At 65.3% G+C, this 54483-nt stretch carries 54 protein-coding genes and 1 other RNA gene (2 of these 55 cut by a window edge); 25 read left to right on the top strand and 30 right to left on the bottom strand.

Going from position 1 to position 54483, the window contains the following annotated elements:
• Positions 1–688, bottom strand: partial view of a DUF3108 domain-containing protein gene (locus AC1ROB_RS00335; RefSeq protein WP_492972762.1) — the 5' portion only. Its footprint begins 203 nt before the window's first position; only the first 688 of its 891 coding nucleotides appear in the window; it begins with the start codon at positions 686–688; the stop codon falls past the left edge of the window.
• Positions 689–788: 100 nt separating this feature from the next.
• Complete coding sequence (locus tag AC1ROB_RS00330; RefSeq protein WP_492972763.1) at positions 789–1325, bottom strand: hypothetical protein; 537 nt, start codon at positions 1323–1325, stop codon at positions 789–791.
• A 139-nt stretch (positions 1326–1464) separates the two neighbouring features.
• On the opposite strand from AC1ROB_RS00330, the gene meaB reads away from it, so the two are divergent.
• On the top strand, positions 1465–2502 hold the full coding sequence (meaB, locus tag AC1ROB_RS00325) for a methylmalonyl Co-A mutase-associated GTPase MeaB (protein ID WP_492972764.1): 1038 nt from the start codon (positions 1465–1467) through the stop codon (positions 2500–2502).
• Positions 2503–2574: 72 nt separating this feature from the next.
• A complete protein-coding gene (tcmP, locus tag AC1ROB_RS00320; RefSeq protein WP_492972765.1) occupies positions 2575–3501 on the top strand; it encodes a three-Cys-motif partner protein TcmP in 927 nt (308 codons plus the stop codon).
• On the opposite strand, the gene AC1ROB_RS00315 is transcribed toward tcmP, so the two are convergent.
• On the bottom strand, positions 3485–4240 hold the full coding sequence (locus AC1ROB_RS00315) for a DUF5131 family protein (RefSeq protein ID WP_492972766.1): 756 nt from the start codon (positions 4238–4240) through the stop codon (positions 3485–3487). The two genes, tcmP and AC1ROB_RS00315, sit on opposite strands and share 17 nt — an antisense overlap.
• Before the next feature lie 207 nt (positions 4241–4447).
• On the opposite strand from AC1ROB_RS00315, the gene AC1ROB_RS00310 reads away from it, so the two are divergent.
• Entirely contained in the window at positions 4448–4900 is a 453-nt protein-coding gene (locus AC1ROB_RS00310) for a MarR family winged helix-turn-helix transcriptional regulator (RefSeq protein WP_492972767.1), read from the top strand.
• A gap of 25 nt (positions 4901–4925) precedes the next feature.
• The gene (locus AC1ROB_RS00305; RefSeq protein WP_492972768.1) at positions 4926–5762 is read left to right on the top strand and encodes an SDR family NAD(P)-dependent oxidoreductase; all 837 of its coding nucleotides are present in this window, start codon (positions 4926–4928) and stop codon (positions 5760–5762) included.
• On the opposite strand, the gene AC1ROB_RS00300 is transcribed toward AC1ROB_RS00305, so the two are convergent.
• Both AC1ROB_RS00300 and nudC read right to left on the bottom strand, forming a co-directional pair.
• A complete protein-coding gene (locus tag AC1ROB_RS00300; protein WP_492972769.1) occupies positions 5759–6187 on the bottom strand; it encodes a DOPA 4,5-dioxygenase family protein in 429 nt (142 codons plus the stop codon). The two genes, AC1ROB_RS00305 and AC1ROB_RS00300, sit on opposite strands and share 4 nt — an antisense overlap.
• A gap of 465 nt (positions 6188–6652) precedes the next feature.
• A complete protein-coding gene (gene nudC, locus AC1ROB_RS00295) occupies positions 6653–7654 on the bottom strand; it encodes an NAD(+) diphosphatase (RefSeq protein ID WP_492972770.1) in 1002 nt (333 codons plus the stop codon).
• A 105-nt stretch (positions 7655–7759) separates the two neighbouring features.
• Here nudC and ffs point away from each other — a divergent pair.
• From ffs to AC1ROB_RS00265, 6 genes are all read left to right on the top strand, one after another.
• Positions 7760–7855, top strand: an RNA gene (gene ffs, locus AC1ROB_RS00290) — signal recognition particle sRNA small type.
• A 51-nt stretch (positions 7856–7906) separates the two neighbouring features.
• Positions 7907–9643 carry a DNA polymerase III subunit gamma/tau gene (locus AC1ROB_RS00285; RefSeq protein ID WP_492972771.1) on the top strand — a complete coding sequence of 579 codons (1737 nt, stop codon included), beginning with the start codon at positions 7907–7909 and terminating at the stop codon, positions 9641–9643.
• A gap of 12 nt (positions 9644–9655) precedes the next feature.
• Positions 9656–9979, top strand: a complete 324-nt coding sequence (locus tag AC1ROB_RS00280) for a YbaB/EbfC family nucleoid-associated protein (RefSeq protein ID WP_492972772.1) — start codon at positions 9656–9658, stop codon at positions 9977–9979.
• A gap of 11 nt (positions 9980–9990) precedes the next feature.
• Positions 9991–10584 carry a recombination mediator RecR gene (gene recR / locus AC1ROB_RS00275; RefSeq protein WP_492972773.1) on the top strand — a complete coding sequence of 198 codons (594 nt, stop codon included), beginning with the start codon at positions 9991–9993 and terminating at the stop codon, positions 10582–10584.
• A gap of 71 nt (positions 10585–10655) precedes the next feature.
• A complete protein-coding gene (locus tag AC1ROB_RS00270; RefSeq protein ID WP_492972774.1) occupies positions 10656–11423 on the top strand; it encodes a substrate-binding periplasmic protein in 768 nt (255 codons plus the stop codon).
• 64 nt (positions 11424–11487) lie between these two features.
• Positions 11488–12258 carry a substrate-binding periplasmic protein gene (locus AC1ROB_RS00265; protein WP_492972775.1) on the top strand — a complete coding sequence of 257 codons (771 nt, stop codon included), beginning with the start codon at positions 11488–11490 and terminating at the stop codon, positions 12256–12258.
• Here the strand turns inward: AC1ROB_RS00265 and gloB are convergent.
• Positions 12255–13028: a hydroxyacylglutathione hydrolase gene (gene gloB, locus AC1ROB_RS00260; protein ID WP_492972776.1), complete on the bottom strand. Its 774-nt coding sequence runs from the start codon at positions 13026–13028 to the stop codon at positions 12255–12257. The genes AC1ROB_RS00265 and gloB overlap by 4 nt on opposite strands.
• Before the next feature lie 45 nt (positions 13029–13073).
• On the opposite strand from gloB, the gene AC1ROB_RS00255 reads away from it, so the two are divergent.
• On the top strand, positions 13074–13835 hold the full coding sequence (locus AC1ROB_RS00255) for a class I SAM-dependent methyltransferase (protein WP_492972777.1): 762 nt from the start codon (positions 13074–13076) through the stop codon (positions 13833–13835).
• 16 nt (positions 13836–13851) lie between these two features.
• Here AC1ROB_RS00255 and metW read toward each other — a convergent pair whose 3' ends face one another.
• Positions 13852–14487 (bottom strand): methionine biosynthesis protein MetW, encoded by a 636-nt coding sequence (gene metW, locus AC1ROB_RS00250; RefSeq protein WP_492972778.1) that lies wholly within the window; start codon positions 14485–14487, stop codon positions 13852–13854.
• The gene (gene metX / locus AC1ROB_RS00245; protein WP_492972779.1) at positions 14484–15665 is read right to left on the bottom strand and encodes a homoserine O-acetyltransferase MetX; all 1182 of its coding nucleotides are present in this window, start codon (positions 15663–15665) and stop codon (positions 14484–14486) included. The genes metW and metX overlap by 4 nt, the downstream gene beginning before the upstream one ends.
• 230 nt (positions 15666–15895) lie before the next feature.
• Between metX and pheA the strand changes: the two genes are divergently transcribed.
• The 3 genes from pheA to AC1ROB_RS00230 are packed head-to-tail and all read left to right on the top strand — an operon-like array spanning position 15896 to position 18819.
• Positions 15896–16765 carry a chorismate mutase gene (gene pheA / locus AC1ROB_RS00240; protein WP_492972780.1) on the top strand — a complete coding sequence of 290 codons (870 nt, stop codon included), beginning with the start codon at positions 15896–15898 and terminating at the stop codon, positions 16763–16765.
• 28 nt (positions 16766–16793) lie between these two features.
• Positions 16794–17882 carry a histidinol-phosphate transaminase gene (hisC, locus tag AC1ROB_RS00235; protein WP_492972781.1) on the top strand — a complete coding sequence of 363 codons (1089 nt, stop codon included), beginning with the start codon at positions 16794–16796 and terminating at the stop codon, positions 17880–17882.
• Between the two features lies 1 nt (position 17883).
• Complete coding sequence (locus AC1ROB_RS00230) at positions 17884–18819, top strand: prephenate/arogenate dehydrogenase family protein (protein WP_492972782.1); 936 nt, start codon at positions 17884–17886, stop codon at positions 18817–18819.
• On the opposite strand, the gene AC1ROB_RS00225 is transcribed toward AC1ROB_RS00230, so the two are convergent.
• Positions 18788–19804 (bottom strand): DUF2125 domain-containing protein, encoded by a 1017-nt coding sequence (locus AC1ROB_RS00225; protein ID WP_492972783.1) that lies wholly within the window; start codon positions 19802–19804, stop codon positions 18788–18790. The genes AC1ROB_RS00230 and AC1ROB_RS00225 overlap by 32 nt on opposite strands.
• A 138-nt stretch (positions 19805–19942) precedes the next feature.
• On the opposite strand from AC1ROB_RS00225, the gene AC1ROB_RS00220 reads away from it, so the two are divergent.
• The 3 genes from AC1ROB_RS00220 to AC1ROB_RS00210 are packed head-to-tail and all read left to right on the top strand — an operon-like array spanning position 19943 to position 22456.
• A complete protein-coding gene (locus tag AC1ROB_RS00220; RefSeq protein WP_492972784.1) occupies positions 19943–20845 on the top strand; it encodes a DMT family transporter in 903 nt (300 codons plus the stop codon).
• Entirely contained in the window at positions 20842–21462 is a 621-nt protein-coding gene (locus tag AC1ROB_RS00215; protein WP_492972785.1) for a gamma-glutamylcyclotransferase, read from the top strand. The genes AC1ROB_RS00220 and AC1ROB_RS00215 overlap by 4 nt, the downstream gene beginning before the upstream one ends.
• A gap of 13 nt (positions 21463–21475) precedes the next feature.
• Complete coding sequence (locus AC1ROB_RS00210; RefSeq protein WP_492972786.1) at positions 21476–22456, top strand: aldo/keto reductase; 981 nt, start codon at positions 21476–21478, stop codon at positions 22454–22456.
• A gap of 103 nt (positions 22457–22559) precedes the next feature.
• On the opposite strand, the gene AC1ROB_RS00205 is transcribed toward AC1ROB_RS00210, so the two are convergent.
• The 4 genes from AC1ROB_RS00205 to AC1ROB_RS00190 form a co-directional block, all read right to left on the bottom strand.
• Positions 22560–24086: a class I adenylate-forming enzyme family protein gene (locus AC1ROB_RS00205; protein ID WP_492972787.1), complete on the bottom strand. Its 1527-nt coding sequence runs from the start codon at positions 24084–24086 to the stop codon at positions 22560–22562.
• Entirely contained in the window at positions 24083–24745 is a 663-nt protein-coding gene (locus AC1ROB_RS00200) for an HAD-IA family hydrolase (protein WP_492972788.1), read from the bottom strand. The genes AC1ROB_RS00205 and AC1ROB_RS00200 overlap by 4 nt, the downstream gene beginning before the upstream one ends.
• Positions 24746–24796: 51 nt before the next feature.
• Positions 24797–27145, bottom strand: coding sequence for an adenosylcobalamin-dependent ribonucleoside-diphosphate reductase (locus AC1ROB_RS00195; RefSeq protein ID WP_492972789.1), 2349 nt, complete (start codon positions 27143–27145; stop codon positions 24797–24799).
• 324 nt (positions 27146–27469) lie between these two features.
• Positions 27470–28603, bottom strand: coding sequence for a substrate-binding domain-containing protein (locus AC1ROB_RS00190; RefSeq protein ID WP_492972790.1), 1134 nt, complete (start codon positions 28601–28603; stop codon positions 27470–27472).
• A 123-nt stretch (positions 28604–28726) separates the two neighbouring features.
• Between AC1ROB_RS00190 and AC1ROB_RS00185 the strand changes: the two genes are divergently transcribed.
• Complete coding sequence (locus AC1ROB_RS00185; RefSeq protein WP_492972791.1) at positions 28727–30844, top strand: ATP-binding protein; 2118 nt, start codon at positions 28727–28729, stop codon at positions 30842–30844.
• Between the two features lies 1 nt (position 30845).
• Here AC1ROB_RS00185 and AC1ROB_RS00180 read toward each other — a convergent pair whose 3' ends face one another.
• Genes AC1ROB_RS00180 through ftsE form a run of 5 tightly spaced genes read right to left on the bottom strand, consistent with a single transcriptional unit; the run spans position 30846 to position 34403 of the window.
• Positions 30846–31571 carry a lysophospholipid acyltransferase family protein gene (locus tag AC1ROB_RS00180; protein ID WP_492972792.1) on the bottom strand — a complete coding sequence of 242 codons (726 nt, stop codon included), beginning with the start codon at positions 31569–31571 and terminating at the stop codon, positions 30846–30848.
• A complete protein-coding gene (locus tag AC1ROB_RS00175) occupies positions 31568–32263 on the bottom strand; it encodes a YdcF family protein (protein WP_492972793.1) in 696 nt (231 codons plus the stop codon). The genes AC1ROB_RS00180 and AC1ROB_RS00175 overlap by 4 nt, the downstream gene beginning before the upstream one ends.
• Before the next feature lie 13 nt (positions 32264–32276).
• Complete coding sequence (locus AC1ROB_RS00170) at positions 32277–32840, bottom strand: D-glycero-alpha-D-manno-heptose-1,7-bisphosphate 7-phosphatase (RefSeq protein ID WP_492972794.1); 564 nt, start codon at positions 32838–32840, stop codon at positions 32277–32279.
• A gap of 7 nt (positions 32841–32847) precedes the next feature.
• The gene (locus AC1ROB_RS00165; protein ID WP_492972795.1) at positions 32848–33738 is read right to left on the bottom strand and encodes a cell division protein FtsX; all 891 of its coding nucleotides are present in this window, start codon (positions 33736–33738) and stop codon (positions 32848–32850) included.
• Positions 33735–34403, bottom strand: coding sequence for a cell division ATP-binding protein FtsE (ftsE, locus tag AC1ROB_RS00160; protein ID WP_492972796.1), 669 nt, complete (start codon positions 34401–34403; stop codon positions 33735–33737). The genes AC1ROB_RS00165 and ftsE overlap by 4 nt, the downstream gene beginning before the upstream one ends.
• A 140-nt stretch (positions 34404–34543) precedes the next feature.
• On the opposite strand from ftsE, the gene AC1ROB_RS00155 reads away from it, so the two are divergent.
• Together AC1ROB_RS00155 and AC1ROB_RS00150 are read left to right on the top strand one after the other, a co-directional pair.
• A complete protein-coding gene (locus tag AC1ROB_RS00155; RefSeq protein ID WP_492972797.1) occupies positions 34544–35503 on the top strand; it encodes an MJ0042-type zinc finger domain-containing protein in 960 nt (319 codons plus the stop codon).
• Positions 35504–35705: 202 nt separating this feature from the next.
• Entirely contained in the window at positions 35706–36077 is a 372-nt protein-coding gene (locus AC1ROB_RS00150; RefSeq protein ID WP_492972798.1) for a response regulator, read from the top strand.
• A gap of 33 nt (positions 36078–36110) precedes the next feature.
• Here the strand turns inward: AC1ROB_RS00150 and AC1ROB_RS00145 are convergent, their stop codons facing one another.
• From AC1ROB_RS00145 to argH, 5 genes are all read right to left on the bottom strand, one after another.
• Positions 36111–36554 (bottom strand): VOC family protein, encoded by a 444-nt coding sequence (locus AC1ROB_RS00145; protein ID WP_492972799.1) that lies wholly within the window; start codon positions 36552–36554, stop codon positions 36111–36113.
• Positions 36555–36663: 109 nt separating this feature from the next.
• Positions 36664–39201 (bottom strand): TIGR02302 family protein, encoded by a 2538-nt coding sequence (locus tag AC1ROB_RS00140; RefSeq protein ID WP_492972800.1) that lies wholly within the window; start codon positions 39199–39201, stop codon positions 36664–36666.
• On the bottom strand, positions 39177–40460 hold the full coding sequence (lysA, locus tag AC1ROB_RS00135; RefSeq protein ID WP_492972801.1) for a diaminopimelate decarboxylase: 1284 nt from the start codon (positions 40458–40460) through the stop codon (positions 39177–39179). The genes AC1ROB_RS00140 and lysA overlap by 25 nt, the downstream gene beginning before the upstream one ends.
• Positions 40461–40483: 23 nt before the next feature.
• On the bottom strand, positions 40484–40717 hold the full coding sequence (locus AC1ROB_RS00130; protein ID WP_492972802.1) for a hypothetical protein: 234 nt from the start codon (positions 40715–40717) through the stop codon (positions 40484–40486).
• A gap of 2 nt (positions 40718–40719) precedes the next feature.
• The gene (gene argH / locus AC1ROB_RS00125; RefSeq protein ID WP_492972803.1) at positions 40720–42153 is read right to left on the bottom strand and encodes an argininosuccinate lyase; all 1434 of its coding nucleotides are present in this window, start codon (positions 42151–42153) and stop codon (positions 40720–40722) included.
• A gap of 19 nt (positions 42154–42172) precedes the next feature.
• On the opposite strand from argH, the gene AC1ROB_RS00120 reads away from it, so the two are divergent.
• On the top strand, positions 42173–42715 hold the full coding sequence (locus AC1ROB_RS00120) for a TlpA disulfide reductase family protein (protein WP_492972804.1): 543 nt from the start codon (positions 42173–42175) through the stop codon (positions 42713–42715).
• Positions 42716–42843: 128 nt separating this feature from the next.
• Here the strand turns inward: AC1ROB_RS00120 and AC1ROB_RS00115 are convergent, their stop codons facing one another.
• From AC1ROB_RS00115 to AC1ROB_RS00100, 4 genes are all read right to left on the bottom strand, one after another.
• On the bottom strand, positions 42844–43716 hold the full coding sequence (locus AC1ROB_RS00115) for a 3-hydroxybutyryl-CoA dehydrogenase (protein ID WP_492972805.1): 873 nt from the start codon (positions 43714–43716) through the stop codon (positions 42844–42846).
• A gap of 19 nt (positions 43717–43735) precedes the next feature.
• Positions 43736–44671 carry an electron transfer flavoprotein subunit alpha/FixB family protein gene (locus AC1ROB_RS00110; RefSeq protein ID WP_492972806.1) on the bottom strand — a complete coding sequence of 312 codons (936 nt, stop codon included), beginning with the start codon at positions 44669–44671 and terminating at the stop codon, positions 43736–43738.
• Between the two features lies 1 nt (position 44672).
• Entirely contained in the window at positions 44673–45422 is a 750-nt protein-coding gene (locus AC1ROB_RS00105; protein ID WP_492972807.1) for an electron transfer flavoprotein subunit beta/FixA family protein, read from the bottom strand.
• A gap of 219 nt (positions 45423–45641) precedes the next feature.
• Positions 45642–46805, bottom strand: coding sequence for a glycosyltransferase (locus AC1ROB_RS00100; protein WP_492972808.1), 1164 nt, complete (start codon positions 46803–46805; stop codon positions 45642–45644).
• A 278-nt stretch (positions 46806–47083) separates the two neighbouring features.
• Here AC1ROB_RS00100 and AC1ROB_RS00095 point away from each other — a divergent pair, with 278 nt between their 5' ends.
• The 3 genes from AC1ROB_RS00095 (at position 47084) to clpB (ending at position 50778) form a co-directional block, all read left to right on the top strand.
• Entirely contained in the window at positions 47084–47266 is a 183-nt protein-coding gene (locus tag AC1ROB_RS00095) for a hypothetical protein (protein WP_492972809.1), read from the top strand.
• Between the two features lie 137 nt (positions 47267–47403).
• A complete protein-coding gene (locus tag AC1ROB_RS00090) occupies positions 47404–47919 on the top strand; it encodes a hypothetical protein (protein WP_492972810.1) in 516 nt (171 codons plus the stop codon).
• Positions 47920–48171: 252 nt separating this feature from the next.
• Entirely contained in the window at positions 48172–50778 is a 2607-nt protein-coding gene (gene clpB, locus AC1ROB_RS00085; RefSeq protein ID WP_492972811.1) for an ATP-dependent chaperone ClpB, read from the top strand.
• 455 nt (positions 50779–51233) lie between these two features.
• Here the strand turns inward: clpB and AC1ROB_RS00080 are convergent, their stop codons facing one another.
• From AC1ROB_RS00080 to AC1ROB_RS00070, 3 genes are read right to left on the bottom strand one after another with little or no spacing between them, the layout of a single operon-like run.
• On the bottom strand, positions 51234–52532 hold the full coding sequence (locus AC1ROB_RS00080) for a cystathionine gamma-synthase family protein (RefSeq protein WP_492972812.1): 1299 nt from the start codon (positions 52530–52532) through the stop codon (positions 51234–51236).
• A gap of 45 nt (positions 52533–52577) precedes the next feature.
• Positions 52578–53186 carry a glutathione S-transferase family protein gene (locus AC1ROB_RS00075; protein ID WP_492972813.1) on the bottom strand — a complete coding sequence of 203 codons (609 nt, stop codon included), beginning with the start codon at positions 53184–53186 and terminating at the stop codon, positions 52578–52580.
• On the bottom strand, positions 53186–53614 hold the full coding sequence (locus AC1ROB_RS00070; RefSeq protein ID WP_492972814.1) for a rhodanese-like domain-containing protein: 429 nt from the start codon (positions 53612–53614) through the stop codon (positions 53186–53188). The genes AC1ROB_RS00075 and AC1ROB_RS00070 overlap by 1 nt, the downstream gene beginning before the upstream one ends.
• 119 nt (positions 53615–53733) lie before the next feature.
• Between AC1ROB_RS00070 and gcvA the strand changes: the two genes are divergently transcribed.
• A protein-coding gene (gene gcvA / locus AC1ROB_RS00065) for a transcriptional regulator GcvA (protein WP_492972815.1) crosses the window boundary here: on the top strand, positions 53734–54483 show its 5' portion. Its footprint extends 159 nt past the window's final position; 750 of the gene's 909 nt are visible here — the first part of the coding sequence; its start codon is at positions 53734–53736; the stop codon falls past the right edge of the window.

Genomic DNA, 54483 nt, shown 5'->3' with positions numbered 1-54483 from the left:
ATTCGGCGAGGAATTTGCGGCTGTAGCCGGCCACCGGTTCCACCTTGGCCTGGCACTTATACGCCGGGCCGCTATAGGCGGTGCGGTTATGCGGCGCCACACTGTCGGGGCCGAGCGCCGTGAAATGCATGTTGTAGCGCCGCCGCCCGTCATAGATCGCATCCATGCCGTCGCAGGGCGGCGTCGCGCTGGTCTCGCCGGCCCGAAGCAGCCGGGCGATCATCGCGGTGTTGGGATCCAGCGTGTTGGCTTTCAGCAGGTCGGAGACCTCTTCGCGGTCATCCTCGTCATTGGGCGGCTCGACGATGGCCACCGGCAGGCCATCGGCGCCCCAGCTCATGCGGGTGGCGCGTTTCGACCAGGTGCCGTCGCTGTCGGTGACATAGCGCACCGGGACATAGCGGTCGTCGGCGACGCGCGCCAGCGCCTGGCCGGTCATGATGAAGCGGGTGGCGAAGTTCAGCACGCCGGCGGTGCGCATCGCGGTTTCCACCTGCAGGCTTTCGGCATCGCGGCGCATGGTCATGCCGATATCCATGCCCTTGGTGCCGAGCGTGTAGAGGCCGAAGGAGATATTGGCGTCGCGCAGGCTTTCCTCGGGATCGGCGGCGGCGCGCAGCGACGTCACGTCGATGCCCAGGCCGAGCAGCAGACCCCCGATCAGTGCATATGACACAGGCTTGCCCATGGCCGGCATTTTACGCCTCGACTCAGGCTTTTCCGAGACGAAAAAACCGAATTCTTTGTGATGGCGCCCAGATGTGCCGTCCGGACCGGGACGGATCGGTTCAGGCGTAGGTGGCGGGCAACTCGCGGTTGATCGCCAGCTTCAGGCCGCGCAGCAGATCGGCCCCGGCCCGGCCCATATCCGGGCGGGTTTCCGCCCGCCGCAGGGCATAGAGCGCATCGATCAGCAGACCGATGAGATCGAGATGGCGCGATTCCGATGGCAGGGCGCGGCGTAAGGAGTCGCTTAAGAGCGCCACGCCGCTGGCCATCATGGTCCAGCGGTTGGCGGCGCAGGCCTCGCTCAGGGCATTGCAGTCCTGCTGGGCGTCGCCCAGGAACAGCAGGGCCGACACCAGGTCGTCGCGCGCCTTGGCGAAGCGCCCGCGCATCAGATCGATCCGTGCGGCAATGGCGGCGGGATCGTAGGGCGTAGCCGGATCGTAAGCGGCGGCCAGTGCGGCAGCCGGCGCCACCGGTGCCGGTTCCGCTCGCGGCTGGGCAAGCTCAAGCTGACCGGTGCGCACCTGTTCGGCCCGCGCCTGCACCAGCAGTTGCAGCGGGTTGGGATAGGCCGTTTCGTCGGACCGATTCGCCATGACTGCCTATGGGATACGAATCCGGACGACTCCCTGTCAATCGTGGAATGGCAAAAACCCGCCGTCGCCGTGACCGTCACGGGCGGGAGCGTGCGGCGGCCAGTGGCCAATCCGCGGCCGCTTCGGCTAAGGTCGGGCCATGTCGCCCGCGCTCAAACCCGCCCGCCGCACCGACGATCCCGCCGCGCTGGCCGCGCGCCTGCTGGGCGGCGACCGCCGCGCGCTGGCCCGCGCCATCACCCTGGTGGAATCGCGCCATGCCGGCGACCGGCTGGCGGCCGAGACGCTGCTGCAGGCGGTGCTGCCCCATACTGGCGAACAGGGGGCCGGCGGTGCGGTGCGGCTCGGTATTTCCGGCACGCCCGGCGTCGGCAAGTCCAGCTTCATCGAAAGCTTCGGACTCTCGCTCACGAAGCCCAAAGAAGACGGAGGGCTGGGCCTGAAGGTCGCGGTGCTGGCGGTCGATCCCTCCTCGGCGCTCTCGGGCGGTTCGATTCTCGGCGACAAGACCCGCATGGAGCAGCTTAGCCGCGATCCTAATGCCTTCATCCGCCCCTCGCCGTCGGGCGGTTCGCTCGGCGGCGTGGCGCGGCGCACGCGGGAAGCCGTGCTGCTCTGCGAGGCCGCCGGCTTCGATGTCGTGCTGGTGGAAACCGTCGGCGTCGGCCAGTCGGAAACCACGGTGGCCGGCATGGTGGACATGTTCCTGCTGCTGCTGGCGCCCGGCGGCGGCGACGACCTTCAAGGTATTAAACGTGGCATTATGGAATTGGCCGACCTGATCGTGGTCAACAAGGCCGATGGCGACCTGCTGCCCAGCGCGCGGCTGGCAGCGGCCGATTACCGCATGGCGCTGCAGCTGATGCGCCCGCGCCATCCCGAATGGGTGCCGGATGTGCTGCTGGTCTCGGCGCTGTTCAACGACGGCATCGCCGAGGTGTGGACGGCCATTGGCAGATTCCGTACGGCGCTGGAACAGTCCGGCAGCTTCGCGGCCCAGCGCCGCCACCAGGCCGAAGGCTGGCTGCTGCGCGAGTTGCAGGACGGCCTGCTCGACTGGCTGAAGACCGATCCGGCGATTGCCGCCGAACTGCCCAAGCAGCAGAAGGCGGTGGCGGCGGGCAAGATCACGCCATCAGCGGCAGCGCGCAAGCTGCTCGGCATGCTGGGGAAGTGAATGCCCTGGTATTCAGAGTGCGGCGTTAATCGAGATTCTTTGCGCTTCTAGAAAATTCATGCCAAATCCAATGTGTCCACGCAAACGCGTGCATATACGGGGTGGGTCAATTTGACGGCGCAAAAATTTGGGGGGATATGGTCGCTTCTGAAAGTGGAGGCGGTCTCTACCTATATGAAGCAGTTTAATACTGCGCTGCAGCATCAACCATCCAAGTATCGGCCATTTGAGCGCATCTACATAGATGCTTTTGCAGGCAGTGGTTCCTTTTCTTTTGACGATTCAATTTCAGCGCCTTTGCTCGATATACATGAGGCTGCGAAAGAGCATGAGGGGTCAGCTCGGCGCGCTCTTGCAATAGAGCCACCGTTCACCCGCCTGTTCTTCATAGATAAGAAGCCCGCGAATATTAAAGCTTTGGAGGATTTGCGTAGTCGCGATACTCGCGTCAGCGTAATTGCTGGTGATGCCAATGTAGAGGTGAAGAAGATTATTGGCGCAATTGATTGGCGGAAAACACGCGGTGTAATTTTCCTTGATCCGTTTGGCAATTCAGTTGGCTGGAAGACTCTAGAGGCGATAGGGAAAACCAATCTTGATCTTTGGTATCTGTTTCCCTTATCCGGGGTGTATCGGAATGCGCCAAACGATCACTCTCAACTAACGCAAGACAAACGAGATACGCTAAACTTCATTCTGGGCACAAAGGATTGGGAAGGTGCATTTTATGGCACACCGCCTGCATCTTCTATTACAGATTTATTCGGTGTTGCTCCCCCGCCCCCAAAGCTTCAACGGATTTTAAATGCGGATGGCATTGAGGCGTGGGTTAAGCAGAGGCTGGAAACTGAATTCCCTCTTGTGCTGCCGCCTGCTCGGATTTTGAGTCCCACAAACGCCCCTATGTATAGCCTCTTTTTCGCTATGGCGAACCGCTCTGCAGTCGCGCAGAGTGTGGGGAAGCGGATTGCAACGGCTGTGCTTAAGATGCTGCGGTAGGCGGCCGTTCATCCCAAGTGCGGCCATGTAACTTGCGGCCAGTCTTTGCTTTGTTGACGCCGCCCCACTGTTTGAAGAAAAAGGCTGTATCGTAGTCGCGGCAAAGAGATCGAATCTCTTCGACCCATTCTTTGTCCATTGGTCTGGAACGAGGGCCGGACTCGCCACCGACGATGGCCCAGTGAATCTTCCGGAGGTCAGCATCAGCGACGGACCCAAGCAAAGGCTCAAAGCTGACAAAGCGGATTGCGGCAGGTGTCTTGCGCAGTTCATCCAGTCGCCACAGGGTTTCCGAATGTTCGACCGTCGTGCCCAGCCATGCATTCGGCAGTGGCTTGCGATTTAGCACGCCGGCGACTTCGCGCATGCGTGCCGGCCGTTTGGTCAGGATCTGATAGGTGTGCTGCGGAGTCTGCCGCATGACATCCCAGACTTGGCTGATGAAATCAGCCGGCACGCTGTCATGGAACAGATCGCTCATCGAATTGACAAAGATGTGACGCGGCTTTCGCCAGCTGATCGGCAGTTCCAGCGAAGCTTTGTCGAGGCGGGTTTTGCCGGTCCAGACGTAACGTCCGCCGGATTTGCGGGTCAGGCCTTTGTATTTCTCCACGCCCATCGCATCGAGGCGTGCCGCCATGCGCATGGCATAGCAATTGGTGCAGCCGGGCGTGATGACGGTACAGCCGGCGACCGGGTTCCAGGTCGCGTCAGTCCATTCAATGCTGCTCTCGGCCATGGGTATCTCCTGCCTTACGCGAATCAAAACGCCCTGCCGCGAGCGGGCAAGGGCGAATCGTCTCAAGTAGAATCGGAATAGGTTGAAGTATAGTTGAGAAAAGAACGCTTAGCGAACATTAAATAGCTTCCAAAATCCTTGGAGCTCGCTGTTTAATTTCCTTCAAAACAACTTGCGTTCGGAAGTATATCGGCTATAATCGGCGCCATGAACACCGAAGCCGAATCCTATGCCGCCATCCTGCGCCTGTTCCGCGCCCAGTCCTTCCTCGAGGCCCGCCTCGGTCCGGGGCTGGCCTCGGTGCATGGGCTGGGCTTGAGCGAACTGATGCTGATGATGCATCTGGCGCGCGCGCCGCTGCAGCGTCTGCGCCGCGTCGATCTCGCCGCCATGCTGAACAGCAGCCAGTCGACCATCACGCGCATGGCGCTGCCGCTGGAGAAATCCGGCTATGTGAAGCGCGAGTCCGATCCGCGCGATGCCCGCGTGGCCTATGTCGTGCTGACCAAGGCCGGCCGCACCCGCGTGGCGGAAGCGGAAGACACGCTGCGGCGCGCCGCCGCCGATCTGTTCCGCGACCGCTGGACCGAAAAAGAGATTGCCACGCTCGGCAGTCTGCTTGGCCGCTTCACGGCGGCTTTGCCGGGCGAAATCCCATGACGCGTATTATTTAAGGACCGACCTCATGAAATTCGAACCGAAACAGGTGGCCGTCATCACCGGCGGCGCCAGCGGGATCGGCTTGGCCCTCGCCAAAGCCCTTGGTGCCCGCGGCCTGTCGCTGGCGCTGATCGATGTCGAGGAGGCCGCGCTCGCTGCGGCCGCCGCCGCGCTGCGCGGCCATGGCTATGCGGTCGAGGCTTATGCCTGCGATGTCTCCGATGCCGCCGCCATGCAGGCGGTGGCGCAGCAGGTGGAGCAGCGCTTCCTCACCGTCGATCTGCTGGTCAACAATGCCGGCGTCGGCGGCCTGCTCGGGCCGCTGTGGGACAGCAACCCGCAGGACTGGACCTGGGTTCTGAATGTGAATGTGGAGGGCGTGGTGAACGGCATCCGTGCCTTCCTGCCGCGCATGCTGCGGCACCGGCGCGGCCATGTGGTGAATGTGGCATCATTAGCCGGCCTCACCGCGCCGCCCTTCATGTCGGCTTACGGCGCGTCGAAATATGCCGTGGTGGGATTAAGCGAAAGCCTGGCGCAGGAACTGGCCATCACGCAATCAGGGCTCAGTGTCTCGGTGGTCTGCCCCGGCGTGGTGGAGTCGCGCATCACCGAGTCCGACCGCAACCGGCCATCGCATCTGCAGGCGAGCAGCCGCACGCCGCCGGATCAGCTCGCCCGCATTCGCGCCGCCTTCGAGGCGATGCTGGCGGTGAAGATGCCGGGCGATGTGTTTGCGCAGAAAGTGCTGGCCGGCATCGAAGCGGGGGCGTTCTACATCCTCACCCATCCCGAGACGCGGCCGCAGATCGAGGGTCGGCTCGAGGGCCTGCAGAAGGCGGCAGAGGCGCTGGCGGCCTAGCCTGCCGGCGTCACCTTCGTATTCGGCGTGGTGTCTTCCGGCGTCTCGTCCGGCTCGATCCGGTGCGGCAGCACGCCGCCGTTGATGCCGAGCCGTTCGCCCAGCCACAGCGCATGCACCAGATGGTCGTCGTAGGGGTTGTCGGTATTGGGATGCACCAGCACGCTTAAGCCCCGCCGGTTGATCATCAGCCAGGGCACCAGCGCCGGGAACAGCGCGGTGGCGAAGGCGAGTTGGTACATCGGCCTGGTATGCGGCCCGACCAGCCGGTCATGCCAGCGGCCGATCCGCAGCACAAACTGCTCGTCGATGCGGTCGCGCAGCCAGGCGGCCGTCTCGCGCTCGGCCGGGCCATCGAAATAGACATGGGCGTGGTAGCTGGCGATGGCCGTGATGGCGCGCGGCAGGCTGTCGGTCTGGGTCATGGCGGAAGCTGAGCAGCCTGGCGCAGGCACAGCAAGCCGGTGGTCTTGCTTTTTTTACAGAATATGTTCTATTATTGTTCTTATTCTGCTCGAACAGTATCCGGGTGGATACCGCTGTTTGATATCGTGGATCGGATTTGCGGCTTTTTGCGCCCGACGGTGGCTGAAACCGGCCTGAGCCGGATGAAATCAGCTGGAACAGGAGCGAAGCAGGCCCAAACAGGCCGAAATCATCCTTATGTCGGGTAAAAACCGGATCTTTCAGGGCGAATATCGGCCCGGAAAGCCTGAAAACCCCGAAATTAAGGGTGATTTCGGCTTAAAATCAGGTTTTTTGCCATTCTTATGCTGGCTGGCTTTGGACGGTTTTGGCCCAGTTTGGCTCCATTTGGTCCAGGTGGAGTACCGGCGTGGTCCGGTCTGGCCCCATTCAGTCAGGCGCCAGCCAGCCAGGCCCCGGCGCCGTCAGGCGCCATTGAGCCAGGCCTTGGCGATCTGATGCGCCAGGCTCAGCGGCGGGGGCATCCAGGGTGGATCGTCCGGGCTGGTCGGACTGTTGGGCAGGCGCTGCTTGCCGCGCTCCAGCATCTCGGGCAGTTCGCTGCGCCGGAACCAGCGGGCGTCTTCCAGTTCGGTCGGGTCCACCGTGATCTCGGCGCTGGTGGCTTCGGCGACGCAGCCGATCATCAGCGAGGACGGGAAGGGCCAGGGTTGCGACATCAGGTAACGTACCGCACCGGTTTTGATGCCGGATTCTTCCAGGATTTCGCGGCGTACGGCTTCTTCCAGGCTTTCGCCCGGTTCCATGAAGCCGGCCAGCGCCGAATACATGCCCGGCGCCATGCGGCCCTGCCGGCCCATCAGCACCATGTCTTCGCCGGTGGCGGGATCGCGGCGCACCGCCAGCATGATGACCACCGGATCGGTACGCGGGAAATGCTGCGCGCCACAGGTGTCCGACGTGCATTTGCGCATGTAGCCGGCATCGCCGGCCTCGGTCCTGGCGCCGCATTGGGCGCAGAAGCCGTGACGCTGGTGCCAGTCGGTCACGCTGCGCGCCTGGGCCAGGATCGCGGCCTCTTCGGGCCGGAGTTGGGCGGCGATGCTGCGCACGTCGATGTATTTTTCGGTCTCGCTGTGCAGCCCGGTGGTGGCGTCGCTTGTGTCGCCGTCGATGGCGAAATGCGGGATGCCGGCGGGATCGACGCCGAGGAAGATCGTGGGCAGCGACTCGAAGGGCCGGGCCTGGCCGGCATCGAGCCAGGCGATGCCAGCCGGCTTGGTGGTGATATCGATCAGCGCCTTCAGCTCGCGCAGCATCAGGAAGCGGGCGTCGGTCCGGGTGCGCTGCTGGCTCAGCCAGGCCGGGTCACGGCGCGGATTGCCGGCACGGTCCAGATGCGAGCCGGTGAAACCGATAGGGCGCGGCGGCCGGGCGGGGTTTGGCGATGTCTCGGGGCTAACCATCCTGAAACGCTGGCATAATCGCGTCGCGCCGTCCATTGCCGGGCCCGGCGAATCCGGGGTTCGGCGGCTTGAATTGTGCGGGCCGATGCTTGATATAAGGCCCCGGGAGGTTGGCGGTGGACGAGCGTCTCGCCAACCCGGTCAGGTCCGGAAGGAAGCAGCCGTAACGAGTTCCCGTTCGGGTCGTTGTCAGCCTCCCACCTTTGCCCCCGAACGCTTTAATTTTCGGTCCGCGCACGGCATGTTAGGTCCATGAGTCAGCCGGCGCCCTATCGCGTTCTCGCGCGCAAATACCGACCCAGCAATTTCGCCGAGATGATCGGCCAGGATGCGCTGGTCCGCACCCTCACCAACGCCATCGCCACCGGGCGCATCGCTCAGGCCTTCATCCTCACCGGCGTCCGCGGCGTGGGCAAAACCACCACCGCCCGCATCATCGCGCGTGCGCTGAACTGCACCGGCGCGGATGGCAAGGGCGGTCCCACCATTTCGCCCTGCGGCGTCTGCGATAACTGTAAAGCCATCGCCGAGGACCGGCACCCCGATGTCTTCGAGATGGACGCGGCCTCGCGCACCGGCATCGGCGATATCCGCGAGATCATCGAAGCGGTGCGCTACGCCCCGTCGATGGCGCGCTACAAGATCTACATCATCGACGAAGTGCACATGCTCTCCACGGCGGCCTTCAACGGCCTGCTGAAGACCCTGGAAGAGCCGCCGCCGCATGTGAAGTTCGTCTTCGCCACCACCGAGATCCGCAAGGTGCCGGTGACGGTGCTGTCGCGCTGCCAGCGCTTCGATCTCAAGCGTGTCGAGATCGCCGTGCTGAACGCGCATTTCAAACGCATCGCCGGCGAAGAGAAAGCCGAGATCGACGATGACGCGCTGACGCTGATTTCCCGTGCCGCCGAAGGTTCGGTGCGCGACGGCCTGTCGCTGCTCGACCAGGCGATTGCCCATGGCGCCGGCACGGTGAACGCCGAACTGGTGCGCGACATGCTGGGCCTCGCCGATCGCGGCCAGATCTTCGCGCTGCTCGACCAGCTGCTGCACGGCCAGCTCCCCAAGGCGCTGGAAAACCTGCAGGCGCAATATCGCGTCGGCGCCGATCCGGCCGTAGTGCTGCAGGACATGCTCGACCTGGTGCACTGGCTGACGCGGGTCAAAGTGATCGGCGGCACGCCTGACGATGTGACGCTGCCCGAGACCCAGCGCAGCCGCGGCAAGGAACTGGCGGCCAAGCTCGGCATGCCGGTGCTGGCGCGCAGCTGGCAGATGCTGCTGAAGGGTCTGGCCGAAGTGCGTTCGGCGCCAGTGCCGCTGGCCGCCGCCGAAATGGTGCTGGTGCGCTTCGCCTATGCCGCCGATCTGCCCTCGCCGGGCGATCTGGCCAAGGAATGGCGCGACAAGGGCGGGCCGGGTGTGGCGCCGCCGGCGCGCGGTCCGTCTGGAGGCGGCAGCGGAACCAGTGCTGCCGTGGCGACGCAGCCGCGTGCGATGGCCTCGGCCCAGCCCCAGCCCGGCGAGACCGTGGCGCTCGCGGCCATGCCGGTGAATTTCCCCGCCGTCGTGGCGCTCTGCAAGGAGATGCGCGAGGGCATGCTGGCCGGCGAGTTGGTCAACGATGTGCATCTGGTCAGCTTCGAGCCGGGCCGCATCGAGCTGCGCCTCGATAGTGGCGCCCATCACGATCTGCCCGGCCGCCTGATCGAAAAGCTGAAAGCCTGGACCGGCCAGCGCTGGGTGGTGAGCTTAAGCAAGGCGCCCGGCGAGCCGACTTTGGCCGAGCAGGAGCAGGCCGACGATCTCCGCCGCCGCGCCCATGTGCAGGCGCATCCGCTGGTGCAGGCGGTGCTGCTCACCTTCCCCGGTGCGGTGCTGGGCGAGGTGCGCGAAGTGATGCCCCTGGTGGCCGACGAGCCGGTGGTGGACGAGGCCGCCGATGCCTATGTCACCGACGATGTCGATCCGCTCGACGAGCTGGACTGAGGAGTTTCCGCCATGAAGAATCTGGGCAACATGCTGAAGCAGGCGCAGCAGATGCAGGCCAAGATGCAGGAGATGCAGGCCGAACTGGAGCTGCGCGAGGTGCAGGGCACCGCCGGCGGCGGCATGGTGACGGTGACGCTGAACGGCAAGAGCGAGATGAAAAGCATCAAGATCGATCCGGCGCTGCTGAAGGAAGACGAGCGCGAGGTGCTGGAAGATCTCATCAAGGCCGCCCATGCCGATGCCAAGGGCCGCGCCGACCGCGAGATGGCCGAGCAGATGCAAAAGATGACGGCCGGCCTGCCGCTGCCGCCGGGCATGAAGCTGCCCTTCTGAGGATTTAAGGCGTGGCTGGACCGGAGATCGAGCGGCTGATCCAGCTGCTGGCCAGACTGCCGGGCCTGGGCCCAAGGTCTGCACGCAGAGCCGTGCTGCATCTGCTGAAGAAAAAAGACGCGCTGATGCTGCCGCTGGCCGCGACCCTGAAAGAGGTCGGCGACAGCGTGCATGCCTGTTCCTCCTGCGGCAATCTCGACAGCCGCGATCCTTGCGGCATCTGCACCGATCCGCGCCGCGACGAGGCCCTGCTCTGCGTGGTGGAAAGCGTGGCCGATCTCTGGGCGCTGGAACGCGCCAGCGTGTTCCGTGGCCGCTACCATGTTCTTGGCGGCACGTTGTCTGCCTTGGATGGCGTCGGCCCCTCCGACCTCAATGTCGATGGCCTGATCGCCCGGGTGCAGAACAGCCGCATCAAGGAAGTCATCATCGCCACCAATGCCACGGTGGAAGGCCAGACCACGGCCCATTACATCACCGACCGGCTCGGGCCGCTCAATGTGCAGATCAGCCGGCTGGCCCATGGCGTGCCGGTGGGCGGCGAGCTCGACTATCTCGATGACGGCACGCTCGGCGCCGCGCTGAAGGCCCGCCGGCTGCTTTAGCCAGGGCCTGCGTTAATCCTCTGCTGTAAAGGTCACTGTTCCGTCCGGCCCGGCCGCGCTAGGCTGCGGGTATGAGGCTGCCGGTGATACCCGTCTTTCTCGTCCTGACCCTGCTGGCTCGGCCCGTGGCAGCGGTCGAGCTGCGGCTGGCTTACACCGACCAGGATGTGCGGCCCTATCTGATGGGTGAAGGCCTCGTCACTCCCGGCCGGCCCGGCATGACCATCGACCTGGTGCAGCGCTGCGCCAATCGCCTTGGCGCCAACCTGCAGCTCACCCGCCTGCCGCCGCGCCGCCAGATCACCGAGACCCACGCGGGAAAACAGGACGGCATCATCGGCTATCGCTATTCCAGCGAACGCGCTGCCGATCTGATCTATCCGATGCGCAGCGGTGAGCTCGATCCGGCGCGCAGCGTGGTGCGGCTGGCCTATTCGATCTACCGCCGCCCGGGAGAGGCCGTCACCTGGGATGGTCGTGGCATCGGCGGCCTGGCCACGCCGGTCGCCGTCGGCGCCTCGCAACTGATCGCCGAGGCGCTGACCCGGCTCGGCGCCGGCGTTGTGCGGGTGGAGGGCGAGGCGCAGATGTTCGGCATGCTGACCTTGCGCCGCGTCGATGCCGTCGTGACGCTCGACATCATCGGCGACCGCCTGGCGCGCCAGGGTGGCCACAGTGCCGAAAAGCTCGCCCCGCCGCTGGTGGCGGAGGATTTCTACATTCCGGTCTCGCGGAGCTTCTATGCGGCCAACCGGGAGTTTGTCGATCGTTTCTGGCAGGCAATCGCCGAACTGCGCGATGCCACGTATGCGGAGTTGACGCCGGACTACCTGTTCTAGTCCGGCCGCAACCTTATCGAAAGGTAACTGCCTGCCTTGCAGGCAGCGGTCTAGACTGCGCCGCATGAAACGGCTGTCCTGCCTTGTGCTGCTTCTGACCGGTCTGCTCTGCGTCGATGCGCGGGCCGTGGAATTGCGTCTGGGGTATATCGATCGCGACCTGCAGCCTTTCCTGGTTGGCGAAGGCACGGCGATTCCGGCACGCCCCGGCATGACCATCGAGCTGTTGCAGCGGGCACTGGCGCGTACCGACGGCAAGGTGCAACTGGTGCGCATGCCGCTGCGCCGCCTGATCGAGGAAATCCGCGCCGATCACAAGGATGGCATTCTGGGGTATCGCTACGACACCGAACGCGCGGTCGACCTGGTTTATCCGATGCGCGGCGACAAGCCGGACAGTGCGCGCCATGCGCTGCGGCTGTCCTATGCGCTGTATCGCAAGCGGGGCGATGCCGTCGCCTGGGACGGCAGCATGATCACCGGGCTGCAGGGTTCGGTGGCCACCACCACGTCGGAACTGATGGCGCAGACCCTGCGGTCGCGCGGCATCGACATCGTGCCGCTGACCAGCAATGCGCAGATGTTCGGCATGCTGATGCTGGGTCGGGTCGATGCCGTGGTTACCCTGGAAGGCGTGGCGGACCGGCTGCTAATGCTGCAGAACAACACCCAGATCGAGAAGCTGCTGCCGCCGGTGGTGACGGCGGACTTCTATCTGCCGGTCTCGCGCCGTTTCCATGCGGCGCATCGCGATTTCACCGAGCGCCTGTGGCGGATCATGGGCGAACTGCGCGACGCCACGTATGCCGAGCTGACGCCAGATTACCTGTTCTAGCCCCGGAACGCATCTTTGCGTTTGCGGGTCTCGGCAAAGACCGCGACATCGTCGGCATCGGCCATGCCCAGGGTGGCGCGGATATTCTCGCTCATCGGGCGCAGGAAGGGATTGGTCGCCTTCTCTTCGTCCAAGGTGGAAGGCACGGTCGGCAGGCCGTTGGCGCGGGCCTCGCGGATGCGGTCGTAACGCAGCTTCAGCAGCTCGTTGCCCGGCTCCACGGTCACGGCAAAGCGCGCATTCGATTCCGTATATTCATGGGCGCAGTAGACCCGTGTCTCGTCGGGCAGGCGACGCAGCTTGCTCAAGGAGGACCACATCTGCGCCGGCGTGCCCTCGAACAGCCGGCCGCAGCCGAGCGCGAACAGCGTGTCGCCGCAGAACAGCGCGCTGGAATCGGCGAACCAGTAGGCGATATGGCCGCGCGTATGGCCGGGCACGTCGAAGACGCGCGCCATGGCATTGCCCAGGTTGATGCCCTCGTTGTCGGCCACGGCGATATCCAGGCCGGGGATGCGGTCCGCATCCGCTTCCGGACCGACGATCGTGCAGCCGGTGGCCTCTTTCAGGGCCATGTTGCCGCCCACATGGTCGGGGTGGTGATGGGTGTTGAGGATATGGGTCAGCGTCCAGCCGCGCTTTTTCAGCTCCGCCAGCACCGGCTCGTGCACGGCCGGGTCGACCACGCCGACGGCGCCGGTCTCGGGATCGCGGGCCAGGTAGATGTAATTGTCGTTCAGGACGGGGATCTGGACGATGTCGAGGGGCATGACCATCTCTATCAACGGGAACTGGAACAGGGATAATATAGCGCGATGCTGCGCCCCGATGTGATCGATCTGCGCGAATTTTACGCCAACCCTTTGGGGCGCGCGGTGCGCCACCTGCTGCGCCTGCGCCTGCGCGAATTCTGGCCCAATGTTCAGGGCATGACGGTGCTGGGCCTCGGCTTCGCCACGCCGTATTTGCGGATTTTTGAGGGCGAGGCCGAGCGCGTGATCGCCGCCATGCCCGGCCCCCAGGGCGTGGTGCGCTGGCCGCGCGGCCTGCCCGGCCGGGTGACGCTGGTGGACGAGGACGACCTGCCGCTGCCGGATGCATCGGTCGACCGGCTGCTGCTGATGCATGCGGTGGAGAATTCGGAAAACATCCGCGCGCTCTTACGCGAGGTCTGGCGCGTGCTGACGCCGCAGGGTCGATTGCTGGCGGTGGTGCCGAATCGCCGTGGCCTCTGGGCTCATATCGAGGCGACGCCGTTTGGCCAGGGCCATCCCTATACACCACCGCAGCTCACCCGCCTGATGCGCGACTCACTCTTCTCGCCGACCAAGTCGCAGACGGCGCTGTGGCTGCCGCCGTCCGACCGCGCCTTTGTCATCAAGGCGGTGGATGCCTGGGAGAAGACCGGCGAGATTCTGTGGAACCGCTTCTCCGGCGTGCTGCTGGTGGAAGCCGAAAAGCAGGTCTATGCCGGCGTGCCGGCGAAAGCCGTGAAGAGCAAGAAATTCCTGCTCAAGCCGAATACCCAGCCGGCCCAGCTCGGCGGCGCCCATCGCACGGACAATTCTGAAGACTGATCAGGCGCCGCCCGGATCAAGCACCACGGCGACGCAACAAGTAAACAGCCTGGGCGCCGAACCAGTTGGCGGGTGCATTCTGCAGGCGCTTGCTCTGGCCATCGACGGCAATGCGCTGTTCGACGATGAAGCCGTCGCGGGCGCAGAGTTCGTCGAAATCCTGGATGGTGCAGAGATGGATGTTCTGGGTCTGATACCAGGGATCGTCCAGCGCCGCCGTCATCGGCATGCGGCCGCCGAGCAGCAATTGGAGTCGCACGCGCCAATAGGCGAAATTCGGAAACGACACGATGGCGCGCTGGCCGATACGCAGCATCTCGTGCAGCACTTTACGCGGATTATGGGTGGCCTGCAGGGTGAGGCTCAGCACCACGTAATCGAAAGCCGCATCGGGATAATCCGGCAGGTCGTTGTCGGCATCGCCCTGGATCACGGACAGCCCACGCGCCACGCAGGCATTCACGCCAGCCTGGCGGATTTCGATGCCACGGCCGTCCACGTCCTTTTCGCGCGCCAGGTATTCCAGCAGGGCGCCGTCGCCGCAGCCGACATCCAGCAGGCGCGTCTTCGGCGCCACCATCTCGGCGATCAGCAGCAGGTCGCGGCGGATATCCTTGTGGGTCGCCGTCGCAATCGGGCGGGTCTGGTTCATGCCGCGCCCCCGGTCTGATTCAGGCCGCGCTGCTCGGCGCAGCCGTCGATGAAGCCCTTCAGCGTGCTGAACATCTCGGGCTCGTCGAGCAGGAAGGCGTCATGGCCCTTGTCGGTCTGGATTTCCACGAAGCTGACATTGGCCGCCGCCGCATTCAGGGCACGCACGATGTCCTTGTTCTCGGTCGTCGGGAACAGCCAGTCCGATGTGAACGAGACGACGCAGAACTTGGTCCGGCTGCCCTTGAACACGCCGGCCAGGTTGCCGCCAGCCTGCGCAGCCAGGTCGAAATAGTCCATCGCGCGGGTGATGTAGAGATAGGAGTTGGCGTCGAAGCGCTCCACGAAAGTCGAGCCCTGGTGCAGCAGGTAGCTTTCCACCTGGAACTCGGTCTCGAAACCATAGGTGATGCGTTCGCGGTTCTGCAGGTTGCGGCCGAACTTGCGGTGTAATGCGGCTTCCGACAGATAGGTGATATGCGCGGCCATGCGCGCCACCGCCAGGCCGGCGCGCGGGATCACGTCATGGGCGAAATAATCGCCCTTCTGCCAGTCGGGATCGGCATAGATCGCCTGCCGGCCCACTTCATGGAAGGCGATGTTCTGGGCCGAATGCTTGGCGGCGCAGGCAATCGGGATCGCGGCGAAGACGCGCTCGGGATAGCTGGCGGCCCATTGCAGCACCTGCATGCCGCCCATCGAGCCGCCGATGGCGCAGAACAGCTGCTGGATGCCGAGATGGTCCAGCAGCATGGCCTGGGCATTCACCATGTCGCGGATGGTGATGACCGGGAATTTCAGGCCGTAGGGTTTGCCGGTGGCGGCCTCGGTATCCTTGGGGCCGGACGAGCCCATGCAGCCGCCCAGCACATTGGTGCAGATCACGAAAAAGCGATCCGTATCGATCACCTTGCCGGGGCCGACCATGGTGACCCACCAGCCGGGCTTGCCGGTGATCGGGTTGGTGTTGGCCACATGCTGGTCGCCGGTGAGCGCATGGCAGATCAGCACCGCATTCGACCGGTCGGCATTCAGGTGGCCGTAGGTCGTATAGGCGATCTGGAAGGGACCGAGATCGAGCCCACAATCCAGCTTGAGCGGCAGGGTTTCGCCGAGCGTGACACGGTGGCCGGGCCCGATAGGGTCAAGGATATGCAAGGGGGGTAGCGCGGCACTCATAGGCAGCCGTTAATATCCTACAGGGCTTGGAGCGAGGAATCCGTCAGGACGGACCCCGGTACGGTCCCCGGCCGGGACCCTGTCCGGCGCGGGACCCCGTGCTTACGGACCCCCGGCCCCCCTGTCAACGGCTTCTTTGGCCACGGTTACTTTACCGGCCGCCCCCGGCCTTGCGGCCGGGCCGGCAGGCTCTTAAGACTATGCGGCTTTTTGCCCCCAGACCCATATCCATGAGCGATCACATACCCACCCTGGCCGATCTGCGGCACGAGATCGATGTGCTGGATGACCAGATCCAGGACCTGCTGCGCCGTCGCGCCGAGGCGGTGGCCCGCGTGGCCGGCGCCAAGGCCCGCGAAGGCGCGCCCGGCACGGTGCTGCGGCCCGGCCGCGAGGCGCAGATCCTGCGCCGCCTGATGGACCGTCATCGCGGCGGCCTGCCGGCGGCGGCGCTGACCCGCATCTGGCGCGAGATGATTACTGCGCTCTATCACCTGCAGGCGCCGGTGAAGGTGGCCGTGCATGCGCCCAACAAGTCGGCGGCGCGCTGGGACCTGGCGCGCGACTATTACGGCTCGACCACGCCTCTGCAGCTCTGCACCACTGCCAGTGCGGTGCTGCGCGCCATGTCGGGGCAGCCCGGCACGCTCGGCATCATGGCACTGCCCGAAGAGGGCGAGAAGGAAAGCTGGTGGCCTTTGCTGGCCAGCCGTTCGACCGAGACGCCGCGCATCATCGCCCGGCTGCCCTTCGTGCCCAATCCCACCGGCCAGATGGCCGGCGACCTGGGCGCCTATGTGATCGCCAATGTGGGGCCCGAGGAATCGGGCGACGACTGCACGCTGGTGGTGCTGCAGATGACTGAGGCATCCCCCAGCCTGGCGCGGATTTCCACGCTGCTGGGCAAGGCGGGGCTGGAGGGGCGCGTGCTGGCCCAGTATCGTCAGGGCGATTACGGTGCCCGGGTGCTGCTGGATATCGCCGGGTTCATCGCCGATGGCGATGACCGCCTGGCCGTGCTGGTCAATGCCGAGGCCGGCATCACCGATGCCGTGGTGATCGGCGCCTATGCCGTGCCGCTGGCCGACGAGGCAGCCTGAGACGATTTGATCTGAAGGAGTGAGTGCCGTGACTGCACCGAAGCCGCAACCCGGAATTCTCGATATCGCGCCCTACAAGGGCGGCGAGGCCGCCGTGCCGGGCGTGACCAAGGTGCACAAGCTCTCCTCCAACGAGTCGCCGATGGGCCCGAGCCCCAAGGCGATGGAGGTTTTCAAACAGATGGCCGGCGAACTGCACCGCTATCCCGATGGCGGCGTCGAGACGCTGCGTCAGGCGCTGGCGAAGCACTATGGCGTGCCGGCCGACAATCTCGTCTGCTCGAACGGCTCGGACGAGATGATCTCGCTGATCTGCGCCGCCTATGTCGGTCCGGGCGATGAGGTCGTGTATTCGCAATACGGCTTCATGATGTATCCGATCGCCACCATGGCGCGCGGCGCCAAGCCCGTCGTGGCGCCGGAGAAGAACTTCACTTCCGACGTGGATGCGCTGCTTGCCGCCGTCACGCCGAAGACCAAGGTGGTGTTCCTCACCAATCCGAACAATCCGACCGGCACGTATATTTCCGCGTCCGAGCTGCGCCGCCTGCGGGACGGCCTGCCGGCTGGCGTGCTGTTGGTGGTGGATGCGGCCTATGCCGAATACGTGTCGCGCAACGACTATTCCAACGGCATGGAACTGGTGGCTTCGCGCGACGACACTATGATGCTGCGTACGTTTTCCAAGATTTACGGCCTCGCCGCCCTGCGTCTGGGCTGGGCCTATGCGCCGGCCAATGTGGTGGCGGTGCTGCATCGCGTGCGCGGGCCATTCAACGTCAACGCCGCGGCCCAGGCTGCCGGCGCCGCGGCGCTGGACGATACCGCCTGGCTCGACAAGACCCGCGCCCATAACGATGCCGAACTGGCCCGCGTCACTGCGGCGCTGGAAAAGATCGGCCTCAAGGTTGTGCCCAGCGTGGCCAACTTCCTGCTGATGCGCTTCCCCGGCGGCGCCGAACAGGTGAAGGCAGCCGATGCGGCCCTGCGCCAGCGCGGCCTGATCCTGCGCGGCATGGGTGGCTATGGCCTGCCCGACTGCCTGCGCCTGTCTATCGGCACAGTGGAGGAGGATGACATGGTCATCGCCGCCCTGACTGCCGTGATGAAGGGCTGAGATGTTTAACCGCCTCGCCATTATCGGCATCGGACTGATCGGTTCGTCGATCGCCCATGCCGTGCGCGAGCAGGGTCTGGCGCAGCATATCGCGGTCGCCGATGCCAGCGAGAAGCATCGCACCGAAGCAGCGGCGCTGAAGCTGGCCGACTCCGTCCATGGCGATGCGGCCGAAGCCGCGAAAGACGCCGATCTGGTGCTGTTCTGCGTGCCGCTGGGCGCCAATGCTGCCGTCGCCCGCCATGTCGGCCCGGCGCTGAAAACAGGCGCCATCGTCTCCGATGTCGGTTCGTGCAAGCAGGCCGTCATCAACGACATCGCGCCGCATCTACCCGCTGGCGTGCATCTGGTGCCCGGGCATCCGGTCGCCGGCACCGAGCATTCCGGCCCGAAGGCTGGTTTCGCCAGCCTGTTCCAGAACCGCTGGTGCATCCTGACGCCGGAAGCCGCCACCGATGCCGGTGCGGTGGAGAAGATGAAAGCCTTCTGGACCGCGATCGGCAGCAAGGTCGAGCTGATGGAGCCGCGTCATCACGATCTGGTGCTGGCGATCACCAGCCATGTGCCGCATCTGATCGCCTACAACATCGTCGGCACCGCCGATGACCTTGAGGCGGTGACCGAGTCGGAAGTCATCAAGTATTCCGCCGGCGGTTTCCGCGACTTCACGCGTATCGCCGCCTCCGACCCCACCATGTGGCGCGACGTCTTCCTCAACAACAAGGATGCCGTGCTGGAAATGCTCGGCCGCTTCACCGAGGACCTGATCGCCCTGCAGCGCTCGATCCGCTGGGGCGAGGGCGATGCGCTGTTCGAGCTGTTCACCCGCACCCGCACGATCCGCCGCGCCATCATCGATGCCGGCCAGGAAACCGCCGCGCCCGATTTCGGGCGCTCGGGCAGCCCTACGGCTGCGGCAAAACCGGCGAAAGACTGAACAGCCGCAGCGGCCCGAGCGACAGCCAGCCGTCCTGGGCGCTGAACTGCGCCGGAATATACGATCCACCCTTGTCGTCGCGCTTGGCCAGCATGGCCGCGCCGGTCTTGGCCAGGGCTGCATCCTGCGGCCGCATCCGGCCGGCGGTCACCAGCGCGTCGAAGGCGGCCTCGGCACCGCGGATCTGGCCGCTCATGGCGCCCAGCGGCCGGAACTGCTTGTCCAGGCTCAGGCTGCCTTCGCCATCCAGTTTCAGCGCGCCCCAGTTCAAGACAAGACTCTGGATATCCACCACGCCGCCGGCGTCGCGCCAGCTGCCGAGCAGCTCTTCCGGCGTTTTGCCAAAGGCGGCGCCGCGCGCGGTGCCGATCAGTTTCACCTGCGCCATGGCGCGGCCGAGCGGGCCATCCATGGCCGGCGGCAGGGTGACGGCTTCGGCCTGCAATGCGAGATCGGTGCTGGGCGGCATATCGCCGTTGCGGCGGGCATGCAGCAGCAGCTTGTCGGCGCGCCAGTCGCCCCGGATCGCCTCGCCGCTGATCTGCGTCTTGGTCAGGTCGGCGGCGACGCGCAGCCAGTTGCCGGCGCCGTCCAGCACCAGGCTGGCGCGGGTCTTGTCGCTGCGGATCGTCACCTGGCGGTCGGCATTGTCGAGCCGCCAGCCGATGCGCTGGCTGCCGCCCAGATCGAAGATCACATGCTGCAGCTCCCAGAGCTGCAGATGCGCGGTGATCTCGTCGGCTTCCAGTTTCCAGCCGGCGGGATTCTGCGGATCGTGCCAGCGCGGCTTGGTCAGCGTCAGCGACAGGCGATAGGGAAAGCCCCAGAGCCGGCGGCCGTCATAGCCGGCGTCGCGTCCCAGGCTGCGCTGGGTTTCGACCCAGGCATCGGCCTGGGCCGCCAGGCGGTCGGCCAGATGCGACCACAGGACGTAATAACCGAGCAAAGCCCCGAGAATCAGGCCGGCGAGAATGACGTAGCGCATGGCATCGATATAGCAGGCCGCAGCCGGCTGTTACAGGGGCGGCTGTTACAGGCCCGGCTTGTCAGTCCCCTGCGCTTGCCATAGATGGCCAATCATAGAATAGTGCTGAAAACCGCAGGCTTCCCGTCCTTGTCCGCCATGTCGCCTCCCGTCGCAATTTCCTCGCCCGCGCAACGCTGGGCCCTCGCTGCCATGCCCGGCGTGTTCGTGCTGCTGTGGTCGACCGGCTTCATCGGCGCCAAGCTCGGCCTGCCTTATGCCGAGCCGATGACCTTCCTGGTCCTGCGCTTCGCCATCGTCACCGTGCTGCTTTGCCTCTTTGCCGCGCTGACGGCGGCGCCCTGGCCGAAAAGCTGGACGGAAGCCGGTCATGTCGCCTTTGCCGGACTGCTGCTGCAGGCGGTTTATCTCGGCGGTGTTTTCGCCTCGATCTTCCATGGCGTGCCGGCCGGCATCTCGGCGCTGATCGTCGGCATCCAGCCGCTGCTGGTCGCGGCGGCGGCCGCCCCGGTGCTGGGCGAGACGGTGACGCGGCGTCAGTGGCTCGGCCTCGCGCTCGGCCTTGGCGGGGTGGTGCTGGTGGTCTGGACCAAGCTCGATCTCGGCATCGGCACCGCCTGGGGCTACGCGCTGTCGGTGATCGCGCTGTTCGGCATCACCATCGGCACGCTCTATCAGAAGAAGTTCTGCCCGCAGATCGACCTGCGCTCGGGCACGGCGATCCAGTTCGGCGCCACCACCGTGGCGCTGGTGCCGTTTGCGCTGCTGTTTGAAACCCGGCAGGTGGTCTGGAGCGGCGAATTTCTCTTCGCGCTCGGCTGGCTCTGCATCGTGCTGTCGCTCGGCGCCATCACGCTGCTGTTCATCCTGATCAAGCGCGGCGCGGCGTCCACGGTCTCCAGTCTGTTCTTCCTGGTGCCGCCCTGCACGGCGCTGGTGGCCTATATCCTGTTCGGCGAGCAGCTCAGCCTCCTGGCGCTGATCGGCATGGCGGTCACCATGGTGGGCGTGGCGCTGGTCAATACGCCGGCGCGCAAATGAAGCGCGCGCCGATCCCCTTCGATCATGAAGAGCCGCTGCCCGGCGAGGCAGCGCCGCCTTATCCGCGCATCAAGCCGCCGAAGGGCGAAGCGCTCTGGGTCTATGGCTACGGCTCGCTGATGTGGGATCCGGGTTTTCCCTACACCGCCGTGCGGCAGGCGCGGCTCTGGGGCTATCACCGCGGCTTCTGCGTCTGGTCGCATCGCTATCGCGGCACGCCGGAAGCACCGGGCCTGGTGCTCGGCCTGATGCCCGGCGGCTCCTGCATCGGTCGTGCCTTCCGCGTGAGGCGCGCCGATCAGGACGCCGTGATCGACTATCTCTACCGTCGCGAGATGGTCACCGGCGTCTATCGCCCGGGCTTCCATCTGGCCGCCATGGAAAACGGCGAGCGCGCCAATGTGCTGGCCTTTGTCGCCGATCCGCAGCACAAGCAGTATGCCGGCCATCTGAGCGAGCGCCAGGTGGTGAAGGTGATCGCCACCTGCTGCGGCGCGCGCGGTCCGAATGCCGCCTACCTGGCCAATACCGTGCAGCACCTGGACGCCCTCGGCATCGGCGACGGGCCGCTGCATCATCTGCTCAAGGCCGTGAAAAAGCGCTGCCCGGATATTTGAAGAGGAAAACGCCATGGACATGATCCGCCTCGGCCAGACCGGCGTGAAGGTCTCTAAGCTTTGCCTCGGCTGCATGACCTATGGCGATCCGGCATGGCGCAGCTGGGTGCTGCCGGAAGCCGAGTCCGAGCCTTTCTTCCACCGCGCGGTGGAGGCCGGCATCAATTTCTTCGATACGGCCGATGTCTATTCCACCGGCGTCAGCGAAGAGATCACCGGCCGCATGCTGAAAAAGTATGCCAAACGCGACGAGATCGTGCTAGCCACCAAGGTCTACAACCCGATGGGGCCGCACCCGAACCAGGCCGGCCTGTCGCGCAAGCATATCATGCAGGCCATCGATGCCAGCCTGCAGCGGCTCGGCACCGATTATGTCGATCTCTACCAGATCCACCGCTACGACGCGCAGGTGCCGGTCGAAGAAACGCTGGATGCGCTGAACGATGTGGTGAAGGCCGGTAAGGCGCTCTATATCGGCGCCTCCTCGATGTTCGCCTGGCAGTTCGCCGATGCATTGCATCGGCAGCAGCAGAATGGCTGGGCTAAGTTTGTTACCATGCAGAACCACTACAACCTGGTCTATCGTGAGGAAGAGCGCGAGATGCTGCCGCTCTGTCGCAGCTTCGGCATTGGCGTGATCCCTTGGTCACCGCTGGCGCGCGGCTTCCTGGCCGGTGGCCGTGTGAAACAGGGCTGGGGCGAGACCGAGCGCGCCAAGACCGACGACATCGCCCAGCGCATGTATTACCAGCCGGGCGACTTCACCATCGCTGAAAGGGTGTCTTCGCTTGCAGAAGCGCGCGGCATCAAGCCGGCGCAGATGGCGCTGGCCTGGATCCTGTCAAAGCCGGTGGTGACGGCGCCGATCATCGGCGCCAGTAAGATGTACCAGCTGGAGGACGCGCTCGGTGCGCTGGGGGTGACTTTAACGGCCGACGAGATCAAGGCGCTGGAAGAACCCTACCAGCCGCATCCGGTGCTGGGGCATAGCTGATACCCAAACAATGTCATGGCCGGGCTTGACCCGGCCATCCACGTGCGAGGGTTCTCAGTAAAGACGTGGATGCCCGGCACAAGGCTGGGTATGACAGGGAGGTTTACGCCTTATATGAATCGCGCAATTCGCGCTTCAGCACCTTGCCAATCGCGCTGCGCGGCAGGGTGTCCGTGAAACGGATGGCGGAGATGCGCTGCATCTTGCCGAGTTTCGCATTCACCCAGGCAAGCAGGACATCCGCCGCCACATCCGCACCCGGCTGCAGCACCACGAAAGCCACCGGGGTTTCGCCCCAGGCTTCCGATGGCACGCCCACCACCGCCACGTCGAACACGGCTTCGTGCTGCTTCAGCACGGCTTCCAGGTCGCTCGGATAGATGTTGAAGCCGCCGGAGATGACCATGTCCTTGCGGCGGTCCATCAGCTGCAGGAAGCCGTCGGCGTCGAAGCGCCCGAGATCGCCGGTGCGGATGAAGCGGCGGCCGTCGGGTGCGAACCACTCGGCATCGGCCGTCTTGCCCGGCTGCTTGTGATAGTTGGTCATGGTGGCGCCGGAATGGCCGACCACCTCGCCGATCTCACCGGGCTTGACCGCATTGCCCTGCTCATCGAGCAGGCGAATGTCATGGCCCTCGGCCGGCTTGCCCACGGTATGCAGCTTGTCCGGGAACTCGTCGGCGACCAGGATGCAGGTGCCGCCGCCTTCGGTCATGCCGTAGAATTCGATCAGCTTGCCGGGCCAGCGTTTCAGGATGTCGGCCTTCAGTTCGGCCGCAAACGGCGCACTGGTGCAGAATTTGGCGCGATAGGCCGAGAGGTCGTAAGAGTCGAAATCCGGATGCGCCATCACGCGCCGGTACTGCACCGGCACCAGCATGGTGTGGCTGACGCGATGCTGCTGCGCGAGGTGTAAGTATTTCTCCACGTCGAATTTCGCCATCAGCACCGCCGTGCCGCCGCCTGCCAGGGTGGGAAACAGACTCACTAAAGTCGTATTGGAATAGAGCGGCGTGGACAGCAGTGTGACGGCGGCGCGGTCATAGCCGTAAGAATTGGCGCGCTGCATATGGCCCCAGCGCATGCCATGGGGCTGCACGATACCCTTGGGCGTGCCGGTGGTGCCGGAGGAATAGATGATGTTGAAGGGCATCTCCGGCGTGATCTCGACCGGCTGCGGTTTCGCATCCACAGGTGCCAGCCATTGCTCGAATTCGGCGGTATCCAGCCGGATGCGACGCGGCAGCTGCCCCAGCACGCCTTTCAGGGCTGTTTCATTCTCGCCATCAAGAAACAGGATCGCGGCATCGGCATCCTGCGCCATGGCAACGATCTGTTCCGGCAGCGACGACGGCGCCAGCGGCGCCACGGCGAGACCGGCGCGCAGGCCGCCCAGATAGGCCGTCACATAGTCGTTGCGCGAGGCACTGACGATGCTGATGGCGTGTTTCGCGCCATCGCGCTGCAGGGCGGCGGCCACGCGGTCGGCGCGCCTGTCCAGCTGCGCATAGGTCAGGGTGCCGTCTGCGTCGATCACGGCCGGATGCTGCGGCCGTTCGGCTGCATGGGCCCGGACCAGGTCGGACAGCGTGGCAAACGCGCTGTTCAGAACGTCATCAGCGTCACTCATGCGAACTCCATGCCGATGATGGCGCTTAAGTCTCGCAGCGCCGTGTCGGGGTCTTCCACCTTGATGGTGCGCATGCCCATGGCGGCGGCGGGTTTCAGGTTGATGCCGAGATCGTCGAGGAACACGGCCTCGGCCGGCTTGATCTCCAGCAGTTCGCAGGCGCGCATATAGAAAGCCGGCTCGGGCTTGCGCACGCCGACCTTGCTCGATTCCACGATGACGTCGAACAGCGCCATCACCTCGGCCACGGCTTTGGCTTTCTCGGGGCTCACGCTCATGGCCGAGCCATGGCCGATCGGCATGTTGTTGGTCAGGCAGGCGACCTTGAACCGCGTCTTCACCTGTTTCAGCGCCGCCACCATGCGTGGCCGCACCTCGCCCGAAATCAGCGCCAGCAGGTCGCGGCCATGCACGGCCTGGCCCAGCGCCGTGCTCTCGGCCAGGAACATCTCGCCGAAACGGGCGGCATCCACCTCGCCGCGCTCGAAGCAGGCCCAGGCATTGCCGTGCGGATTGGTGCTGTTCACCCGGCGCAGGAAATCGCGCGGCAGGCCGCGGCTCTCCTCGAAGCGGCGGAAGGCCTCAAACGGCGAGGTGAGGATCACCCCGCCGAAATCCCATAAGACGGCTTTGATGGCAGACGCGGTCTGGCCCTGCATTGGCTCTTCAGTACGGAACGTTTCCCTTAGGGCAGGTTCAGACCCCGCCCTTTATCCGCACTTACTATAGCCGCAGGAGGTGCAGGTGTCGCAACCCTCGGACTTGATCAGGCCGGGCTGGCCGCATTTCGGGCACTGGCGCAGGCCCGATAAAGGCTTCGGCGTCTCGGCATTCACCGCCAGCGCCAGCACGGCGCTGTCCTCGCGCTTGGCATTGGGATCGGCCATGAAGCCGATGGCGATCAGATGCTGCTCGATCACCTCGCCGATGGCGGCCAGCAGCGAGGGCACATAGCGGCCGTTCATCCAGTGGCCGCCACGTGGATCGAACACCGCCTTCAGCTCGTCCACCACGAAGCTGACATCGCCGCCACGACGGAACACCGCCGAGATCATGCGGGTGAGCGCCACGGTCCAGGCGTAATGCTCGGTATTCTTCGAATTGACGAAGACCTCGAACGGCCGCAGGCGGCCATCCTGCAGGATGTCGTTCAGCGTGATGTACATCGCGTGTTCGGAATCCGGCCAGGTGATCTTGTAGGTGCGGCCGGGCAGGGCTTCCGGGCGGTCCAGCGGCTTGGTCATGTAGATGACGCCGCCGGCGGCCAGCGGATCGCGCGGCTTCACGGTCTGGATCGGCTTGGCGGTCGGCAGCAGCGGCAGCTCGGCCTGCTGCACGGCGTCCGGCGCCGGCTTCTTCTCGTCCTTCTTGATGGTCAGCACCGAGCCGGTGATCTCGTTCGGGCGATAGGTGGTGCAGCCCTTGCAGCCCTGGTCATAGGCCATCAGGTAGATGTCCTTGAAGCTCTCGAAATCGATATCTTCAGGCACGTTGATGGTCTTGGAGATCGAGCTGTCGATGTATTTCTGCACCGCGGCCTGCACGCGCACATGGTCGGCCGGCGCCAGCCCCTGCGCATCCACAAAGGCCTCGGTCAGCGGCACATTCTCGCCCTTGATCTGGCGATACAGCCGATAGGCGTAGTCGCTCACCTCTTCCTGCCGGCGGCTGCCATCGGGCATCAGCACGGTGCGGGTGTAGGTGAAGCTGAACACCGGCTCCAGGCCGGACGACACATTGTCGGCGAACAGTGAAATGGTGCCGGTCGGGGCGATCGAGGTCAGCAGCGCGTTGCGGATGCCATGCTGGGCGATGGCGTCACGCACATCGGCATCCAGCTCGGCAATGCTCTCGCCGGCCAGATACTGGTCGCGGTCGAACAGCGGAAACGCGCCTTTCTCCCTAGCGAGATCGGTGGAGGCCAGATAGGCGGCGCGCTGCAGGCGCTTCATCCAGGCCTCGATCAGCTTCACCGACTGGGCCGAGCCGTAGCGCACGCCGACCATGATCAGCGCATCGGCCAGGCCGGTGACGCCCAGCCCGATACGGCGCTTGGCGCGCGCCTCGGCGGCCTGCTGCGGCAGCGGGAAATTCGAGACATCGATGGTGTTGTCCATCATGCGCACGGCATTGCGCGTCAGGTTGTCCAGCGCGTCCAGATCGAGGGCTGCGTCAGCCTCGAACGGGTTCTTGACCAGGCGCGCCAGGTTGATCGAGCCGAGCAGGCAAGCCCCGTAGGGCGGCAGCGGCTGTTCGCCGCAGGGGTTGGTGGCGCTGATGGTCTCGCAGTAATGCAGGTTGTTGCGGCGGTTGATGCGGTCGATGAAGATCACGCCGGGCTCGGCATAGGCATAGGTCGCCCGCATGATCTTGTCCCACAGCTCGCGCGCCTGCACGGTGCGATAGGCGGTGCCGTTGAAGCTCAGCTCCCAGGGCAGGTTCTGCTTCACGGCATTCATGAAGGCGTCGGTCACCAGCACCGAGAGATTGAACATGCGCAGGCGGTTGGCCTCGCGCTTGGCCTCGATGAAGGCCTCGATATCGGGATGGTCGCAGCGCAGCGTCGCCATCATGGCGCCGCGGCGGCTGCCAGCCGACATGATGGTGCGGCACATGGCGTCCCACACATCCATGAAGGTGAGCGGGCCCGAGGCATCGGCGCCCACGCCCTTCACCGGTGCGCCGCGCGGGCGCAGCGTCGAGAAGTCATAGCCGATGCCGCCGCCCTGCTGCATGGTCAGCGCGGCTTCCTTCAGATGCTCGAAGATGCCGCCCATGTCGTCGGGCACGGTGCCCATGACAAAGCAGTTGAACAGCGTGACCTTGCGCGCGGTGCCGGCGCCGGCCACGATCCGCCCGGCCGGCAGGAAGCGGAAATCCTGCAAAGCTTCGGTGAAGGCCGGCAGATGCGCGGCCGGGTCTGTCTCAGCCACGGCCAAGGCACCGGCGATGCGGCGCCAGGTATCGTCGATGGTCTGGTCCACCGGCGTGCCGTCGGCGCCCTTCAGGCGGTATTTCATGTCCCAGATCTGCTGGGAAATCGGTGCAATCGGCGACATGCGGGTAATCCTGAAACAGACGAAAAGCGGCGCGAGAAAGCTCTGCGCCGCGGGGATAAAGTCAGCGTGACTCTATCGCCCGAAGGGGCAGAGTCCAGTGTAATGTTCCCGAAAGGTTTCTACAGATTGATCCGCAGCCATGCGGGAATCAATATCTTGTAATACCTGACAAATCAGGATTATCCCCGCGATCCGCAAGGGGGTGAATCCGAGTTATCCCAGATTATGCACAGGGCCAGACTGAGCGGATCGGGAGCAGCAGGAGGGACCGGCGCGGCTGGAGAGACCATGGGAAATGGCGGCAATGACCGGCATTGAGGCCGCCTACTGGCAGTCCGCGCCGCAGGCCTGCTGCACGGCCTCGGGCGCCGGCCGCTTGGTCACCAGTTCCAGCGCCGGGATCAGGTTGGCTTTCTTCACCCGCAGGGCCGGCAGTGAGATATACGGCGGCACCGGCTTGCCCAGCAGGGCATGGGCGCCGGCATTGGCCTCGGCGACGCCCAGGTCATAGGGCAGCTGCGCGCCGATGGCCAGAATCTCGCCGCGCGCCACATACATCGCGGTATCGGGACCCAGATCGTTGGTGGTGATCACAACATCGGTGCGCCCGAGGGCCTTGGCGGCGGCGGCGGCCTGCATCGCCGGATCGCCCCAGACGGCGAAGATACCCTTGATGCCGGGATGCGCCGTCAGCATCGCGATGGTTTTCTGATAGACCTCGCGCGGCTGGGTGAAACGCTCGGTCGCCACCAGCTTCACGCCGGGATAATTCGACAGCGTCTGCACAAAGCTTTCGCGGCGCGTGGTGACCGAATGATAGGCATCGAAGGCGAAGGTGATCAGGCCCACCTCGCCGCGGCCACCGATGGCGTTGAGCAGTTCTTCCGTGGCCCAGGCCGCGTTCTTCTCGTTGTCGGAGGCCACCACGGTGACATAGTCGCGCCCCGGCGTCATGTTGTGGACCACGTTGTCCATGAACACCAGCTTGATGCCGGCATCGGCAACGCGCCTGTAGGCAGCGGTCTGGGTCGACGGATCGATCGGCACCGAGAAGATGATATCCACCTTGCGGGCGATCATGCCGGCCAGGTGGCCAGCCTGCCGCGCCGGGTTCTGCGCGGCGTCGGTGACCGAGACGACCTCGACGCCGTAGCGTGCCAGCGTGGTGGTGATCGCTTCCACCTGCAGGGCATTCCATGGTGAATCGAGCGCCTGCATGGCAATCGCGGCCTTGAATCGTCCGGCGCGCAGCCGCTCGATATCGGCATTGCTCAGTGTCAGGGTGTCGGGCGAGGCGGCCGGTGGTCCGTGCGGATGGCCCGGCACGGGCTGGCCATAGGGCGACAGCGGTAGCGGCACCATCAGTTCGGCGGCGGTCTGGGACGATGCCGTGCAGGGCAGGCCGGCTGTCACAGCCAGTGCCAGAACGAGCGGCGCTATTTTCGCCCCAACCGCCATTGCCTCTTACCCCCGTATCCGTCGCAGTATAGCGCCAATAAACCGTTGGCAGCCATGGCTTCCGGCGGATCGGCTTTTCCGGGTTTGCTTGGAAAAATGCACACCGGATGCTTAAATCCGCCGGTGCCGCAGACAAAGCTGACATTCTTCTGGCCGCTGCGCCTGATCGCTGTCTTCAGCCTGATCGGGCCGGCGATCATATTCGCCTATTCCACCTGGCAGAATTACCGCGAGATCGACGCACAGGCCAACGAGCGTATCGAACGCTCGCTCGATGTGCTGCAGGAACATGCGCTGAAGGCGTTGCAAACGGTCGAACGCTCGATCTCCGAGATCAACGAGGTGGTGGGAAATATTCCGGACCGGGAGATTCGGGCACGTGAAGCCGACCTGTATCTCCGGCTCAAGCGCACGCAGCAGGCGCTTCCGCAAATCGAGGCGATCTGGGCTTTTGATCGACATGGTCGCCCGCTGGTCTCCAGCACGATCTATCCGGTGCCGCGCGATCTGGATAATTCCGACCGCAGTTATTTCGCCGCGCAGAAGAATATGGCGACCGAAACCTTTATCAGCGAGGTGGTCCGCGCCCGCATCGGCACGCTGTCCTTCTTCGTGGTCAGCGGGCGGCGCCAGGGCGACGATGCCGGCCAGTTCAACGGCGTCATCGCTGTCACCGTGATGCCGCAGCATTTCAGCGAATTCTACGGCAAGCTGGCGCGCGGCCATGATGCCTTCGGGCTGGTGAAGGCCGACGGGCAGATCCTGGCACGCTATCCCGACGTGACGGGCCAGCCGGGTAGCATGACGCGGATTCCCGCGGTGATTCGCGACAATCCGTCTGGCGGCTTCTATACAGCGGCCTCTGCGGCGGATGGCGTCGAGCGGCGCAATGGCTATCGCCAGGTGCCGGATTCGCCGCTCTATGTGCTGGCCGGCATCGAAACCTCGGCGCTTGCGGCCGAATTCCGCAACACCATACTGACTCAACTCGCCATCGGCCTGCCCATCGTGCTGGGCATGTTTGCGCTGACAATTTATGCCCTGCGCCGGGCCGAGCGATTCCACGAGGAGGTGGCGCGGCGCGAGGCGGCGGAAGCTGCATTGAAGCAGGCCCAGCGGCTGGAGGCCATCGGCCAGCTCACCGGTGGCATCGCACATGACTTCAACAACCTGCTGATGGTGGTGAGCGGCAACACCGGGCGTTTGAAACGCACGCTGGCTGTGGATGAACGTACCCGGCGATCGCTGGAGGCCATCGAGATTGCCGTGAAGCGCGGCAGCAATCTGACGCGGCAGCTGCTGTCGTTTGCCCGCCAGCAGACCCATGAGGCGAAGACGGTCGATCTGCGTGAGCGCCTGCCGTTGATCCAGACAATGCTGCAGGCATCCCTGCGCGGCGATATCACCGTTGAAGCCTCGATAGCCCAGGATATCTGGCTCACCAGGGTGGATATTGGCGAGTTTGAACTGGCGCTGCTGAATCTGGCGGTGAATGCCCGCGATGCGATGAGCGACGGCGGTACGCTGCGTATGCTTGCGGGCAATATTACCGTGGCCGGCCCGAATCCGCTTGGCCTCGACGGCGATTTCGTGGCTGTGGCCGTGTCGGATACCGGTATCGGCATGCCGCCCGAAATCTTGAGCCGCGCCTTTGAACCCTTCTTCACCACCAAGGATGTGGGCAAGGGCACCGGGCTCGGCATGTCGCAGGTCTACGGCTTTGCCACCCAGGCCGGCGGCACTGCAGCGATTGAGAGCGAGCCGGGCCGCGGCACCACAGTGACGCTCTATCTGCCGCGGTCGCTGGATGCCGTGGATGCCGGCAGCGAGACCGGCGCACCGCAGCCTCTGGTGCGCCAGAATGTGAAGGTACTGCTGGTGGAAGACAATCCCGATGTCGCGATAGTGACTCAGGGGCTGCTGGAAGAGCTGGGATGCGCCGTCATCTTGGCTGCCGATGTGCCGGCTGCCCTCGCGGTGCTGCAAAATGTCCGCGACGGTATCGATGTCATCCTGACGGATATCGTGATGCCGGGCGATGCCAACGGCCTGGATCTCGCACGTCTGGTGCGGCAGCAGAATGGCGACGCGCTGCCGGTCATCCTGGCTACCGGCTACAGCGACCAGGCCAAGGCGGCAGCCGAGGAAGGCTTCACCATCCTGCGCAAGCCTTATGACGCGGCAGCCTTGCAGGCTGCCCTGACCGATGTGCTGAAAACGGCACGTCCGCAGGTGGCGTGAGTCAGCGCGGCGCGAAGGCCCGCGCTTCCAGTTCCTTGGTCGCCGTCTCGATGCTGCCTTCCAGCCGCGCGGTGAAGTCCTCGCGCTCCAGGCCCGGCGGGATCACCGGCAGGAAGCGCAACACCAGCGTGCCCGGCGGCCGCAGCAGGCCGACCTTGGGCCAGAAGCTGCCGGAATTCAGCGCCACCGGCAGCACCGGCAGTTTCAGGTCGCGGTAGAGCGCGACGACGCCCGACTGGTATTCCGCCACCTCGCCGGGTTTGGTGCGGGTCCCCTGCGGGAAGATCACGATCTTGCGGCCGGCATCGCGCACGGCGCGCGCGTCCTTCAGCATCTGCTTGAGCGCCGCGCCGCCACCATCGCGGTCGACCGCGATCATGTCCTGGATGCGGGTCAGCCAGCCGTAGATCGGAATCTTCAGCAGCTCCTTCTTCATCACCACGGCGGGCGTGCCGAACAGGTCGAAGATGATGGCGGTATCCCACAGCGACTGGTGCTTGGCCGCCACCAGCGCCGGGCCTTGCGGGATATGCTCGCGGCCCTCGATGCGGACGTCGATGTTGCAGATCACCCGCAGCAGCACATTCAGGCTGCGGCCCCAGAAGGCATTCATGCGGAAGACATGGGCGCGGCGGTTCAGCGCCATCGGCACCAGGCTGTAGACCGCCACCAGCGTGGTCCAGGCATAGAAGACGCCCTGGAACAGCAGCGAGCGGATCCAGATCATGATTTGCTCTCGACCGTGGCGGTGAGCTGCTGGTCGAGGCGGGCGCGCAGCAGGGCGGCGGCGTATTTGCTGTATTCGCCGAGCAGGAACAGCGTCGCCGTACGGCGCTGCCACCAGTCTTCCACCCGCATGGCATCGGAACGCACCGGATGCGGCACGATGCTGATGCCGGGCATGCGGTAGCCGAATTCCACCAGTGCCCGCGGCATATGGTAATTCGCCGTCACGATGCGCACCGACTTGTAGCCGCGCGCCTGGGCCCAGCTCGCCGTTTCGGTGGCATTGCCGGCCGTGTCGTCGGCCTCGAAACCGAGATCGACGCAGCATTCGAACAACAGCTGCAGGTCCATGCCCCGCCAGTTGTTGGCCGACTGCGCCACATCGGGCATCGCCTTCTGCACGGCTTCCATCAGGGTCGCCCGTGTGGCGCTCTGGCTGACGCCCGACACCAGCAGGCGCTCGGCCTTGTTCTCGTTCAGCAGGCGCAAAGCCGTGCTCATGCGCGCTGCGCCGCCGGTCAGCACCACGATGGCATCGGTGCGCGATTCATCGGGCTGCTGCGGCATCTGTTCGACGCGCTCGACATAGGCCACGGCGCCGCCGAGCCAGAGCAGGCCGAGGCCGAGCAGCAGCAGGATCCAGCGTTTCAGCCAGCTGATGACGGGAAGGGAGTCGGAACGGTCGCGCGCCATGGCAAATCGTTGATCAGTCTCGGGTCGCTTCAGGGGTCTCCGCCAGCAGGCGGTCGACGGCTTCGGTCAGATTTTCCACCACCGTGACCGGCAAAACGTCCTCGGGCAAGCCTTTCGCCAGCATGCGGCGGCCCTTGCCGGTGCGCACCAGCATGCGCTGGCAGCCGGCCGCCCGCCCGGCCTGCAGGTCGATGACGTTATCGCCGATAAACACGGTGTTCTGCGGTGCAGTACGAAACTGCGCCATCGCCTCGCGCAGCATGCCCGGCCCGGGCTTGCGCCGGTCGGTCACCGCCCAGGGCGGATCGGGGGCGAAGAAGATCGCATCGATGCGGGCGCTGCTGCGCGCCAGATGGCTGCGCAGGGCATCGTGGATGCATTCCAGCATCGCCGTGTCGATGATGCCCTTGCCGACGCAGGCCTGGTTGGTGCAGATCGCCACCGGCCAGCCGCGCGCATTCAGTCGCGCCACCGCTTCGCCGACACCGGGCAGCATCACCAGCTCGTCGGGCGACTTCACGTAATCGTCGTCGATGTCCTGGTTCAGCACACCGTCGCGGTCGAGCAGGATCAGCATGGCGGCCTCACAGCATGCGGCGCAGCGCGCCGAGCACGGTCAGCCGCGCCGTGACGATGGCCAGCAGCGCCGCGCCGACCGGCAGCACCAGCAGCGCCAGCCAGTGCCACCATAGCAGTGCCAGGCCGGGCAGCAGGCCGGTGCCGACGCCGCCGGCAAGAAGCTGGATGCCGAGCAGCACGGCGATGGCCAGTACCGCGCCGATGGCGCCGCCGCGGATCGCCTGCGTCGCCACATGGCGCTGGAACTGGCGCGCGATATAGCCATCCTCGGCGCCGATCAGATGCAGCAGCTCGATGGTGTCGCGGCGCGCCGCCAATCCCGCCCGTGTCGCGAAGATCACCATGGCGGCCGAGGCGAGGCCGACCAGCAGCACGATGCTGGCGCCCAGGCTCTGCAACAGGCGACCGAGCTGAACCAGGCGTTCGAGCCAGGGCTTGGGATCATCGATGCGCGCGCCCGGGACGGCATTGCTCAGCCGTGCGCCCAGCGCCTGCACCGACAGCGCCGCATTGTCGTCCAGCGTCACGTCGATCAGGCCGGGCAGCGGCAGGTCGGCCTGCAAGGCTTCGGCGCCGAGCCAGGGCTGCAGCAGCGCCTCGACCGCACTGCGCGGCAGTGGTTCGGCTTTCGCCACGCCGGGCACGCCGCGCAGCACATTCAGCGCGGCCGCGATGCGCGGCGCCATCGGCTGGCCCGGGCGGTCGGCGATCTGCACGGTGAGTTTCGCCGCCACGCCGCGGCGCCAGCCGTCGATGGTGCCATCCAGCGCCAGGGCGCCGGCAAAGGCGAGCGCTGCGAGGAACACCATCACCGCCAGCGCCCAGGGCAGGAAGCGCGCGCCGGTATCGACATCCAGCTGCAGATCCGAGACGCGGACGGATCGACGCGCGCTCATGCGGCGTTTCTTTCGATCAGCAGCTGGCCGGCGCGCAGGCGCATCACCGGAAAGCGGAATTCCTGCAGCAGATGCGTGTCATGGGTGGCGAGTACGACAGCGGTGCCGAGCTTGTTCAGCTCGACAAACAGATACATCAGGCGCTGCGCCATATCGGGATCGACATTGCCGGTCGGCTCGTCGGCCAACAGCAGGCTGGGTCTTGCAATAACAGCCCGCGCGATCGCCACGCGCTGCTTCTCGCCGCCCGACAGCGTCGCCGGCCGCGCCTCCAGCCGGTCGCCGAGACCGACCCAGCTCAGCAGTTCGCTGACATGCTCGCGGGTGCGTTTCTCGTCGGCGCCGGCGATGCGCAGCGGCAGGGCGACATTGTCCAGCGCGCTTAAGTGGTCGAGCAGGCGGAAATCCTGGAAAACCACGCCGATGCGCCGGCGCAGCATGGGCAAAGCGGCGCGGCTGGCGGTGGAAACATCCTGGCCGAACATGCTGATCAGGCCCCGGCTCGGGCGCTGGGCCAGGTAGAGCAGCTTGAGCAGGGAGGTCTTGCCGGCGCCACTCGGACCCGCCAGGAAATGGAAGGACCCGGCGCCCAGCTCGAAGCTCACATCCCGCAGCACCTCCGGCCCGGGGCCGTACCGCATGCCGACGTTCTGGAAACGCACCAAGTCCGGATCTCCTCCGAATCGACCAAGGCCTTGCCTGCCAATATCTTGCGAGGCTGTAGCCTTGCTTAAAAGGCCCTGTCCGTCCTATAAGGGAAAGCATCCGGAAACGCAAAAGGGCTGACTTCAGGCTGACTTAAGGCATGATTCTTACCTGCCCAAGCTGCGAAACCCGGTTCCACGTCGAACCCTCCACCTTTGGCGCTGCGCCGCGGAAGGTCCGCTGCTCGCGTTGTCGGCAGGTCTGGAACCAGGAACCGCTGCCCGAACCCGAGCCGCCGGCACCGCCCGCCGTGGTGCAGGCGGCCGCCCAGGCCGCCGCTGCGGCCGAGGATGACTGGGTGCCGCCGCCGCCGCCGGGCGGCAAGCCGCCGCCGCCGGAAAAGATCGCCGCTCCGCCGCTGTCCGATCTCGACATGGCGCCGCCGGCGCCCGATCTGGATGCGCCGCCGGTGCCGCGGATCGCCGGTTTCGACGACGATTTCGAGTTGAAGCTGGACGATATGGACCGGCCGCCGCCGCTGCATCCGCCGCTGGACGAGCCGTTCAGCCCGCTGGCGCCCGAAGACGAAGACCCCGACGACGTGCTGAACAAGCGCCGCGCCCGCCTGGCCGAGGCCGGGGTGCAGCGCGCGCCGGCAAAGCCGAAGAAAAAGCGCTCCTGGGCCTGGGTCGGCTGGCTGCTGCTGCTCGCCGTGCTCGGCGGCATTGCCGGCGGCGGCTATGAAAAGCGCGTCGAACTGGTCGCCTTCTATCCGCCGCTGGCCAAGCTGTACGAGCATCTGGGCATCCCGGTCGAGGCGGCCCAGTGGCTGGGGCTGGAGCTGCATAACCTGAAATCCGCCACCATCCTGGACGGCGGCCAGACCAAGATCGCCGTCTCCGGCGAGGTGGTGAATGTCGGCGAGATCGAACGGCCGCTGCCGCCGATTCGCATCGCCATGCGCGGCGCCAATGGCAGCGACCTGGGCGCCGTGATGATCAAGCTCGAACAGTCGACCATCGCCACCGGCGAAAAGCTCGGCTTCGATGTCCGCCTGCCGGCGCCGAAGGACGAGGTGGTCGACCTGGAAGTGGCCTTCTCCAGCCAGCCCACGCCCTGACGCCCCCGACGGCCCACTATGGGCCATTTGCATCCGCCGGTTGATCGCACAGCCATATTGCGCGTTTTCTTTCATGCTGTGTTGCAGTATGGTTAAGGCGTTGGCGCGGCATGACAGGCCCGCCACCTGAGCTGATTTCAGAAGAGGTGGCCGTCCAGGGGCAAAAAACTGCCTGGCGGACGACGGTCGTCGGCGAGGGCCTATGGCGCGTATATTGGTTGCTGAAGATGAGGCGCCGGTTCGCGAATATGTGCGGCGCATCCTGGAATCCCAGGGACATGACGTGGTCGTGGTCAACGACGGCGCCGATGCCCTGGTGAAGCTCGCGCGCCAGTCCTTCGATCTGCTGCTCACCGATCTCACCATGCCCAATATGGACGGCGTCGAGCTGTGGCTGCGGGTGGCGCGCGACTGGCCCGATCTGCCGGTGCTGATGATGTCGGGTTATACGGCGCAGCATGCCCGCGTCCACGATCTCGGCGTCAGCACCCAGCCGGTGCTGCAGAAACCCTTCAGCATGGTCGATCTCAACACCGCGGTGGAGAAGGCTCTGGCGACGCGCGAGACGGCGTAGGGCGTTCAGTTCCAGCGACACCCAACCTATCCGTTATGCCATGCTGGTGCTGATCTCGATCAGGTTGCCGTCGGGATCGCGGATATAGACCGACAGGATCGGCCCCGTCGCGCCGGTGCGTTGCACCGGCCCTTCCAGGATGACGATATCTTCGTTGCGCAGATGCGCGATCACATCCTGCAACGACCAGCGCGCCAGCAAGCACAGATCGGCGCTGCCCGGTGTCGGTGTCCTGGCCTTGGGATCGAATTCGCGGCCCTGCTGATGCAGGTTGATCTTTTGCCGGCCGAAGCCGAGCGCCACGCGTTCGCCGCCGCCATTCGGCGGCGTGAAGCGGGTTTCGCGCATGCCCAGCACGCGGGTGTAGAAGGCAACCGTGGCCTCGATGTCGCGCACGGTGAGGACAAGATGGTCGAGAGAGTCGATCACGGTGGTGCTCCAGCACATAGTCGCCATGCCACCGCTGCGCGTTGGCATGACGGTCAATGATTTCGTCATTCCCGCGAAAGCGGGAATCCAGGGCAAAGGCCTGAGCCTGCGAGTCTGGGTCCCCGCTTTCGCGGGGACGACAAAAAGTTTGGGGTGTTCAGAACCGGCGCAGCAGGCGGTCGAGATAGTCCAGTTCCTGCGGGGCGCGCTCGCGGTTGCCGGCGCGGCGCTGCAGTTCTTCCAGGATGCGGCGGGCGCGTTCCGTCGGCGCCATGTCGGGTACCTTGGTGGCCTCGCCGGCATTCTCGTAGCCGGTGGTGTTGCGACCCAGCGGATCGCGCACCGGGTTGCGCTGGTTCTGGCGCGAATCAGCCGCCGCTGCCTGGCCATCGGGGTTGCCGCGCTGGGCCTGCTGCATCTGGTTCAGGCCCTGTCGCATTTGATCGAGCGCATCGGTCTGGCCCTGCATCGCCTCGCCCGGTTCGCCGCGGCGTAAACTTTCGCGCGCATCCCGCATCGAGCGTTCGGCCTTGCCCAGCTGGTCGGGCAGCTGCCCGTTGCGTTCGCCCAGCCGGCTCATCATCTCGCCCAGCTTGCGCCGCAGCTCGTCCTGCTGCCGCGCATCGGCTTCGTTCTCGGCGCGCTGCTGGGCATTGCCCTCGCCGCGCTGGCCCTGCTGGCTGCGACGGAAGCTGCGGTCCAGCAACTGCTGCTGCTGGCGCATCATGTCGCCGAATTCCTGCATCATCTGGCCCTGCTGGCCCTGGCCGCGCTGGCCCCGTTGTCCGCGCTGGGCCTGGCGCTGCTGCTGGCGGCCTTCCGGCATCTTGGCGATGCGGCCATTCTTCATGGCTTCCAGCATGCGCTGCATCTGCTGCAGCATGTCTTTCGCCTGGTCGCGGTCGCCCATCTGCGCCATGTCCTGGGCCTGGTCCATCATGTCCTGCAGGTCGTCGCTGCTGAGCGCTTCTTCGTCTTCGCCCAGTTCCTCGGGCTCTTCGCCCCGCGCCATGCGCTCCAGGGCGTCCTGCAGCATCTGTTCCAGCATGCGGTCCATCGCCTGCTGCAGTTCCCGCATCAGGTCCTGGATTTCCTTGTCATCGGCATTGCGGTCGATGGCATCCTGCAGCTTGTCCATCAGCGCCTGGAAGTCGCGCTCGCCCTGGCTCGATTTGCCATCCTCGATATGCAGGGCGGTCTGCCACAGCAGGTCCTGCACGGCGGTGATCGAAGCGGCATTCCGGTTCAGGCTCAGGCGGGCCGCCGACATGCGCAGGCCCAGATGCGCCGTGGTGTCGTCGCGATAGCGTTCCGGCGCCAGCGACAGGGCACGCAGGGCGGTGACCACGCGCTGCCACTGCTGCGGCTTCAGCGCCAGCTCGCGGCGCTGCTCGACGATGGCTTTCGCCACCGGATGGGTGAAGCGGCGCGCCGGCAGCGTCACGGTCGCGCTGTCGCTGCGGCCGGTCTGGCCAATGGCATCGGCGGCCACCAGGGTCATCGACACCTGCAGGCCGGCCCAGGGATGCGCCGTGAAATCGAAGCTCTGCTTGTCGGTGATCCTGCTGGCGCCGCCCAGCGGCACCGGCCAGTCGACCAGCACCGGCGCCTCGGCGCCATCGCGGGTCAGTTCCAGCTTGACCTGCTGCACGGCGTAATCGTCCTCGGCCTCGAAGCTGACCTCGAGTTCGATGCGCTTGGCCACCTTGGGCTCTTCCGCATACCGGATCTTCGGCGCCAGATCGGGCACCACGCGCAGCGGCCATTCGGCAAACACCTTGTCACGCCGCAGCAGCGTCAGCGCCGGATGTTCGCCCTGCGCCAGGTCGATGGCGAGATCGAGTTCGCCATTGCGCTCGTCGATGGCATGCAGGCTCTGCTCGCTCTTGCCGAACCGCAAGGAGAAGCCCTCGGGCGCCGCGGCCAGCCGCAGTTTCAGCAGGCTGCCGGTTGGAATCGAAAGCGCTGCGTTACCTGGCGGCACCGGTACGGCCTTGCCGTCACGGGTGAGGAACAGCGGCGCGCGGCCGGTATAGGGCGGCGGCGTGATCCAGGCTTCCACGGCGATCTGGGTGCCCGGGGGCAGCGCCGTGCCGGGATTGAGCGTATCGGCCAGGCGCTGGCCGCGGTCTTCGCCGGGGCTGGCCCAGGCCACCACCAGCAGCAGGGCAAGGGCGACGCGGAAGCCCCAGATGTCACGGCGCCACCAGCCGGCTTCCGGGGTGCCGACGCGCACCTCGGCCAGCTGGGCCAGCGCGCGGCGGCGATGCAGGTCCCAGATGGCGCGGGCGATCGGGTCCTGCTGTTCGGCCGAGAGCGTGTCGGCGGCGGCTTCCAGCGGGCGGTGCTGCAGCAGGTTGACCCGTTCCAGCCGGCGCATGGCGGCGGCGCGGTTGGGCCAGCGCAAGCTATGCAGGTCGCGCCAAACCAGGGCGGCGAAGCCGGCGGCAAAGCCGGCGAGCGCCAGCCAGTGCAGCCAGACCGGCAGGAAGCGCCAGACATCGAAACCGGCGAGGATGAACAGGACGGCCAGCAGGCAGGCGGCCGGCATCAGGGCGGGCCAGAGCTGTTCCCAGAACAGGGCGGCGCGGGCAAAGCCGAGGCGACGTTCCAGCACCGGCGACAGGTCCCGGTCCGTTGCGGGACCGGAAACCGGATGATCGCTGGTCTTTACGCCTTCGCCTCGTTGAACCATGCCGGGAGGGTCTCCAGGGCCGTCATCTCTTCAATAGTGGCGCGCCGGCGCGTAATGGCAAACCGGTCGCCGCTGACCAGCACCTCAGGCGCCAGCGGACGGGCGTTGTAGGTGGAGGCCATAGCCGAACTATACGCACCTGCGGAAAGGATGGCCAACAAATCTCCGGCATCGGCCGGCGGCATCGGCCGCTCCTCGGCAAAGGTGTCGCCGGTCTCGCAGACCGGGCCGACGATATCCACCGGCGCCAGATTAGCCCCGGGATTCGGGGATTTAACCGGCACGACGCGGTGGAAGGCCTCGTACATGGCCGGCCGGATCAGGTCGTTCATGCCCGAATCGAGGATCAGGAAGGTCTTCTGCTCGGCCTGTTTCACATAGGTCACCTGCGTGAGCAGCAGGCCGGCATTGCCGACCAGGTAACGGCCGGGCTCCAGCGCGAATTCACAGTCAAGCTTGCCCATATGCTTGCGCACCAGGGCGGCATAGTCGCGCGGATCGGGCGGCGTCTCGTCGTCATAGGTGATGCCGATGCCGCCGCCCAGGTCGATGCGGCGGATATTGTGGCCGGCGGCACGCAAAGACGTGACCAGTTCGGCCAGGCGCTCGAAGGTGGCTTCATAGGGCGCCAGTTCGGTGAGCTGGCTGCCGATATGCACATGCACGCCGACGATCTCGATGCCGGGCAGCCTTGCCGCTTCGGCATAAATCTCCAGCGCGCGCTGATAGGCGATGCCGAATTTGTTGGCGGCCTTGCCGGTGGTGATCTTCTTGTGCGTCTTGGCATCCACATCGGGATTGATGCGGATGGCGATCGGCGCGGTCCGGCCGAGCGCCGTCGCCACTTCGGACAGCGCATGCAGCTCGGGCTCGGATTCGACGTTGAACTGCGCGATGCCGCTGTTCAGCGCCAGCGCCATTTCATCCCGTGTCTTGCCGACGCCGGCGAAGATGATCTTCTGCGGCGCGATGCCGGCCTTCATGGCGATCTGCAGTTCGCCGCCCGAGACCACATCGGCGCCGGCGCCGAGGTCGCGGAAATGCCGCAGCACCGCCAGACTGGCATTGGCCTTCATCGCATAGGCGATCAGATGCGGCAGGCCGGCGAAGGCGTCTTTCAGGCTGTTATAGCGGTCGGTCAGCGCCTGGCTGCTGTAGACATAGGCCGGCGTGCCGACTTCGGCGGCGATCCTGGCCAGGGGGACATTCTCGGCGCACAGCGCGCCGTCGCGATAGGCAAACCAGGGAAAACCGGTCATCGGACTCTCAAGCGGAAAGGGGATCAGTAATAGCGGATCGATTCACGGCGCGGCGGCAGGGTGCCGGGGCGCTCGGTCGCATCGGGCGGATAGTCGGGCACGTCCTTGCGGCCGCAGGCGGCGAGCGTGAGCGTGATGAACACGGCGAGCATCATCACCTTCGTCGCTCCCGCGAAAGCGGGAGCCCAGGGGCCGCGCAAAGACTGGATCCCCGCTTTCGCGGGGATGACGGCGGAGATGTGATGGATCTCGCTCATGCTCACCCTTTCTTCGCCAGCAGCTTGCGCCAGCGCGCCACCTGCTTCTTCACATTGGCCGGTGCCGTGCCGCCATAGGACACGCGGCTCTTCACCGAATTCTGCACGCCCAGCACCGCGAAAATCTCCTTGGTGATGCGCGGCTCGACGCTCTGCATCTCTTTCAGCGTCAGGGCTTCCAGCGGCTTGTCCTGGCTCTCGGCCATGCGCACGATGCGCCCGGAGACATGATGGGCATTGCGGAAGGGCATGTCGAGCTTGCGCACGCACCAGTCGGCCAGGTCGGTCGCCGTGGTGTAGCCCTCGCCGGCGGCATCCTGCATGCGCGGCGCATTGGCCTTGAGGTCGGTGATCATGCCCGCGGTGGCGGCGATGCAGAGTTCCAGGCTCTCGACCGCATCGAAGGTCGGTTCCTTGTCTTCCTGCATGTCCTTGCCGTAGGTCATCGGCAGGCCCTTCATGGTGATCAGCAGGGCATTCAGGCTGCCGACGATGCGGCCGACCTTGCCGCGCACCAGTTCGGCGGCATCGGGGTTGCGCTTCTGCGGCATGATCGACGAGCCGGTGGTGAAGGCGTCAGACAGCGTGACAAAGCGGAATTGCGCGCTCGTCCACAGCACGATCTCTTCGGCAAGGCGCGACAGATGCACAGCACAGATCGATGCGGCCGACAGAAACTCCAGCGCATAGTCGCGGTCGGCCACTGCATCCAGCGAATTGCTCATCGGCCCGGCAAAGCCCAGATCCTTGGCCGTGCTGTGGCGGTCGATGGGCAAAGACGTACCGGCCAGCGCTGCGGCGCCGAGCGGGCTTTCGTTGAGCCGCGCGCGGGCATCCTTCAGGCGCGACCGGTCGCGGCCGGTCATTTCCACATAGGCCATCAGATGGTGGCCGAAGGTCACCGGCTGCGCCGCTTGTAAATGGGTAAATCCTGGCATCACCGTGGCCGCGTATTCATCGGCGCGGCGCAGCAGGGTGAGTTGCAGGTCGTTGAGTCCGGCATCGATGCGGTCGATGGCGTCGCGCACCCACAGGCGGAAGTCGGTCGCCACCTGGTCGTTGCGCGAACGCGCGGTGTGCAGGCGTCCGGCCGGCGTGCCGATCAGCTCGGCCAGCCGCGCCTCCACATGCATGTGGATGTCTTCCAGCGCCAGATCGATCTTGAACTTGCCGGCCTCGATCTCACGCAGAATTGTCTCCAGGCCGCCCAGGATCTTCTTGCCCTCGGCCGCCGAAATGAGACCCTGCCGCACCAGCATGCGGCAATGCGCCATCGAGCCGCGGATATCCTGGCGATAGAGCTTGCGGTCGAAGCGGATCGAGGCGTTGATCTCGGTCATGATCGCCGCCGGGCCTGCGGCAAAGCGTCCGCCCCACATGCTGTTGGCTTGCTTGCGGGGTGCCTTGGACTTATCTGATTTCTTGCGTGCGGACATGATCGGGATGACTACGGGTATGAAACGGTTTCTAGCGATGGCGGCGCTGCTTGCGGCCCTGGCAAACCCTGCCATGGCAGCCGAATTGCCGCGTGCCGGTGAGATGCGCAAATTTAGCCTCTCGGCCGAGCGGATGCCAGTCGCCATGGCCGAATTCCAGGACCCGGCCGACCAGACCGTCACGCTGGCCGCGTTCCGGGGCCAGGTGGTGCTGGTCAATCTCTGGGCCACCTGGTGCATTCCCTGCCGCGTCGAGATGCCGGCGCTCGACCGTCTGGCCGGCCTGCGCGGCTCGAAGGATTTCGCCGTCGTCACCATCGCCCAGGATCGCGGCGGCCGGGCCAAGGTCGAGGCCTTCCTCGCCCAGATCGGCGCCAGCCGGCTCAAGCCCTATCTCGACAGCTCGATGAAATCCGGCCGCGCCTGGGGCGCCGTCGGCCTGCCCACCACCATCCTGATCGACCGCCAGGGCCGCGAGGTCGGCCGCCTGATCGGCGAGGCGCACTGGGACCAGGCGGACGCGCTCGCGCTCATTGATGCGCTGATTGCGGAGAAGAACTGAGTTTCTTCGTCGTTCCCGCGAAAGCGGGAACCCAGTCCAACCGCCGCCTGGATGCCCGCCTTCGCGGGCATGACGATGAAAGAAAAAGGGGCCTCACGGCCCCTTTTGTATGTCTGAGACGCCCTGTATCAGCGTGTCGGCGTCGGGTGTTCGCCGCGATAGTCGTAGAAGCCGCGGTTGGTCTTGCGGCCAAGCCAGCCGGCCTCGACATACTTCACCAGCAGCGGGCAGGGACGATACTTGCTGTCGGCCAGGCCCTCGTAGAGCACCTGCATGATCGACAGGCAGGTATCGAGGCCAATGAAATCGGCAAGCTGCAGCGGCCCCATCGGATGGTTGGCGCCGAGCTTCATGGCGGTGTCGATGGCTTCCACCGAGCCGACGCCCTCATAGAGCGTGTAGATCGCCTCGTTGATCATCGGCAGCAGGATGCGGTTGACGATGAAGGCGGGGAAATCTTCGGAATTGGCCGGGGTCTTGCCCAGCTTGATGGTGAGCTCGCGCACCATGCGGAAGGTGTTTTCGTCGGTGGCGATGCCGCGGATCAGCTCGACCAGCGCCATCACCGGCACCGGGTTCATGAAATGCATGCCCATGAACTTTTCCGGCCGGTCGGTGCTGGAGGCCAGGCGCGTCACCGAGATCGACGAGGTGTTGGTGGCCAGCACCGCATCGGGCTTCAGCACCGGGCAGAGCTCGGCGAAAATCTTCTTCTTCAGGCCCTCGTTCTCGGTGGCGGCTTCCACCACGAAATCGGTGGTGGCGAAGGCGCGGATGTCGTTCGAGGTGCGGATCAGGGTCAGCGCCTTGGCCTTGTCGGCCTCGGTGATCTTGCCGCGGCCGATCTGGCGGTTCATGTTGCCGCCGATCACCTCCAGCGCCTTGTCGAGCTGGGCGGCGTTGATGTCCTGCAGGACAACCTCGTAGCCGGCCAGCGCGCAGACATGGGCGATACCAGTGCCCATCTGGCCGGCGCCGATCACCCCAATGGTCTTGATCATGCGGTTCCCCGGCTTTCGCTTACTTGGCCAGCTCGTCTGCGAGCTCGGGCAGGATCTTGAACAGATCGCCGACCAGGCCGTAATCGGCGACCTGGAAGATCGGCGCCTCTTCGTCCTTGTTGATGGCGACGATCACCTTCGAGTCCTTCATGCCGGCCAGATGCTGGATCGCACCCGAGATGCCGACCGCCACATAAAGCTGCGGCGCCACGATCTTGCCGGTCTGACCGACCTGGTAGTCGTTCGGCACGAAGCCGGCGTCTACAGCTGCGCGGCTGGCGCCGACGGCAGCGCCGAGCTTGTCGGCCACCGCTTCGATCAGCTTGAAATTCTCGCCCGAGCCCATGCCCCGGCCGCCAGACACAATAATTTTCGCAGACGTCAGCTCCGGACGGTCCGACTTCTGCAGCTCCTGGCCGACGAATTTCGACAGGCCGGTGTCGGCAGCGCCTTCGGCCTTCTCGACCGTGGCGGAACCGCCTTCGGCAGCCGCAGCGGCAAAGCCGGTCGTGCGCACGGTGATGACCTTGATGGCATCCGAGGACTGCACGGTCGCCATGGCGTTGCCGGCATAGATCGGGCGCACGAAAGTATCGGCGCTTTTCACTTCGACGATGCCGGAAATCTGCATCACATCGAGCAGGGCGGCCACGCGCGGCAGCACATTCTTGCCGCTGGTGGTTTCCGGCGCCAGGATCGCGGCATAGCTCTTGCCGAGCTGCGCGATCAGCGCGCCGAGCGGCTCGGCCAGGCCATGGGCATACTGCTCGCCCTCGACCTGGATCACCTTGGCGACGCCGGCGATCTTCGCGGCGGCAGCGGCTGCCGCATCGGCACCCTTGCCGGCGACCAGCACATGCACATCGCCGCCGATCTTGGTGGCGGCGGTCACGGCATTCAGCGTCGGCGCCTTGATCGAGGCGTTATCGTGTTCGGCAATGACGAGGATGCTCATCTCAGATCACTCCCGCTTCGGTGCGCAGCTTCTGCACCAGGGTGGCAACATCGGGCACCTTGATGCCGGCCGAGCGCTTCGGCGGCTCGTCCACCGACAGCGTCTTCAGGCGCGGCGCGATATCGACGCCCAGGTCTTCCGGGGTCTTCTCGTCGATCGGCTTCTTCTTCGCCTTCATGATATTGGGCAGCGACGCATAACGCGGCTCGTTCAGGCGCAGGTCGGTGGTCACCACGGCGGGCAGCTTGAGTTCGACGGTTTCAAGGCCGCCGTCCACTTCGCGCACGACCGTTGCCTTGCCGTCGGCGAAGCTCGCCTTGTTGGCAAAGGTGCCCTGCGACCAGTTCAGCAGCGCCGACAGCATCTGGCCGGTCTGGTTGCTGTCGTCATCGATGGCCTGCTTGCCGACGATCACCAGCTGCGGCTGTTCGGCCTCGACCAGCTTGGCGAGAATCTTGGCAACCGCCAGCGGCTGCACTTCGGCGTCGGTCTTCACCAGGATGCCGCGGTCGGCGCCCATGGCCAGCGCGGTGCGGAGCGTTTCCTGCGCCTGGGCCGGGCCGATCGAAACGGCGATCACTTCGGTGGCGGTGCCGGCTTCCTTGAGGCGCACGGCTTCCTCGACGGCGATTTCGTCGAAGGGATTCATCGACATCTTGACGTTGGCGAGATCGACACCCGTCTTGTCCGCCTTGACGCGGATCTTGACGTTGTAGTCCACCACGCGCTTGACCGCGACCAGAACCTTCATGGACGTCCAACCTTAGTTGTTGCGATACAGCTGCGAGCGATACGGTAGTGAAAGACACGGCTGGCGGCCCGGGAATTCCTGCCGCGCCGGCGTTTTTCGCGCTGCACACTATAACCCGCACCCAAGGCTGTCAACGAACCGACACCCGGCCTTCCCCTCGGTCAAGTGCTGGCCGGGCCGCAGTAATTTGCCAATCGCCGGCGTCTGGCGGACAGCGGCTCAATCGGTTTTTTCAGCCATCATGCCGATGGGCGCGGGCTGCGATGCAACCGTGCGGTAGAAGCTCTCATAGCGGGCAATCACGCTGGGCAGGCTGAACTGGCTTTCCGCGCGCTGGCGCATCCGCACCTGCCATGCGGCGCGTTCGGCCTCCGGCATCTCCAGGATGCGCGTCACTGCATCGGCCAGGGCCTGCGGATTGCGCGGCGGCACGGTGAGGCCGCAATCGCCCAGGATCACGGCGCTATCGCCCACCGCGGTAGCCACGCTCGGCACGCCGCAGGCCAGCGCTTCGCCCAGCACATTGGGAAAGCCTTCGCCATAGGCCGAGGTCAGCGTCAGGATATCGAAATCCGGCAGCAGGGCCGCCACATCGAGGCGCTCGCCCAGCAGATGCAGCCGCGCGCCCAGCGCGTCGCGTCCGCCGGCCAGTGTCGCGGATGCGGGCGTGCAGCCGCGTCCCACCAGCACGAAATGCAGGTCGGAGTGCCGCGCGGCCAGCAGTTTGGCCATCGCCACGAAGGTGGCGTGATCCTTCATCGGATCGATGCGCGCCACCATGCCGACGATCCTGTCGCTCGGCGCCAGGCCCAGTTCGCCGCGCAGCGCACCGGTAGCCTCCTGACGGAAGGCCGTCAGGTCGAACCCGTTGGGAATGGTGGTCCAGCCATCGGCGTGATAGCCCAGCGCGATATGATGGCGGCGGCCGGCTTCGGAATTGGTGAGGATGGTTTTCGGTAGGCGCGACAGCGGCGCCAGCAGGCGCAGCACCATCCGCGTGCGCGGCGAATAATCGTCCAGGTTCATGTCGGAACAGCGCAGGTTCCAGACCAGCCTGGCATCGGGATAGGTCAGCGCGCGGATCAGGGTGCCGATCAGATCGGCATGATACAGCCAGGTCTGCAGCACCTGCGGCCGCAGCTGCCGCAGCAGGCGGCTCAGTCGCCACAGGGCGCGCGGCAGCGTGAGTAACCCGGTCATGCCCAGGGCATGGACGGGAATCCCGGCCTCACGCAGCCGTTTGCCGATCGGGCCCTCCACCGTCAGGCTGATCACGGTATTGCTGAATGCGCCGCGGTCCATGCCGGTGACCAGCTTCTCGAGCATATGCTCGGCGCCGCCGACCCGCAGGCTGGTGATCAGATGCACGATCTGGATGGTCATTGCGCCATGACGCTGGATTTACGCTTTTACGCCGAGTTACGTTTTTCAGTCAGCCCCGCGTTTATAAAGGCCGCCGGGTTGCTCCGCCACCACCGAATCCGGCCGATTTGCCCACTGATTGCAGGGGCTTGGCCTTGGCCGCCCCCCGGTATGCCTTCCACCGTTTATGCATAGCCTTGGCTGCAATTCCGGCTTCCAGTCACAGCCTGTATTGACTTTTATTCCTATATACTCTATATGTTCTTTTGGAGAGTACCCTCAGACCCAGGAGCCCGGCCATGGCTGACCGCTATGATCCGTTTAAGGATGAATCTCTCGGCACACCGCAGGCAAAACCCAGGCGCAAATCCCCGGTGATGATCGACTGGAAGGCCGTCGCCCGCCGGCTGGCCCAGGGCGAGGCCCCGATGCCGTCGCCGCCGCGCTTGGCCTCCGGGAAGACCGGATCTGGCTGCATCTGAAAAACAGCCTGCGGTTCCGCTTCCTGCTCGGCCAGGCGCTGGAACGGCAGCGCCTGCTGTCCGACCTGCGGCTGGCTGCCGGCGGCCGGACAGCGGTGCTCGGCCGTGGTCTGCAGTCCGAGGCGCTGGACGCCGAAATGCTGCGCTGTCTGCTGGCCGATGAGGCGCTGATCGCCGCGCCGGACGATCTGGCGCAGCGGATCGAGACCCTGGGCCAGACCGCGCGCCGGCCGCCCAACATGGCCCTGCGTGCCCGGTTCGCCGCCGAACGCCGCGAGATGGATGCCTTTGTGGCCAGAAGCGTCGCGCTGCTGAAGGCCAGCCAGGCCCCAGAGCCAGAGCCAGAGCCAGAGCCAGAGCCAGAGCCGGCAGACGAAGCTGGACGAAGCGAAACGAAGTCAAACGAAGCCGAAGGAAGCGAAACGAACGCCAACGAAGCTGAACGAAGCGAAACGAAGGCAAACGAAGCGATCGGAAGTCTGCCGGAAGCCTCCGCGCCTGCCGTGGCACAGGCCGAAAGCCCGCCGCGCCGCCCGCCGCGACCGCTCCGGCCGCTGGACAGCACCCGTTCGCCCACCATTGTCGATATCGAAGGCCCCGATCTGGCCCGTCTGCGCGCGGCGGGGCTGATCGGTCCGGTGGAGACCTCTTGAGCGGCTCTGGACCCCGGCTCGCGCTGCGCTTGGCCGGGGTGACGGGTTGTTTTGGATCGTCGTCCCCGCGAAAGCGGGGACCCAGAGCTAAGATCGCCGGCTTCCGCAGTCTCGGCCTCATTAACGAATTTCGCGGTCGTCCTCTTGCAGGATACGGCGGGCTTCCCACATTTCGAGCATGGGGTCCGCCCCGGAGCCAGCCGCCAAGCGGGGGCACCGGATTTCAGGACTGCCGGACAAGGAGTTCGACCAATGGATTTCGAGAAATACACCGAGCGCAGCCGCGGCTTTTTGCAGGCGGCGCAGAATATGGCGCTGGCCCGCGGGCATCAGCGCTTCGCGCCCGAGCATCTGCTGAAAGTGCTGATCGACGACCCGGAAGGCATGGCGTCGGGTCTGATCAGGGCGGCCGGCGGCCAGCCCGATCTGGCGAAGCAGAAGAATGAAGAGGCCCTGGCCAAAATTCCGAAAGTGGAAGGCGGCGGCGCCGGCCAGCTGTATATGGCGCCCGAGATGGCGCGCCTGTTCGAGACGGCGGAAAAGCTGCGCGAGAAGGCCGGCGACAGTTTCGTCGCTGCCGAACGCCTGCTGCAGGCCATCGCGCTCGGCACCGGCACGCCGGCCGCCGATGCGCTGAAAGCCGCCAGTGTCTCGCCCCAGTCCCTTGAGAAAGCCATCCAGGATATGCGTAAAGGTCGCAAGGCCGATTCCGCGTCGGCCGAACAGGCCTATGACGCGCTGAAGAAATATGCCCGCGACCTCACCGAGGCCGCCGAACAGGGCAAGCTCGATCCGGTGATCGGCCGCGACGAAGAGATTCGCCGCACGATCCAGGTTCTGTCGCGTCGCACCAAGAACAATCCCGTGCTGATCGGCGAACCCGGCGTCGGCAAGACCGCCATCGTCGAGGGCCTGGCGCTGCGCATCGTCAAGGGCGACGTGCCGGAAAGCCTGAAGAACAAGAAGCTGATGGCGCTGGATCTCGGCGCGATGATCGCCGGCGCGAAATTCCGCGGCGAATTTGAGGAGCGGCTGAAGGCCGTTCTGTCCGAGGTCACCTCGGCCGATGGCCAGATCGTGCTGTTCATCGACGAGCTGCACACCCTGGTCGGCGCCGGCAAGGCCGATGGCGCCATGGATGCGTCGAACCTGCTGAAGCCCGCCTTGGCGCGCGGCGAGCTGCATTGCGTCGGCGCCACCACGCTGGATGAATACCGCAAGTATATCGAGAAGGACGCGGCGCTGGCCCGTCGCTTCCAGGCGGTCTTCGTCGGCGAGCCGACGGTAGAAGACACCATCTCGATCCTGCGCGGCCTGAAAGAGAAATATGAAGTGCATCATGGCGTGCGCATCACCGACAGCGCCATCGTTGCCGCCGCCACGCTGTCGAACCGCTACATCACCGACCGCTTCCTGCCTGACAAGGCCATCGACCTGATCGATGAGTCGGCGGCGCGCCTGCGCATGGAAGTCGACAGCAAGCCCGAGGCGGTGGATGAACTCGACCGCCGCATCATGCAGCTCAAGATCGAGCGCGAGGCGCTGAAGAAAGAGACCGATCCGGCCTCGAAGGACCGGCTGACCAAGCTGGATGCCGAACTGGCCGATCTGGAAACCCAGTCGCACACGCTGACCTCGGCCTGGCAGGCCGAGAAGGACAAGCTGGGCGATGCGCAGAAGCTGAAGGAACAGCTCGATGCCGCGCGCCTCGATCTCGACCAGGCCAAGGCCAAGTCGGACTGGAACCGCGCGTCTGAACTGTCCTACGGCGTGATCCCCGATCTGGAGCGCAAGCTGCAGGATGCCGAGAAGGGTGGCGGTAAAGACAACAAGCAGATCGTGCGTGAAGCGGTGACCGAGAGCGACATCGCCGGCGTGGTGTCGCGCTGGACCGGCATTCCGGTCGACAAGATGCTGTCAGGCGAGCGCGAAAAGCTGCTGAAGATGGAGCATAAGCTTGGCACCCGCGTGGTCGGCCAGGACGATGCGCTGCTGGCGGTGGCCAATGCGGTGCGGCGTGCGCGCGCCGGCCTGCAGGATCCCAACCGCCCGATCGGCAGCTTCCTGTTCCTCGGCCCCACCGGCGTCGGCAAGACCGAGCTGACCAAGGCGCTGGCCGAATTTATGTTCGACGATGACAGCGCGCTGATCCGCATGGACATGTCGGAATACATGGAGAAGCACTCGGTCAGCCGCCTGATCGGCGCGCCGCCGGGCTATGTCGGCTATGACGAGGGCGGCGCGTTGACCGAAGCCGTGCGCCGGCGGCCCTATCAGGTGATCCTGTTCGACGAGGTCGAAAAGGCGCATCCCGATGTGTTCAACGTGCTCCTTCAAGTCTTGGATGACGGACGGCTCACAGACGGCCAGGGCCGCACGGTGGATTTCAAGAACACCGTGATCATCCTGACCTCCAATCTGGGCAGCGAGTATCTGGCGCGCGCCGAGGGCGAGCAGATCGACGAGGCGACGCGGCACCAGGTGATGGAAGTGGTGCGCGCAAGCTTCCGGCCGGAATTCCTCAACCGGCTGGATGAAGTGATCCTGTTCCGTCGCCTCAGCCGCGAGAACATGACCGGCATTGTCGATATCCAGCTCGGCCGCCTGCGCAAGCTGCTGGCCGATCGCAAGATCGAGCTGAAGCTGGACGATGCCGCCAAGCACTGGCTCGGCGATGCCGGCTACGACCCGGTCTATGGCGCCCGGCCGCTCAAGCGCGTGATCCAGCGCGCGCTGCAGAACCCGCTGGCCAGCATGATCCTGGAAGGCACGGTGGCCGATGGCGAAACCGTGACGGTCTCGGCCGGGCCGCAAGGCCTGACCATCCAGGGCCGCGCGGTCGACATCGCGGCGGAGTAAAATAGGAAAGGGCCCCGGGAAACCGGGGCCCTTGCAGTTTGCCGGAAGTAAAAACGTGGATGCCCGGCACAAGGCCGGGCATGACACAAATTGTGGGCCTATTAGCTTCTGTGTCATGGCCGGGCTTGTCCCGGCCATCCACGCCTTATGGGGGAGCGCATGAGAAAAGCGTTTATAGCTGTCTTTGGACTTTTGGTGGCGGGCTCGAGCGCTTCAGCTGGTGAAGCGGTGACCATGTCTGGCCTCCAATATCGTGCAATACAGGCGGCAATCCCTGCCTTCATTAAGGAAGGCGGGAAATTGGATCGATACAGTATTTCGGTATCGGACTGTGAGGCCGATGCCCTTTGCGTCAGGTTTTACGATCCCGATTATAAGGGAAGGGGTGATTCTCCGAATCTTCCCGGCGCTTACATCGAACTGGCACGCGGTACCTTAGCGATTAGGAAGGTTACTTATCCGCGTTGATCTGTCGCCTCCCGGAACGCCGCATCCAGGTCGTCGATCAGGTCGTCGGGGTGTTCCAGGCCGATGGAGACGCGGATCAGGCCTTCTGTGACGCCGAGCACGTCGAGGATCTTGGTGCCGACGCCCGAGTGAGTCGTTGAGGCCGGATGGCAGACCAGCGATTCCGTGCCGCCGAGGCTGACGGCGGATTTGAACAGGGTCAGCGCATTGATGAGTTTGAAGCTCTGCTGCCGGGTGGCGCCTTCCAGCGTGAACGAGAAGGTCGAGCCGGGGCCCGAGCACTGGCGCTGGTAGACGGTCTGGTAGGTGTTGTCGGGGATCAGGTCGGGATGCCGCACGGTGACCTTCATATGCGGGTTGGTGTTGAGCCACTGCGCGACTTTCCGGCCGCTCTCCGCCGCGCGGGTCATGCGGATCACCAGCGTTTCCAGCGAGCGGGCGATCATCCAGGAGGAATGCGGGTCGAGCTGGCTGCCGAAGGTGTTGCGGTAGCTGCGGATGCGGTCGAGCTGGGCTTTGGCGCCGACCGCGCTGCCGGCCACCAGGTCGCTATGGCCACCGACATATTTGGTGAGAGAATACACCGCGATGTCGACGCCATGCAGCAAGGGCTTCTGGAAGATCGGCCCCAGCATGGTGTTGTCGCAGACCACCAGGGGTCGCGCGCCGCCCTGTTTGGCGGCGATGGCATCGGCGGCCTTGGCCACCATGGCGAAATCGACCATGGCATTGTTCGGGTTGGCCGGCGTCTCGATGAAGATCATGGCGATGCGGCCTTTTGCACTCGCCGCGGCGCTGGTGATGTCGCGGTCATGCAGGCCGTCATGGAATTCGGCCGTATGGATGCCGAATTCAGGCAGCACCTTGCGGATCATCGTCTCGGTACCGCCATAGAGCGGCGAGGAATGCAGCAGGGTGTCGCCCGGCCTTAAGAATGTGAGGAAGGCGCTGGCGATGGCGGCCATACCGCTGGAGAAAACCGCGGCGGCTTCGGCGCCTTCGAGCAGCGCCAGCCGGTCCTCGACGATCTCGAGGTTGGGATGGTTGAAGCGGCTGTAGATCAGCCCGGCCTTCTCGCCGTCCGGCAGTTTGGTGCGGCCGGCCATCAGGTCGAAGAAGGCGGCGCCGTCTTCCGCCGTCTTATAGGCGAAGGTGGAGGTGAGGAAGACCGGCGGCTTGACCGCGCCTTCCGAGAGGAAGGGGTTGTAGCCGTAAGTCATCATCTGGGTTTCGGGATGCAGGTCGCGGTCGCCGGCGCGGGTCTTCTTCTGGGTCCGTTTGGCCATGATGCTGGGCTCCGTGTTGTCCGGCGCCCAGCATACAGGCTGCCGTCAGTCGCCGGGCAGCATCTTTATGTGACCGGGCTGGGTCGCCACCCGTTCCATCCAGGCGCGGATGGCCGGGAAGGGCTTGAGATCGAGATCGGACTCGTCCGCGCGGTGGGTATAGGCATAGAGCGCGATATCGGCGATCGAGTAGCTGTCGCCGACGAAGAAGCGGTGCTTCTGCAGATGCTGCTCCATGACGCCGAGTGCGGCGCGGCCCTTCTCCAGCCGCTCGGGCATCTCGGCCATGCGCGGATGCTCACGGCCGAGATGGCGCAGGATCCAGCGCGGCGTGGCGACATAAGGCTCGTGGCTGTACTGCTCGAAGAACAGCCACTGCATCACCTGGGCGCGCGCCAGTCGGCTTTCGGGCAGGTAGCGCGTGCCGTCGGCGAGGTAATAGAGGATGGCGTTGGATTCCGGCAGTACGAAACCGTCTTCCAATTCCAGCGCTGGAATGCGGCCGTTGGGATTCTTGGCCAGAAACGCGTGCGTGCGGGTCTCGCCCTTGTCGAGGTCGAGTTCGACGCGGCTATAGGGCGTGTTCAGCAAGGCCAGCAGCAGCCGGCATTTGTAGCCGTTGCCGGAATCGAGATAGTCGTACAGCGTCAGCATCAGGCAGCCTGCTCCACCAGGCCGGGTTCGCGGCCATGGGCGTAAGAGAATCCTTCATCGGCCCAGCCGGTCATGCCGCCGATCATGATCTTCACCGGATAGCCGAAGGTCGCCAGCTTCAGCGCCGCGTGGTCGGCGCCGTTGCAATGGGGCCCGGCGCAATAGACCACGAACAGCGTATCGGCCGGCCAGCGCGCTGCCATGCGTTCGGCGGTCATGTCGGGATGCGGCAGGCTCAGCGCGCCGGGCACATGGGCGTCCGCATAGGCGTTGCGGCCGCGCACATCGAGCAGCACGAAATCCTGCCGCGCCGTCTGCAGGGCGTTATGGACGTCCCAGCAATCGGCCTCGAAGGTGAGTTTGGCGGCGAAATGCCGGACCGCATCGGCGGCCGGTGCGGCCGGGGTTTCGGCGACAAGGCTGGGCATGGCTCGGCTCCTGGGGTTCGGGGATGGGCTGCCCGCAGTCTCGCCTAAGCAGAACTGGGGCACAAACCAGTCTTTCTCAGGGATTGGCTTAGGAAAGCTAAGTCTGGCAGACTGGGGCCATGCGTCGCCGCCTGCCACCGCTCAATGCCCTGCGTGCCTTCGAGGCCGCCGCCCGCCATGGCAGCTTTGCCCTGGCCGCGGCCGAACTCGGCGTCACGGCGGCTGCGGTGAGCCAGCAGGTGAAGGGTCTGGAGGCGCAGCTGCAGGTGCCGCTGTTCCTGCGTCAGGCCCGCGGGCTGACCCTCACCACGGCCGGCCGCGCCTATCTGCCGGGCCTGAGCGACGGCCTCGACCGCCTCGCCGCCGCAACGGCGCACTTACGCGAGGGCGAGGCCAGCGGCCTGGTGACGCTGACCACGCTGGCGTCGTTTGCGGCCGGCTGGCTGGTACCGCGCTTAAGCCGCTTCCGCCAGCAGTATCCCGGCATCGACCTGCGCATCGACACTTCGCGGCGGCTGGTGGATTTCGCGCGGGAGGATATCGATCTCGCCATCCGCTTCGGGCCCGGACCGTTCAAGGGGCTTGAAGCCGTGCGGCTGCTGGTTGAGGAGGTGTTTCCCGTTGCCAGTCCGGCGCTGCTGCATGGCGGCCAGCCGCTGCAGCGCTTTGCCGATCTGGCGCAGCACCAGCTGCTGCATGATGTCGATGCCCATAACAACCAGCCCTGGCTCAACTGGGCCGACTGGTTCCGCCGCGAGGGCCTGCCGGAGTCCGGCGCGGCGCGTGGATTGTTCTTTACGGATTCAAACGTTCTGGTGGCCGCCGCGGTGGCCGGGCAGGGCGTGGCGCTCGGCCGGTCGCCGCATCTG

This window comes from Ferrovibrio sp. GW821-FHT12F09 (genome assembly GCF_058806775.1).
Note: the sequence above shows the minus strand (reverse complement) of the source record. Positions and strands in the feature narration are given on the sequence as shown.

Bases quoted from the DNA above. Each gene is read 5' to 3' on its own strand.
- AC1ROB_RS00330 (WP_492972763.1), bottom strand. From the start codon at position 1,325: ATGGCGAATCGGTCCGACGAAACGGCCTATCCCAACCCGCTGCAACTG.
- meaB (WP_492972764.1), top strand. From the start codon at position 1,465: ATGTCGCCCGCGCTCAAACCCGCCCGCCGCACCGACGATCCCGCCGCG.
- AC1ROB_RS00315 (WP_492972766.1), bottom strand. From the start codon at position 4,240: ATGGCCGAGAGCAGCATTGAATGGACTGACGCGACCTGGAACCCGGTC.
- AC1ROB_RS00310 (WP_492972767.1), top strand. From the start codon at position 4,448: ATGAACACCGAAGCCGAATCCTATGCCGCCATCCTGCGCCTGTTCCGC.
- AC1ROB_RS00305 (WP_492972768.1), top strand. From the start codon at position 4,926: ATGAAATTCGAACCGAAACAGGTGGCCGTCATCACCGGCGGCGCCAGC.
- AC1ROB_RS00300 (WP_492972769.1), bottom strand. From the start codon at position 6,187: ATGACCCAGACCGACAGCCTGCCGCGCGCCATCACGGCCATCGCCAGC.
- nudC (WP_492972770.1), bottom strand. From the start codon at position 7,654: ATGGTTAGCCCCGAGACATCGCCAAACCCCGCCCGGCCGCCGCGCCCT.
- AC1ROB_RS00285 (WP_492972771.1), top strand. From the start codon at position 7,907: ATGAGTCAGCCGGCGCCCTATCGCGTTCTCGCGCGCAAATACCGACCC.
- AC1ROB_RS00280 (WP_492972772.1), top strand. From the start codon at position 9,656: ATGAAGAATCTGGGCAACATGCTGAAGCAGGCGCAGCAGATGCAGGCC.
- AC1ROB_RS00270 (WP_492972774.1), top strand. From the start codon at position 10,656: ATGAGGCTGCCGGTGATACCCGTCTTTCTCGTCCTGACCCTGCTGGCT.
- AC1ROB_RS00265 (WP_492972775.1), top strand. From the start codon at position 11,488: ATGAAACGGCTGTCCTGCCTTGTGCTGCTTCTGACCGGTCTGCTCTGC.
- gloB (WP_492972776.1), bottom strand. From the start codon at position 13,028: ATGCCCCTCGACATCGTCCAGATCCCCGTCCTGAACGACAATTACATC.
- AC1ROB_RS00255 (WP_492972777.1), top strand. From the start codon at position 13,074: ATGCTGCGCCCCGATGTGATCGATCTGCGCGAATTTTACGCCAACCCT.
- metW (WP_492972778.1), bottom strand. From the start codon at position 14,487: ATGAACCAGACCCGCCCGATTGCGACGGCGACCCACAAGGATATCCGC.
- metX (WP_492972779.1), bottom strand. From the start codon at position 15,665: ATGAGTGCCGCGCTACCCCCCTTGCATATCCTTGACCCTATCGGGCCC.
- pheA (WP_492972780.1), top strand. From the start codon at position 15,896: ATGAGCGATCACATACCCACCCTGGCCGATCTGCGGCACGAGATCGAT.
- AC1ROB_RS00230 (WP_492972782.1), top strand. From the start codon at position 17,884: ATGTTTAACCGCCTCGCCATTATCGGCATCGGACTGATCGGTTCGTCG.
- AC1ROB_RS00225 (WP_492972783.1), bottom strand. From the start codon at position 19,804: ATGCGCTACGTCATTCTCGCCGGCCTGATTCTCGGGGCTTTGCTCGGT.
- AC1ROB_RS00220 (WP_492972784.1), top strand. From the start codon at position 19,943: ATGTCGCCTCCCGTCGCAATTTCCTCGCCCGCGCAACGCTGGGCCCTC.
- AC1ROB_RS00215 (WP_492972785.1), top strand. From the start codon at position 20,842: ATGAAGCGCGCGCCGATCCCCTTCGATCATGAAGAGCCGCTGCCCGGC.
- AC1ROB_RS00210 (WP_492972786.1), top strand. From the start codon at position 21,476: ATGGACATGATCCGCCTCGGCCAGACCGGCGTGAAGGTCTCTAAGCTT.
- AC1ROB_RS00205 (WP_492972787.1), bottom strand. From the start codon at position 24,086: ATGAGTGACGCTGATGACGTTCTGAACAGCGCGTTTGCCACGCTGTCC.
- AC1ROB_RS00200 (WP_492972788.1), bottom strand. From the start codon at position 24,745: ATGCAGGGCCAGACCGCGTCTGCCATCAAAGCCGTCTTATGGGATTTC.
- AC1ROB_RS00195 (WP_492972789.1), bottom strand. From the start codon at position 27,145: ATGTCGCCGATTGCACCGATTTCCCAGCAGATCTGGGACATGAAATAC.
- AC1ROB_RS00190 (WP_492972790.1), bottom strand. From the start codon at position 28,603: ATGGCGGTTGGGGCGAAAATAGCGCCGCTCGTTCTGGCACTGGCTGTG.
- AC1ROB_RS00180 (WP_492972792.1), bottom strand. From the start codon at position 31,571: ATGATCTGGATCCGCTCGCTGCTGTTCCAGGGCGTCTTCTATGCCTGG.
- AC1ROB_RS00175 (WP_492972793.1), bottom strand. From the start codon at position 32,263: ATGGCGCGCGACCGTTCCGACTCCCTTCCCGTCATCAGCTGGCTGAAA.
- AC1ROB_RS00170 (WP_492972794.1), bottom strand. From the start codon at position 32,840: ATGCTGATCCTGCTCGACCGCGACGGTGTGCTGAACCAGGACATCGAC.
- AC1ROB_RS00165 (WP_492972795.1), bottom strand. From the start codon at position 33,738: ATGAGCGCGCGTCGATCCGTCCGCGTCTCGGATCTGCAGCTGGATGTC.
- AC1ROB_RS00155 (WP_492972797.1), top strand. From the start codon at position 34,544: ATGATTCTTACCTGCCCAAGCTGCGAAACCCGGTTCCACGTCGAACCC.
- AC1ROB_RS00150 (WP_492972798.1), top strand. From the start codon at position 35,706: ATGGCGCGTATATTGGTTGCTGAAGATGAGGCGCCGGTTCGCGAATAT.
- AC1ROB_RS00145 (WP_492972799.1), bottom strand. From the start codon at position 36,554: ATGCCAACGCGCAGCGGTGGCATGGCGACTATGTGCTGGAGCACCACC.
- AC1ROB_RS00140 (WP_492972800.1), bottom strand. From the start codon at position 39,201: ATGGTTCAACGAGGCGAAGGCGTAAAGACCAGCGATCATCCGGTTTCC.
- lysA (WP_492972801.1), bottom strand. From the start codon at position 40,460: ATGACCGGTTTTCCCTGGTTTGCCTATCGCGACGGCGCGCTGTGCGCC.
- AC1ROB_RS00130 (WP_492972802.1), bottom strand. From the start codon at position 40,717: ATGAGCGAGATCCATCACATCTCCGCCGTCATCCCCGCGAAAGCGGGG.
- argH (WP_492972803.1), bottom strand. From the start codon at position 42,153: ATGTCCGCACGCAAGAAATCAGATAAGTCCAAGGCACCCCGCAAGCAA.
- AC1ROB_RS00120 (WP_492972804.1), top strand. From the start codon at position 42,173: ATGAAACGGTTTCTAGCGATGGCGGCGCTGCTTGCGGCCCTGGCAAAC.
- AC1ROB_RS00115 (WP_492972805.1), bottom strand. From the start codon at position 43,716: ATGATCAAGACCATTGGGGTGATCGGCGCCGGCCAGATGGGCACTGGT.
- AC1ROB_RS00110 (WP_492972806.1), bottom strand. From the start codon at position 44,671: ATGAGCATCCTCGTCATTGCCGAACACGATAACGCCTCGATCAAGGCG.
- AC1ROB_RS00105 (WP_492972807.1), bottom strand. From the start codon at position 45,422: ATGAAGGTTCTGGTCGCGGTCAAGCGCGTGGTGGACTACAACGTCAAG.
- AC1ROB_RS00100 (WP_492972808.1), bottom strand. From the start codon at position 46,805: ATGACCATCCAGATCGTGCATCTGATCACCAGCCTGCGGGTCGGCGGC.
- AC1ROB_RS00095 (WP_492972809.1), top strand. From the start codon at position 47,084: ATGGCTGACCGCTATGATCCGTTTAAGGATGAATCTCTCGGCACACCG.
- AC1ROB_RS00090 (WP_492972810.1), top strand. From the start codon at position 47,404: ATGCTGCGCTGTCTGCTGGCCGATGAGGCGCTGATCGCCGCGCCGGAC.
- clpB (WP_492972811.1), top strand. From the start codon at position 48,172: ATGGATTTCGAGAAATACACCGAGCGCAGCCGCGGCTTTTTGCAGGCG.
- AC1ROB_RS00080 (WP_492972812.1), bottom strand. From the start codon at position 52,532: ATGGCCAAACGGACCCAGAAGAAGACCCGCGCCGGCGACCGCGACCTG.
- AC1ROB_RS00075 (WP_492972813.1), bottom strand. From the start codon at position 53,186: ATGCTGACGCTGTACGACTATCTCGATTCCGGCAACGGCTACAAATGC.
- AC1ROB_RS00070 (WP_492972814.1), bottom strand. From the start codon at position 53,614: ATGCCCAGCCTTGTCGCCGAAACCCCGGCCGCACCGGCCGCCGATGCG.